The following is a 57415-nucleotide window of genomic DNA, read 5'->3' on the forward strand; positions in this document are numbered from 1 at the left end:
TCGCGGACAAAGGCATCGTCTTCCCAACTGTCCCACAGCCCGGTGACCACCTGATGAAACTCGCGGGCACGGCTGTAGCGTTCGGCGTGGCCGATGTGTTCGTCGCGACCAAAATTCAGCGCCTCGGCAGCGTTGTCCGAGGTCACCAGATTCCACCCGGCACGGCCGCCCGACAGATGATCGAGCGAAGCGAATTTACGCGCCACGTGGTACGGCTCGTTGTAGCTGGTGGTCGCCGTGGCGATCAGGCCGATGCGCTCGGTCACCGCGCTCAGAGCCGAGAGCAAGGTCAGCGGTTCGAAGTGATCGGAGCGCGCCATGCGGCTGGCGATGTCCTGCGTCGGCGCGGCCACACTGTCGGCGACGAACAGCGTGTCGAACTTCGCCGCCTCGGCAATCTGCGCCAGACGCTTGTAGTGGGCGAAATCCAGACCGGCATTCGCCGGTACCTGCGGGTGACGCCACGCGGCGACGTGGTGCCCGGTGGCCATGAGAAAGGCGCCGAGTTTCAGCTGTCTGCTCATCTCAGAAATCCTTGCGCAGTTGCACGCCGAAGTAGCGTTCATCATCCCGTGGCACGGCGCGGTAGATGTAGCTGCCGCCGCTGGCCAGCAACGGTGAGTAGGACTTGTCGGCGAGATTCTTGCCCAGCAGCGCCACGCGCCAGCCGTTGCTGTAATCGGCGAGCGCGACGCTGGCGTTCCAGATGCCGTAGGCACCTTGTTTGGTGTCGGCGTTCTGGCTGATGTCGTACTGCACCTCGCTCTGCCAGCTGTAGTCGGTGCCGAGTTCGATATCGAGGCCGTTATCCAGCGGGATGCTGTAGTCGGCGCGCACGTAGCTTTTCCAGTCCGGGCTGAACGGCAGTGGCTTGCCATTGACGTTGCACGAGGCTGCAGCGCCCGCCGGGCAGCTGAATTGGTCGATGCGCGCGCGGGTGTAGGCCAGCGCCCCGGAGAACTTCAGTTGCTGGGTCGCCTGCAAGGCGTAATCGAGTTCGACGCCTTCGGTGCTGACGCTGCCGGCGTTGATCAGACGCGTCACCACTTGCCCGGCGACGGTGTCGAAAAAGTTCGCCTGGTAGTTGTCGTAATCGCTGTGGAACACCGCAAGGTTGGTGGTCAGCCGATTGTTCCAGCTCGTCGCTTTGATGCCCGCCTCCCAGGTGTTCGAGGTCTCCGGTTTCAGCGCTTCGGTGTCACGCGGCTGCATGTTGAAGAACACGTTGTAGGCCGGGCCTTTGTAGCCGCGCGAATAGGTCAGATACGTGGTGACCGCATCACTGAGGTCGTACTGCACGCCGAGCCGGCCGGACCAGCCGTCCTCGTCCACCGAACCGGAACTGCTGGTGGCCGGCTGGATGCCGCTGACTGTGGTCGCCGACGTGGAGACGCGGCGGTGATCGTATTCCAGATCATCGTGGGTGTAGCGCAGGCCGGCGATGCCACGAAAGTCCGAGGTGAAGTTCAGCGTGGCTTCGCCGAACGCGGCGTAGCTGTCGCTGGTGGTGCTGTAATCGGCGACGCCACGGTCGGTGCGTGTGGTGGTGGTCAAAGTGCGCTGATAGGTCTCGTCATCCTTGCCGCGCATGTAGAACAGGCCACCAACGTATTCGAGGAACTCACCTTTCGGCGAGGCCAGGCGCAGCTCTTGCGAGTACTGGTCGAAGGCCAGCTCGCCCTTGTCGGCGGTGCCGGGGAACGCTGCAGTGATCGTGCTCAGCCGATCGCCATCCTGATACTGGGTGTTGTCCCAGCCGCGCCACGCGGTGATCGAGGTCAGTGTGTAATCGCCCAGTTGCCAGTCGAGCTGGCCGGACAGGCCCTTGTTGGTGTCCTCGACATGGCTACGGGTATCGGTGTTGATGTCGCGGTTGTGGCTGCTGGCGTAGACCGGGCTCAGCGCGTTGGCGAAGGCCGGGGTCAACGACTTGCTGACGACACCGTTGGGACCGTCGTCGTGGGACTGCATGTAGTCGGCGATCAGGGTGAAGGTGACGTCGTCATTCGGGGTGAATTCGAGCTTGCCGCGCACGCCGCGATGGTTGTAGCCGTTGACCTCCTGGCCGTTGTATTTGTTGTCGACGTTGCCGTCGTAGCTGCTGACCAGGGTGCCGATCGAGCCCTTCAACGTATCCGGAATCAGGCTGCCGCCAATGCCGAAGCGGGTGCGGCTTTCGTTGCCGCTGTAGTACGACTGGTCGATGTAACCGTGGGTCTCGTTGGTCGGCGCCTTGCTGGTGATGTTGAGCACACCGGCCGAGGCATTCTTGCCGAACAGTGTGCCCTGCGGGCCGCGCAGCACTTCGACGCGCTCCAGATCCAGCAGGTCAAGGGTCGATTGACCGGGGCGGGCGTAGACCACGCCATCGATCACCGTGGCCACCGTTGGCTCGACGCCGGGCGAGGTGGAAATCGTGCCGACGCCTCGCACAAACAACGAGGTGTCCTTGTTCGAGGCGCCGGTACGGAAATTCAGCGACGGCACTTGCTGGACGATGCTCGCCACGCCGTTGCGGTTGTCGCGTTCCAGTTGTTCGCCGTCGATCACCGACACTGCCACCGGCACCTTCTGCAGCGACTCTTCACGGCGGGTGGCGGTGACTGTGACGGACTTGAGGGTCGGCTCTTGTTCGCTGCTGTCGGCGGCGAAAGCCGTGGGCAGCGGCAACGCCGCCAGCCCGGTAAAGATCCAGCCAGCGGCGCGAATCGACTGCGCCAGTTTGTGTGTCGCCCCAGGAATGTTGTGCATGATTGCCCGCTCGAAATTGGCCCTGAACCGCTGCCGTTCTACGACGACAACGCCTGAATCGGTGTCTTGGGCATTCGCTCGAGCGAGTAGCAGACAATGCGCCTTGTTAGCGCTAACATCGCCAGTATTGGCAAGCTCGGCATAGAGCGTCCAATACTGAAAAATTACTTTTATATGCGTTTTGGTTTTTAAAAAGGATCGAGCCTTGAGCCAGGAAAAGCCCCGCAAACGCCGTGGTGCGGGACGCGTGACCCTGAATGCGGTGGCGCGCGAGGCTGGCGTTTCGGCGATTACCGTGTCGCGCTACTTCAATCAGCCGGAATCGGTCTCGCCGGAGCGCCGCGAGCGGATTGCAGCGGTGGTGGCCGAGCTGGGTTACGTGCCAAATCTGGTGGCCGGCGGCCTGGCTTCGGCGCGGGGCAAAATCGTCGGCATGGTGATTCCGAACATCTCCGGGCCGATCTTTGCCAACACCATTCAGGGCTTCAGCGACACCCTCAGCCGCCACGGTTATCAGCTGCTGCTGGCGTCGAGTTACTTCAGTACCGAGCAGGAAGAAAACGCCGTGCGCGCGTTTCTCGGCTGGTCGCCGGCAGCGCTGGTGCTGACCAGCCACTTCCACAGTGCGGGCACGGAAAAGCTGATCGCCGAGGCGGACGTTCCGGTGATCGAAACCTGGGATTACCAGCCGGATCGCGAGCCGATGCAGATCGGCTTTTCGCACTATGAGGTCGGCGTGACCGCTGCGCGTTATCTGCACGACAAAGGCTATCGCCGCATCGCCTTCGTACAGAATAGCGCCCCCGGTGACCTCAGTGCCCTCGAACGTCGCGACGGTTACGCTGCCACCGTTCGCGAGTTCGGACTGCAACCGTGGGTTTTCGCCCCGGACGCCGACCGCGCGCCGTTCGAAGCCGGCAAGCAAGCGATGGAAGCGCTGATGAACGCCTCCCCGCGCCCCGACGCGATCATCTTCGCCAACGACAACCTCGCCGCCGGCGGCTTGCTCGCCGGGCAACGCGCAGGCATCAAGATCCCCGAAGACTGCGCCGTGCTCGGCTTCGGCGATTACCCGTTCGCCGAGATGCTGTTGCCCAGCCTGAGCACGATCAAGCCACCGGCACTGGAGATCGGCGTACTGGCGGCAACGCGGGTATTGGAAAGCCTTGGGGTGTTGCCGAGCGATGATGTGCAGCGCCTGAATCTGTTGCAGTGCAACGTGATCGAGCGCGAGAGCACCTGACATACATGCCTGCGGCAGCCCCTACAGGTTGTTCGTCATGCCGACAATTCGCGTAACGCAGCTGCGGCCAGAAATCCGGAGCGGGAACTGTAGCGTTGATCACGCCGGACTGTTTGATCAATACGCTCCAGCAGTTGCTCGGGCAGCGTGGCGTTGAAGCGTACCGACTTGCCGAAATAGGGCGTGATATCAAAGTCGACAACACCCCAGATTCCACCCGCGTAATCCGGGTTGTCGAGATGTGCATCAATATCCTGAACTCGAGGCAACGGTGCACCATCAGCCACCAGCCCCTCATAGTGCAGGGCCAGAGCCTCCTGAGTGTTTTCAAAAGCTTCGGCTACCGTGCTCCCTGCGGAGAAGCACCCCGGTACATCCGGGACAATCACTCCGTAGTCCGAGTCGGCATCCTTGTGCAAAACGACCGGGAATTTCATAAACGTGAATCCTTCCTCTGACGTGTCCATAAAAGGACTTTCACTTCCAATAACGGGCTTCATTTCAACCCCGCCTGTTTCAAAATGCTGTTGATCGTCCCTTTGGGAAGGTCTGAATCCGGATGCTTGATCGTCACCCGACCCGGCTTGCGCGGATGCTTGTACTGATGGTGACTACCCTTCACTGCAACCAGATACCAACCATCCTCCTCGATCATCCTGATCATTTCCCGACTACGCATTTCCTTCGCCCTGTTCGACAGCAAGAGCTGGTCACTCTAGGGCGTGGACAACCGCTTTATACACACGATACACACTCGGATAAATATTAGCTGAGTGAACAAACACCCGATTATTGGTTCGACCAACGGCAGACGCGGGCCAGCGAGAAAGGGCCTTCTCGTCCAGATACATTTGAATGAGTCGCGAAATATGTCGATCGAGAAGGGTTGGCTCGTATGGTTGTGGGCTGACTTGTCTATGCTCTAAATGACACCGAGGTGGCCCTTTCGCGAGCAAGCCCGCTCCCACAGGATCTTGGTTGTACGCAGAATCTGTGAATGACCGAGATCACTGTGGGAGCGGGCTTACCCGCGAAGGCGTCCGATCAGGCACCGCATGACCCGCAGGCACGCCTATGCACACCGCCATCATCATCTTCTTCGGCCTGGTCCTGCTCGCCCTGATGCTCTACATCGGCGAGCGCATTGGCTTCAGCCGGCAGACTCTGGCCTACAGCTTCGCCGCGCTGTGGCTGGCGTTGACGGTGATCAATGGTGCGGTGGGGGTGGTGCATGCCGGGCAGCCGCTGGGTTCGGAGATCGCGGTGGGCAGTGCGGTGTTCGGGGTGCCGATGGCGGCGATGGTGTTGTTTATGGTGCTGAGCGCCGAGTCGTGAAACGTCCCGGCGCTCAGTTGCCGATCAACGCACCAGATGCAGGAACTGCATGTGGCGTTCGTACTGGTCGAGGATGTCGTTGATGATCTGTTCCTTGGTGTAGCCGACCAGATCGTAGTCCTGACTGCCCTCGCTCAAGTGCACTTCAGCGCGGTAGTAGCGGCGGTTGTTGAGTTGCTTGGAACCCATGCCGCCACGGGCGAACGACGGCGTGAAGTAGCCGCGCATCTGCACCTGGTAGATGAACGGATGCTGCTCACCGTGGCCTATTTCCAGGCTGATGTTGTCGTGCGCCGGGTCCGGCTGGGTGACCACGTTCAGACCCTTCTCGACAAATACCGCCGTCACTTCTTCAATCGCCGGGCGCACCGTGGTGTCCATGAAGCGGTACACCTCGTCGCGTGACGGGAAGTGCACCGCCTGACTCAGGCGCTGGCGCCAGCCGCCCGTGCCACGCCGCGAACCGGAGACCGGTGCCAGCGAATGCAACTGCGCGATCTGCTTCTGCGACTCCAGATAGAACGCCTTGTGCAGGCCCCACATCATCAGCAGCAAAATCATCGAGAACGGCAGCGAGGTCAGCACCACCGCCGATTTCAGCGCATCGATGCTGCCGGAGAACAGCAGCGCACTGGTGATCAACGCGGTCATCGCGCCCCAGAACACTCGCAGCCATTTCGGCCCGTCCTCGTCCGGGTTGCCGCCCTTGGCCGACAGGGTCGAGAGCACCACGGTGCCGGAGTCGGCGGAAGTGACGAAAAACACGAAGCTGATGAACACCGTCACCGCGATGACAGTCTTGCTCCACGGGTAGGTTTCCAGTAGCAGATAAAGGCTCATCGACGGATTGTCGAGGGCCGACATGCCCAGCGCCGACATGCCGTGGTTGAGCACCTGATCGATCGCACTGTTGCCGAAGATCGACATCCACGCCAGGGTGAAACCGAGCGGAATCAGCAGCACGCCGAAGACGAATTCGCGGATGGTGCGGCCACGGGAAATCCGCGCGATGAACAGGCCCACGAACGGCGACCATGCGATCCACCAGGCCCAGTAGAACACGGTCCAGCCACCGAGCCAGTCGCTTGGTTTGTCGTAGGCGTAGAGGTCGAAACTCTTCATCGGCAACGCGCCGAGGTAATCGCCGAGGTTCTGGATCAAGGTGTTGAGCAGGTGCTGGGTAGGTCCGGCGAACAACACGAACAGCAGCAGCGCACAGGCCAGCAGCATGTTGATGTCGGACATCACCCGCACCCCCTTGTCCACACCCGACACGGCGACGATGATCGCCGCACCCATCATCAGCGTGATCAGGCCGACCTGAATCCACTGGGTGTGAGCGATGCCGAACAGGTAGTCCAGACCGGAATTGAGGTGCAATACGCCGAAGCCCATGTCGGCGCCCAGACCGAACACCGTAGCGATGATGCCGAAGCCGTCCACCGCATAACCGATAGGGCCGTTGATGCGCTTGCCGATCAGCGGGTACAGCGCCGAACGCAAGGCCAGCGGCAGGTTATGCCGGTAGGCGAAATAGGCCAGCGCCATGCCGACGAAGGCGAACACGCCCCAGCCGTGCAGGCCCCAGTGCAGAAACAGAATCTGCATCGCCTGGCGCGCCGCATCGGCGGTGCCGGCCTCGCCTTGCGGCGGTTGAGCCAGGTGCGTCAGTGGCTCGGATACGCAAAAGAAAAACAGCGTGATGCTGATCCCGGCGGCGAACAGCATGCCGGCCCAGGACAGGTAACTGAACTCGGGTTCGTCGTGGTCGGCACCGAGTTTGATCTTGCCGTAGCCCGATAACGCGGTGACCACCACGAAGACCAGATACAGCGTCATCGCGAGCATGTAGTACCAGCCGACCGTGTTGGCCGCCCAGTTTTGCGCAGCCAGCAACCAGGCTCCGGCCTGCTCCGGCATGGCGATGACAACCAGACCAAACAGCAGAATCACCGTCGCGGCGAAGTAGAACACCGGCGGATTCATGCGCACCAGACCGCTGGTGGGAGTAGACGATGCACTCATGAAACGTGCACCTCGAGGGGTTGAAACGTGGCTGAAATGATCGGACTCAGCAAAGGCAAGCCTCCTGTTGTGAGCGGGCAGCGAACCACCGGTTTAACTTGAATGAACGTTCAAGTTAAACATGGATAGGGTGATAAGGACTAATCGCAGGGCCAGGCGGTAGTTTTCCTACAGTAGCCCAAGGAGGGGTATGACGCGGGTTTGAAGGGATTCGTTCAATGGAGAATTGGCTGAATGCCATTATCTCGGTCTGACCCAAAAAACCATTCGCGAGCAGGCTCGCTCCCACATTTGAAACGCATTCCAGTGTGGGAGCGAGCCTGCTCGCGAAGAGGCCTGACGCGGCAACGCAGATTCAGGAACTTACTTCTGCGTCCCGTCATCATGCTGCAGATTGGCCTGAGTCAGGTTGCTCCCCGCCGGCACGCTGCGCGTCAGCCACACATTACCGCCGATGGTCGACCCCTGGCCGATAGTGATCCGTCCCAGAATCGTCGCGCCGGCATAAATCACCACGTCGTCCTCGACAATCGGATGGCGTGGATGGCCCTTCTGCAACTGCCCGTCTTCATCCGCCGGGAAGCGCTTGGCGCCCAAAGTCACGGCCTGATAGATCCGCACACGCTCGCCGATGATCGCGGTCTCGCCGATCACCACACCGGTACCGTGATCAATGAAAAAGCTGCGGCCGATCTGCGCGCCCGGATGGATATCGATGCCGGTGGCCGAGTGCGCAATCTCCGCGCTGATTCGCGCCAGCAACGGCAACCCGGCGCGATACAAATGGTGCGCCAGGCGATGGTGAATCACCGCCAGAATCCCCGGATAGCACAGCAACACTTCATCGACGCTGCGTGCCGCCGGGTCACCGTGATAGGCGGCCAGCACGTCGGTGTCGAGCAGGCTGCGCAGGCCCGGCAAGGCCAGGGCAAAATCCTGAATGATGCGGATCGCCTGAGCTTCGACGTCGGCATCGCCTTGAGCGCTGTGCCGGGCGACATAACGCAACTCCAGCCGCGCCTGCGCCAGCAAGGCATTCAACGAGGTATCGAGGGTGTGACCGACATAGAAATCCTCACTCTCCTCACGCAGATCCACCGGCCCCAGACGCATCGGGAACAACGCGCCACACAGCGCTTCGAGAATCTCGGCCATCGCCGCGCGGGACGGCAACTCACGACCACCCTGCTCGCCGCTGGCCCGGCCATTCTGGGTACGCCACTGATCCCGCGCGGTACGCAGTTGGCTGACGATGGTCTGCAATTGCCAATGGCTGGAACGCTCGCTCACGGTAAAGACTCCTCACGGGCGGCCGGACGGTCGGGCCGCGTCAACGGCGACTACTTTACGGCATGCCCGCGAGTGCGAATTAAGAACCGATAGTGCTGGCCTAAGCACATTTGGCTATAAGCAATTCACGGTTGCCCCGCTAAAACGGCCTGCCTATAGTCCTGTCATCTTTCTCCGCCAGTACGGACTCATGATCAAACAACAGCTGGATCGCTTTAACCGTCTCGACCTGCTCGGCCAACCCACGCCGCTGGAAAAACTTGAACGTCTGTCCGCCTGGCTGGGCCGCGATGTGTACATCAAACGCGATGACCTGACGCCGCTGGCCATGGGCGGCAACAAGCTGCGCAAACTCGAATACCTCGCCGCCGATGCCCTCGCTCAGGGCGCCGACACGCTGATCACCGCCGGCGCCTTGCAATCGAATCACGTACGCCAGACCGCCGCATTGGCGGCCAAACTCGGCTTGGGTTGCGTGGCGTTGCTGGAGAATCCGCTAGGCACCGACGACAGCAATTACACCGGCAACGGCAACCGCCTGTTGCTCGATCTGTTCGACACCAAGGTCGAGCTGGTGGACAACCTCGACAATGCCGACGAACAACTGGCCGCACTCGCCGTGCGCCTGCGCAGCAATGGCAAGAAACCGTATCTGGTGCCGATTGGTGGGTCGAATGCACTCGGTGCATTGGGCTACGTACGTGCCGGTCTCGAACTGGCGGAGCAGATCAAGGACACCGGCCTGAATTTCGCCGCCGTGGTGCTGGCCTCGGGCAGCGCCGGGACCCACAGCGGTCTGGCATTGGCCTTGAGCGAAGCACTGCCGAAATTGCCAGTGATCGGCGTAACGGTATCGCGCAGTGAAGAAGACCAACGCCCGAAAGTGCAGGGTCTGGCCGAGCGCACGGCGGAGCTGCTGGGCGTGAAATTACCAGTGAACTTCAAGGTCGAGTTGTGGGACGAATACTTCGGCCCGCGTTACGGCGAACCGAATGCCGGGACACTGGCGGCGGTGAAACTGTTGGCCAGTCAGGACGCGGTGCTGCTCGACCCGGTATACACCGGCAAGGCCATGGCCGGGTTGCTCGACGGGATCGGCCGCCAGCGTTTCGACGAGGGCCCGATCATCTTCCTGCATACCGGTGGGGCGCCGGCGCTGTTTGCCTACAAGGATTCGCTGACAAACTGATCCTCCCAGCTGCAAGAATTTCTGTGGTGAGGGGATTTATCCCCGTTGGACTGCGCAGCAGTCCCCTGCTCTTCAAGTCAGAAGAGAGGGCCGCTTCGCGCCCCATCGGGGATAAATCCCCTCGCCACTATTGATCATATATATTCGAAATTGGAATAACAGAAAGATCATTAAGTATTTTCAAGTCTAAAGCAGACATCTTATAGTCTCGCCGCAGGCGAATTTCGGGCAAGACGCATAAGCTGCTTTAGGGCACGATAACGCAGTCGTTCAATTCCCGGATTCGCCAACCTTCCTTAAGCGTCTTCCATAAGAAAACACAGGGGCTTGTCATGAATTTTTCCGCACTACGTCGCACTCTGCTGGTAGGTTCGCTGGGCCTTGCACTGAGCGCCGGCCTGATCGGCCAGGCAACCGCCGGTGAGCAGCTGCAACAGATCAAGGACAAAGGCGTTATCAACGTCGGCCTGGAAGGCACTTACCCACCGTTCAGCTTTGTTGACGAGAACGGCAAGCTGTCCGGCTTCGAAGTCGAACTCTCCGAAGCCCTGGCGCAGAAACTCGGCGTCAAAGCCAAGATTCAGCCAACCAAGTGGGACGGTATCCTCGCTGCGCTGGAATCCAAACGTCTCGACGTCGTGGTCAACCAGGTGACCATCTCCGACGAACGCAAGAAGAAGTATGACTTCTCCGAGCCGTACACCGTTTCCGGGATTCAGGCGCTGGTGCTGAAGGACAAGGAAGCCAAGTTGAACATCAAGACTGCCGCCGACCTGTCCGGCAAGAAAGTCGGTGTCGGCCTGGGCACCAACTACGAACAGTGGGTCCGCGCCAACGTGCCGGGCGCTGACGTGCGTACCTACGACGATGATCCGACCAAGTTCGCCGACCTGAACAACGGCCGCACCGACGCCATCCTGATCGACCGTCTGGCTGCCCTTGAATACGCCAAGAAAGCCCCGAAAACCGTGGCTGCCGGTGAAGCGTTCTCCCGTCAGGAATCCGGTATCGCCCTGCGCAAAGGCGAGCCTGAGCTGCTGGCTGCGGTGAACAAGGCTCTCGACGAACTGCGTGCCGACGGTACCCTTGAGAAGCTGTCGAAGAAATACTTCAACGCTGACGTCACCAAATAATGGAAGAAGCTTTCCAACTCGCACTGGACTCCGCGCCCTTTCTGCTCAAGGGCGCGTATTACACGGTCATCCTCAGTCTGGGCGGCATGTTCTTCGGCTTGCTGCTGGGCTTCGGCCTGGCCTTGATGCGCCTGTCGCGCTTCAAACTGGTGAGCTGGATTGCCCGCATCTACGTGTCGTTCTTTCGCGGCACGCCGTTGCTGGTGCAACTGTTCGTGATCTATTACGGCTTGCCGCAATTGGGTCTGGAACTGGATCCACTGCCAGCGGCGCTGATCGGCTTCTCGCTGAACATGGCTGCCTACGCCTGTGAAATCCTCCGTGCGGCAATCGGTTCGATCGAGCGCGGCCAGTGGGAAGCCGCCGCAAGCATCGGCATGACCCGCGCGCAAACCTTGCGCCGGGCCATTCTGCCGCAGGCCATGCGCACGGCACTGCCGCCGCTGGGCAACAGCTTCATTTCGCTGGTCAAGGACACGGCACTGGCCGCCACCATTCAGGTGCCGGAACTGTTCCGTCAGGCGCAACTGATTACCGCCCGGACTTTCGAAGTCTTCACCATGTATCTTGCCGCCGCGCTGATCTACTGGATTCTGGCCACGGTGCTGTCGCACCTGCAGAACAAGCTGGAAGAGCGGGCCAATCGGCATGACCAGGAGTCCTGACCCATGATTGTCGTGGAAAAACTGACAAAGCAGTTCAAGGGTCAAGAGGTGCTCAAGGGCATCGATCTTGAGGTGAAGGAAGGCGAGGTCGTGGCCATCATCGGCCCCAGCGGTTCGGGCAAGACCACGTTCCTGCGCTGCCTGAATTTCCTTGAGGAGCCCACCAGCGGCCGGATCAAGGTCGGCGATATCGAGATCGATACCAGCCGCCCGCTGAGCCAGCAGCAGAGTCTGGTGCGCAATCTGCGCCAGCACGTGGGTTTCGTGTTCCAGAACTTCAACCTGTTCCCCCACCGCACCGCACTGGAAAACGTCATCGAAGGGCCGATCGTGGTCAAGAAGATGGCGCGCGAGCAAGCCGTTGCCCTGGGCATGAAGCTGCTGGCCAAGGTCGGTCTGGCCGGCAAGGAAGATGCGTATCCGCGTCGTCTGTCCGGCGGTCAGCAACAGCGCGTGGCGATTGCCCGGGCGCTGGCGATGGAGCCGGAAGTGATCCTGTTCGACGAGCCGACCTCGGCCCTCGACCCGGAACTGGTGGGCGAAGTACTGGCAACCATTCGCGGTCTCGCCGAAGAAAAACGCACCATGGTCATCGTCACCCACGAAATGGGTTTCGCCCGCGACGTGGCTAACCGTGTGGTGTTTTTCGACAAGGGCGTGATCGTCGAGCAAGGCGAAGCCAAGGCGTTGTTTGCCAACCCGAAAGAAGAACGCACCAGACAGTTTCTCAGCAAGTTCCTGAATCACGCCTGAGATACTTATTCTCTTGAGTCATCAACTTCCATGGACGGAAGTTTTACTTACCGCGCCTGAAAACTTCCAAATCCCTCCAGCTTAAACCTGTCAAAACAATACATATATGTTCTGCAACAGATACAAGTAATCTGCGGCGCGCTTTCGTGCCTGTGAAATGATCTAAATCGACCGGCACAAAAATCGCGAAACTCGCGAAAAACCGTAGTTCCATTCGCCATCACCGCTAGGCAGGATGCCTCATCAGCGTAGGACGCTTCTGATTAATCGGTAATTCACAGATTAACTAAGGCACTCTATTGACACTCTTTCCGGCACGCTCTTATCTAGTCGCCAACCGGCACCCATTAGTTGAATCAACGCTTACTCAGCCCGAACAAAGTTCACGGTTGCATTACCGATTCATCACGCCTTTTGTTGTTTCAAGAAACGGAATTCGCTGCAAGACTTCAAGGAGAGAACCCGATGACCCGCACTTCGCACGCCCCCGAACTGGCAGCGCCGAATCTGGCGTCCGCATCCAAAAACGCCATCAATCTGGCCGCTGCCGCGCATTTGCTGATCGATGTCCTGCCCTACTCCGGCATGGACGCCGGTGATCTGATCGAACTGTTCTGGAACAACTGCTACGTCGCCTCGCGAGTCTTGACCAGCGAAGACGTCGGCGCAACGGTCAGCCTACGGGTGCCGGAAAGCTTTATCGCCAGTGGCACCGCACGGATTCACTATCGAGTGATGCAGATCGGTCAGGGACCGGCGTTGTCGGCGGCCACGCGGGTGCAGGTCAAGCTCGACTGCCCTGGCGGCCAGCCTTCGCCGCTCTGCGGTGACGAGAATCAGCAACTGGCACCCGTCTCGCTGCCCGACACCATTCGCCGCCAGGGCGTGAACCCCAATCAGATCAAACGCGGTGTGCCACTGACCATCGAACCCTACCTGAACATGGCCGAGGACGACGCCATCACCTTGCGCTGGGGCGACGTGCGTATGGACCTGGCCCGGATCACCGCCGCCGATGTTGGCCTGCCGATTCAGGTCTGGGTGCCACCGGCAGTGATCGTCGAGGGGGGTGAGGATCTGCGCCTGGACGTGACTTACTGCGTCATCGACTGGGTGGGCAACAACTCACGCTGGGCGCCGCCCCGGACGCTGAAGATCGGTTGCGTGAATCCTTATCTGAAGGTGCCGCTGCGCCAAGCGCTGAAGGCTGCTGAATCGACCAAGGATTGATGCCGCATTCCTGTGCTCATGGGGCTTTGTAGTGAGGTGATTTAGCGAAACGTCGCACCGCCCCGATGGACTGCGAAGCAATCCCGTTTTTTATGACTCAGAAAAGGCCGCTGCGCGGCCTGTCGGGGATGAATCCCCTCACCACGGGTTGTATTGCCACGGCTGAGAGACTGTTAACCAACCCGACCACCGCCCCTTCTATACATATTCCTAAAAGTTAGTTTATTTAATATTTATACACGCTTAGGGTATATGAACCGGACCACCGGACATTCTTTCGTTCGCCGCACTTTTGCGGCGTTTTTCATGAGATGTGAGGTAGGTAGTATGGTCCGGAACACAATCACCCCAGTGCAGATCGCCAGGGCATTGCGTGCAGCCAAGGAGCGGCACTGATGTCCAGTCTGGCCGATGCAAACGTCCAGTCGGATCTGGACATCGCCCCGTTGTTGTCGCCCGCGCAGGTCTTGCGCAACGACGCCCAAGCCATCAAGGCTGCCCACGAACTGGCGCAAGTCGCCCGCGCGCAGGCCGCCAAACGTGATCGTCAGCGCAAGCTGCCGTGGTCGGAAATCGAACAGTTCACCCGCAGCGGCCTCGGCAGCATTGCCATCCCGCGTGAGTACGGCGGCCCACAGGTTTCATTCGTCACATTGGCCGAAGTGTTCGCAATCATTTCCGCCGCCGATCCGGCGCTGGGACAGATCCCGCAGAACCAGTTCGGCATCATCAACCTGGTACTCGGCAGCGCCACCGAAGCGCAGAAAAAACAGCTGTTCCAGAGTGTTCTGGAAGGTTGGCGCATCGGCAATGCGGGTCCTGAGCGCGGAACCAAAAATACCCTGGAATTGAAAGCGCGCATCACCGCCGACGGCGATGACTACGTGATCAACGGCCAGAAGTTTTATTCCACCGGCGCGCTGTTCGCGCACTGGGTGGCGGTCAAGGCGCTCAATGACGACGGCAAACAAGTGCTGGCCTTCGTCCGCCGTGGCACCCCGGGCCTGCGCATCGTTGATGACTGGTCGGGCTTCGGTCAGCGCACCACCGCCAGCGGCACGATTCTGCTGAACAACGTGCGCGTCGAGTCGAGCCTGGTCGTCGATAACTGGAAGATCAACGAGAAGCCCAACACTCAAGGCGCGGTGTCGCAGCTGATTCAGGCAGCCATCGACGCCGGCATCGCCCGTGGCGCCATCGACGATGCCATCGAGTTCGTCAAAACTCGCGCGCGGCCCTGGATCGACGCGAAGGTCGAGCACGCCAGCGATGACCTCTACGTGATCGCCGACATCGGCAAACTGAAAATCGAACTGCACGCGGCTGAAGCACTGTTGCGCAAGGCCGGCAAAGTGCTCGACCAAGTCCATGCCGCGCCGCTGACCGCCGAGTCCGCCGCCCGCGCTTCGATTGCGGTGGCCGAAGCCAAAGTGCTGACTACCGAGATTTCCTTGCTCGCCAGCGAGAAGCTTTTCGAACTGGCCGGCAGCCGCGCGACCCTCGCTGAATTCAACCTCGACCGCCACTGGCGCAACGCCCGGGTGCACACCCTGCACGACCCGGTGCGCTGGAAATATCACGCGGTCGGCGCCTATCGCCTCAACGGCACTCTACCGGCTCGCCATTCCTGGATTTAACGACCAGACATCTGGAGAAGCATATGACTTATTCTCACCCCGTCGCGGTCATCACCAGCGATGAGCAAGCCCTGATCGTCGCCAGCGACCTGGCCGAAGATTTCAAACGCGACAGTGCCGTGCGCGACCGTGAACGCCGCCTGCCACTGCCGGAGCTCGACGTATTTTCCCGCTCTGGCCTGTGGGGCATCAGCGTGCCCAAGGAATACGGCGGCGCCGGCGTGTCCAACGTGACCCTGGCCAAAGTCATCGCCCTGATCGCTCAGGCCGACGGCTCCCTCGGACAGATTCCGCAGAACCATTTCTACGCCCTCGAAGTGCTGCGGGTTAACGGCAGCCAAGAGCAGAAACAGCGGCTGTACGCCGAGGTGCTGGCCGGCCAGCGCTTCGGCAATGCTCTGGCGGAACTCGGTACCAAAACCGCCCATGACCGCGTCACCAGCCTCAAGCGTGACGGTGACGGCTATCGCATAAACGGGCGCAAGTTTTACGCGACCGGCGCGATCTACGCGCAGCGTATCCCGACCTCCGTGGTCGATGAAAATGGCGTGCAGCAACTGGCCTTCGTCCCGCGTGACAGCAAGGGCCTGACGGTGATCGACGACTGGAGTGGTTTCGGTCAACGCACCACCGGAAGCGGATCCGTGGTGTTCGAAGACGTCTACGTTGCCGCCGAGGACGTAATACCGTTTCAGAGCGCTTTCGAGCGTCCGACCACGGTCGGCCCGCTGGCGCAGATCCTTCACGCCGCCATCGACACCGGCATCGCTCGCGCCGCTTATGAAGATGCGCTGCACTTCGTGCGCAGCAAGACCCGGCCATGGATCGACTCCGGTAACGACAAGGCCACCGAAGACCCGCTGACCCTGAAGAGCTTCGGCCACTTGAGCATTCGTCTGCACGCCACCGAAGCACTGCTGGAACGCTCCGGCGAATTCCTCGACAAGGCCCAGGCCGAGACCAATGCCGAAACCGTCGCTGCCGCCTCGATTGCCGTCGCCGAAGCGCGGGCGATCAGCACCGAAATCTCGCTTGCGGCCGGCAGCACGCTGTTCGAACTGGCCGGCAGTCAGGCCACCCTGATCGAGCACGGCCTCGACCGTCACTGGCGCAACGCCCGGGTGCACACCCTGCACGACCCGGTACGCTGGAAGTATCACGCGGTGGGCAATTACTACCTCAACGATGAAAAGCCTCCGCTGCGAGGAACGATCTGATGAGCGGCGCAAAAAAGAAGATCCTGCTCAACGCGTTCAACATGAACTGCATCGGCCACATCAACCACGGCCTGTGGACGCATCCACGCGACACGTCGACGCGCTACAACACCATCGAGTACTGGACCGAGCTGGCGCAGTTGCTGGAGCGCGGTTTGTTCGACGGACTGTTCATCGCCGACATCGTCGGCGTGTACGACGTCTACCAGAACTCGGTGGACGTCACGCTCAAAGAGTCGATCCAGTTGCCGGTCAACGACCCGCTGCTGCTGGTGTCAGCGATGGCCGCCGTGACGAAAGACCTCGGCTTCGGCCTCACCGCCAACCTCACTTACGAGCCGCCCTATCTGTTCGCCCGGCGCATGTCGTCGCTCGATCATCTGAGTCGTGGGAGGGTCGGCTGGAACATCGTCACCGGTTACCTCGACAGCGCCGCCAAGGCCATGGGCCTGCGCGAACAGGTCGAGCATGACCGTCGCTACGATCAGGCCGACGAGTACCTCGAAGTGCTCTACAAACTCTGGGAAGGCAGTTGGGAAAACGGCGCGGTGCTCAATGACCGTGAGCAGCGCATCTATGCGCAGCCGGAGAAGGTGCACAAGGTCGAACACCATGGCGAGTTCTATCAGGTCGAGGGTTATCACCTCTGCGAACCGTCGCCGCAGCGTACGCCGGTGCTGTTCCAGGCCGGCAGTTCCGATCGCGGTTTGCTGTTCGCCGGACGTCACGCCGAGTGCGTGTTCATCAGCGGGCAGAACAAACCGTCGACCAAAGTGCAGGTGGACAAGGTCCGCGCCAGCGCGGTCGAGGCCGGACGCAATCCCGAGGACATCAAGGTGTTCATGGGCCTCAACGTGATCGTCGGCGCGACCGAAGAAGCCGCGTGGGCCAAGCACGCCGATTACCTGAGTTATGCCAGTGCCGAAGCCGGCGTCGCGCATTTCTCGGCGTCCACCGGTATCGACTTTTCCCAGTATGAAATCGACGAACCGATCCAGTACGTCAAAAGCAACGCCATCCAGTCCGCGACCAAAAACCTGCAGAACAACGACTGGACCCGACGCAAATTGCTCGAGCAGCACGCCCTCGGTGGCCGCTACATCACCGTGGTCGGCTCGCCTGAGCAGGTGGCGGATGAACTGGAATCGTGGATCGCTGAAACGGGGCTCGACGGCTTCAACCTCACGCGCATCGTTACCCCGGAAAGCTATGTCGATTTCATCGAGCTGGTGATTCCGGAGCTGCAACGGCGTGGGTCGTACAAGACCGCGTATGAAAGTGGCAGCTTGCGCGAAAAGCTGTTTCACGGGGCGGCGCATTTGCCTGAGCAACACATCGGCTCTTCATACCGACATTAAAAGCTTCGCTGGCAAGCCAGCTCCCATAAGGGTCTGTGGCGTTCACAAAACCTGTGGGAGCTGGCTTGCCAGCGATGAGGCCCGACCAGACACCACAAAATTCATGCACTGACTGGAAACCACACCATGACCCAGAAATTCCTGTCCCACCCAGTCAAAGCACTGGCCCTGGCCTTCGGCCTGTTCAGCTCGGCGGTGTTCGCCGCCGATGCACCCCTTAAAATCGGCACCACCGCCGCCTTCGCCATTCCACTGGAAGCCGCCGTCGAAGAGGCCTCCAAACAAGGCCTGAAAGTCGAGCTGGTGGAGTTCACCGACTGGATCGCACCAAACGTCAGCCTCGCTGCCGGCGACATCGATGTGAATTACTTCCAGCACATCCCGTTCCTCGAAAACGCCAAGGCCGCCTCCGGTTTTGACCTGGTGCCGTTCGCCCCGGGGATCATCAACAACGTCGGCCTCTATTCGAAAAAATACAAAAGCTTCGACGAGTTGCCGGAAGGCGCCAGCGTCGCCATCGCCAACGACCCGATCAACAGCGGTCGCGGTCTGCAACTGCTGGCCAAGGCTGGTCTGATCACCCTGAAACCGGGGGTCGGCTACAAGGCCACCGAAGACGACATCGTTGCCAACCCGAAGAAGATCAAGATCCTGCAAGTCGAAGCCGTGCAACTGGTGCGCGCCTACGATGACGCCGATCTGGTGCAGGGCTACCCGGCCTACATCCGTCTGGCGAAGACTTTTGACGCCGGTTCGGCGCTGCTGTTCGACGGTCTCGACCACAAGGAATACGTGATCCAGTTCGTCATCCAGCCCAAGAGCAAGAACGACCCGCGCCTGATCAAATTCGTCGACATCTACCAGCACTCGCCGGCCGTTCGCGCCGCGCTGGATAAGGCTCACGGCAAGCTGTATCAGGCCGGTTGGGAAAGCTGAACATGACGGCCGCGATCCAACGGCGACTGGAGATTCCAGAGCCAGAAAATGCTGAAAAAACCGAACTGCATCCCGAGCTGAATCGCGCCCATGTGCGCTTCATCGGCCTGGGTAAAACCTACGCGGGTCGGCAAGGCCCGGTCGCGGCCCTGCAAGGCATCGATCTGGCGATCCAGCGCGGCGAGGTGTTCGGCATCATCGGGCGCAGCGGCGCCGGCAAGTCGTCGCTGATCCGCACGATCAATCGTCTGGAACAACCGACTGCGGGGCGGGTGCTGATCGATCAGGTCGACATCGGCGAGTTCGATGAAGACCGGCTGGTCGCCCTGCGCCGAAGGATCGGCATGATCTTCCAGCACTTCAACCTGATGTCAGCCAAGACCGTGTGGCAGAACGTCGAACTGCCGCTGAAAGTCGCGGGCGTACCGAAGGCGCAACGCGAGCAGAAGGTGCGTGAACTGCTCGAACTGGTCGGCCTGCAAGCCAAGCACAAGGCTTACCCGGCGCAGCTCTCCGGCGGGCAGAAACAGCGTGTCGGCATCGCCCGCGCATTGGTGCATGACCCGGACATTCTGCTGTGCGACGAAGCCACTTCGGCGCTCGATCCCGAGACCACTCAGTCGATCCTCGGCCTGCTGCGCGAGATCAATCAGCGCCTGGGCCTGACCATTGTGCTGATCACTCACGAAATGGCGGTGATCCGCGAAATCTGCGACCGCGTGGTGGTCCTGGAACACGGGCGGATCGTTGAGCAAGGCCCGGTCTGGGAAGTGTTCGGCAATCCGCAGCACGAGGTCAGCCAGACCTTGCTCGCGCCGCTGCAACACGCCTTGCCGGCAGAACTGCAAAGCCGTCTGCATGCCCAGCCGCCCTCCCCGGGCGCGGCGGTGGTATTGCGTTTGCAGTTCACCGGTGGCGCCGCCGACGAGCCGGATCTGGCGGCGCTGTTCGCCGCTCTCGGCGGACGCGTGAAGTTGCTGCAGGGCGGCGTCGAACGGATTCAGGGGCATGCGCTGGGACAACTGTTACTGGCGGTCAGCGGCTCGGCCCTGAGCGCCGAACAATTGCGCGAGCGCGCCGGGCAGTGGGCGCAACGAGTGGAGGTATCGGGTTATGTGGTTTGATCGTTTGCTGCAGGGATTCATCGACACCTTCCTGATGGTCGGCGTGTCGTCGCTGATCGCGTTGCTGGTGGGGATCCCAATGGCGGTGATTCTGGTCACCAGCGACAAGGGCGGGATCTATCAGGCGCCGCAGCTCAACCGGGCGCTGGGCGCGTTCGTCAACCTGTTCCGCTCGATCCCGTTTCTGATTCTGATGGTCGCGCTGATTCCGTTCACCCGGCTGATTGTCGGCACCACGTACGGTGTGTGGGCGGCGGTGGTGCCGCTGACCATCGCCGCGACGCCGTTCTTTGCGCGGATTGCCGAAGTGAGTCTGCGTGAGGTCGATCACGGCTTGATCGAAGCGGCGCAAGCCATGGGCTGCCGGCGCTGGCACATCGTCTGGCATGTGCTGTTGCCTGAAGCGCTGCCGGGGATCGTCGGCGGGTTCACGATTACGCTGGTGACGATGATCAACTCGTCAGCCATGGCCGGGGCGATTGGTGCCGGCGGTTTGGGCGATATCGCTTACCGCTACGGGTATCAGCGCTTTGACAGCCAGATCATGCTGACGGTGATTGTGTTGCTGGTGGCTTTGGTGGCGGTGATTCAGTTGGGTGGAGATCGTCTGGCACGGGGCCTGAACAAGCGCTGATTTCAGCAGGGCTCATTCGACGCTTTTGAAACCGCTTTCGCGAGCAGGCTCGCTCCCACATTTGGAATGCGTTCCCCTGTGGGAGCGAGCCTGCTCACGAATGGCTGCGCAGCAGCCCCAGACCTGATGGCGTATATTCGGCAAATCCTCATTGCCCGCGCAGCCCTCGACCATGAAGCAAACGCCCTCCGATCTGGAACAGATCACCGCCACCACCCTCGGCCACTACAACGCGGTGGCCGAAGACTTCCGCGAAGGCACCCGCGATCACGATGTCAGTCAGAACATCGACGCGCTGCTACGGCATATCCAAGGCATTGCGCCGTTCACGATTCTCGATTTCGGTTGCGGCCCGGGGCGCGACTTGCAGGCGTTCACCCGCCTGGGCCATGTCGCGGTCGGTCTCGATGGCGCGGAAAAATTTGCGCAGATGGCCCGCGAAGACAGTGGCTGTGAAGTGTGGTGTCAGGACTTTCTGAAACTCGATCTGCCAGCCGAGCGCTTCGACGGGATCTTCGCCAATGCGGTGCTGTTTCATGTGCCGTTGCAGGAATTGCCGCGTGTGCTCGGGCAGCTGCATGCCACGCTGAAGCCGGGCGGGGTGTTGTTCAGTTCCAATCCGCGCGGGGATAACCGTGAGGGCTGGAATGGGCCACGCTACGGCTCATATCACGACCTGGACGCGTGGCGCGGGTTGCTCACGGCAGCGGGGTTTGTCGAGCTGGAGCATTACTACCGGCCGGCGGGATTGCCGCGCGAGCAACAGCCTTGGCTGGCCAGCGTCTGGCGTAAATCTGCGTAGTCAGTTCTGACGCCTTCGCGAGCAAGCCCGCTCCCACAGTTGGAATGCGTACCCCCTGTGGGAGCGGGCTTGCTCGCGAATAGAGTGCGTAGCGCTCGCTCTTTAGCGGGTCTCTTTCTGCGGCTCGCGAATCTTGTACCAGGCCACATACAGCGCCGGCAAAAACAGCAGGGTCAGCAACGTCGCCACCACGATCCCGCCAATCATCGCGTAGGCCATCGGCCCCCAGAACACTTCCCGGGCAATCGGAATCATGCCCATGCTCGCCGCCGCCGCGGTCAGCAGGATTGGTCGGCGGCGGTGCTCAGTCGCTTCCACCACTGCATCCCACGGCGCGGAGCCGTTGCGCTCGAACTCATCGATCTGCGTCACCAGAATCACCGAGTTGCGAATGATGATGCCGATCAGCGCCAGAATCCCGAGGATCGCCACGAAGCCCATCGGCGTACCGGTCGGCACCAGCGCCAGCACCACGCCGATCAGCCCCAGCGGCGCGACACTGGCCACCAGGAACATCTTCTGCACGCTGTGCAGCTGGATCATCAGGAAGGTCGCCATCAGGAACAGCATCAACGGCAAGACCTTGGCGATCGGCCCTTGGGCCTTGCCGCTTTCCTCGACCGTACCGCCGGTGGCGACCTTGTAGCCGACCGGCAGTTTTTCCGCGAAGGCATCGATCGACGGCTTGAGCAATTTCACCAGGTCGGTCGGCTGGATCTCGTCACGCACCGAAGCCTTGATGGTGATGGTCGGCAAACGGTCGCGACGCCACACCAGCGGCTGCTCGAGCTCATACCGCACGGTGGCGAAGGCCAGCAGCGGAATCGACGTGCCGTTGGGTGTGACGATCTGCAGGTTCTGCAGGGTTTCCGGCGTGCCGCGTTCCGAGTTCACCGCCCGGCCGACCACGTTGATCAGGTAAATGTCGTCGTTGACCTGGGTCAACGGCGAGCCGCTGACGATGCTGTTCATCAACTTCGCCACATCTTCCGAGGACAGCCCGAGCTGACGCGCCTTGTCCTGGGCGATGTCGATGCGCAGGACTTTGCCCGGCTCGTTCCAGTCGTAAATGATCTCGCCGATGTGTTCGTTCTTGTCCAGCTCGGTCGCCAGATCGATGGCGTGCTTGCGCACCTGATCGATGTCCTTGCCGCTGACCCGGTACTGGATCGGACGTCCCACCGGCGGGCCCATTTCCAGCGCCTGCACGTAACTGCCGATGCCGACGAAGTCTTTGTGCAAGCGCTCGCGCAGGCGTTGGCTCAACGCCTCACGGGCCTCGAAATCCTTGCTGACGATCACCAGTTGCGCGTAGTACGGGTTCTGCAATTGCTGGTCGAGCGGCAGATAGAAACGGATCGCACCCTGACCGATGTAGGTGCTCCAGCGCACGATGTCCGGGTCGCCCTTGAGCGTGGCTTCGAGCTTGTCTACGGCCTTGCGGGTTTCGTCGATCGAGGCGTTTTGCGGCAGGTTCAGATCGACGAGGATTTCCGGGCGGTCGGAGGACGGGAAGAATTGGTTCTGCACAAAGCGCATGCAGAACACCGCCAGCACAAACAGCAGCACGGTGATGCCGATCGCCCACCAGCGGTTGCGCATGCACCACAGCAAACCACCGTTGAACGCCCGACCGATGCGGCCCGGCTCGGCTTCATGGGGTTTCACGTTGGTGCTGAGGATGTGCACGCCGATCACCGGCGCAAAGAACACCGCCACCACCCACGACACCAGCATCGCCACCGCGATCACCGCAAACAGGGTGAAGGTGTACTCGCCGGCGGAGCTGGCGTTGAGGCCGATGGGCACGAAACCGGCGACGGTCACCAGCGTACCGGTGAGCATCGGGAATGCGGTCGAGGTGTAGGCGAACGTCGCCGCCTGCTCCTTGGTCTCACCCATTTCCAGGCGCGTGACCATCATCTCCACGGTGATCATCGCATCGTCCACCAGCAGGCCGAGGGCGATGATCAGCGCCCCGAGGGAAATCCGCTGCATGGTGATGCCGCTGTATTCCATGAACACGAAGACCATCGCCAGCACCAGCGGAATCGAGCACGCCACCACCAGCCCGGCGCGCACGCCGAGGCTGATGAAGCTGACCACCAGCACGATCACCACCGCTTCGAACAGCGCACTGGTGAAACCGCCGACCGCCTCTTCCACCACCACGGCCTGATCGGACACCGTATGGACGCCGACGCCAACCGGCAAATCAGCGGTGATCTGGTCGATCCGCTGGTGCAGCGCCTTGCCGAATTCCTGGACGTTACCGCCCTTCTGCATGGCAATCGCCAGACCGATTGCCGGCTTGCCGTCGAAACGGAATTCCGGGGTGGCCGGGTCAACGTAACCGCGACTGATGTCGGCGACATCGGCCAGACGATAGAAGCGGTCATTGAGCTTGAGATTGACCTCGGCCAGATCCTTCTCCGAAGCGAACTGCCCCGAGGTGCGCACCGAAATGCGCTCCGGGCCGGCCTCGATCACCCCCGCCGGGGTCACCGCGTTCTGCGATTGCAGGCTCTGCACCACCTGACGCTGGTCGATGCCCAGCGCGGCGAGTTTGCGGGTGGAGAAGTTCAGGTAAATCACTTCGTCCTGCTGGCCGATCATTTCGATCTTGCCCAGCCCCGGGACGTTGCGGATCTCGGCGCGGGCCTGCTCCACATAGTCGCGCAACTGGCGCATGGTCAGGCCGTCGGCGGTAAACGCGTAGACCGAGCCGTACACATCGCCGAACTCATCGTTGAATCCGGGTCCCTGAATCCCTTGGGGAAACTGCCCGCGAATGTCATCGATCTTCTTGCGCACCTGGTACCAGATTTCCGGAATATCCTTGGCGCTGGTGGTGTCGCGCAGGTACACGTAAACCGTCGATTCGCCGGGGCGCGTATAGCTTTTCACGTAGTCGAGGGAGTCGAGCTCTTCGAGTTTTTTCTCGATGCGGTCGGTGACCTGCTTGAGGGTTTCCTCCTGGGTCGCGCCCGGCCATTTGGTCTGGATGACCATGGTCTTGATGGTGAACGAGGGGTCTTCTTCGCGCCCCAGATTAAAGTACGAAAACACCCCCATCAGCAGCGCGACGAACATCAGGTACCAGACAAATGACTGATGCTTGAGGGCCCATTCGGAGAGATTGAAAGAGCCTTTCATTGACTGTCCTCGTCGAGTTTCACGGCTTGTCCGGGTTTGAGACTGTTAACGCCTGCGGTGACCACCTGCTCGCCGGATTTGACCCCGCCGGCCAGCACCACCGTGCCGTCGGCGCGGCTGATCACGCTGACGTCACGGGGCGCGACGGTTTTGCTTTGGGTGTCGATCACCCAGATGCGGGTCTTGCCGTCGGCTTCCTGCAGGGCGGTGGCAGGTAATTCGATGCGCGGCTTGATCGCTGAACTGAGGGTCACGCTGATCGCCGTGCCGAGGCGGAAACCGTCCGGCGTGTTGGCCAGGGTCAGCCGCGCGCGGCGGGTGCGCGTGGCGCTTTGGGCCTGCGGTTCGATTTCGCGAATGGTTGCAGTGGTGTTGATACTCGGGTCGAGTTGCCCGGCCACCAGAAACACCACGTCGGAAGGAATTTCATCGACCAGCGTGTCCGGCAGATCGATCACCGCCTCCTTGATGTCCGGTTGCGCCAGAGTCACCACTTGCTGACCTGCTGTCACCACTTGACCGGCCTCGGCATTCCACGCGGTGACCACGGCTTTGTGGTCGGCGCGCAATTCGGTGTAACCGAGTTGATCCTGGCTCTGGTTGACCGCCGCCCGCGCCTGATCGAGCGAGGCCTGGGTGGTTTTCAGGTCGGTGGTGGCGATGTCCAGTTGCGCCTGCGCGCCAACCCCGCGATCGAACAGCGCCTGCTGCCGACGGGCATTGGCCTGGGCGTTGATCAGTTGCGCCTGGACCTTGGCCAGGTCGCCTTGGGCCGAACGCAACTGGTTCTGCTGATCGGACGGATCGAGGGTCGCCAGCAGCGTACCCTTTTGCACCTCGGCGCCGACATCGACGTTGCGACTGGCAATGCGCCCGCCGACACGGAACCCGGTGTTGCTCTCGTAACGCGCCTGAATGCTGCCGGCGAAACGCCCGAGGGTTTCCTCGTTCAGCGCCTGTACCTTGATCGACAATACCGGCCGAACCGGCTCCGGCGGTGGCTCGCTTTTCGAGCAGGCGGCCAGCAGCACACCAATGGACAACAGCCCCAGACGCTTCATGGCTGCGCTCCCGGTTGCAGACCTTCGTAGGTGTTTTCGGCGATTTCGACTTTCATGCCCGGGTGCAGCAGTTGCCCACCCGCGACAATCACTTTCTCACCGCCCTTGAGGCCGTCGCTGATGATGACCTTGCCGATCAGGTAGCGGCTGACGGTGACGTTGTGCAGTTGCGCTTCGCCCTTGTCGTCGACCATCCACACCGCCGGATCACTGATGTTTTTGGTCAGCGCCGACCACGGCAATTCCACCGCCGACTTGCCGCTGCCCTTGGCCGTGGCGCTGACCACCGAGCCGAGCTGCATGCCCTGCGGCAGGCTGTCGAGGGTGACTTTGACTTGCACCGTGCCAGACTGCGCCGACACCGCCGGGGTGATTTCGCGCACGGTGCCGGTGGTCTTGATGTTGGGGTTGTCGAGCAGGCTGACGACAATCGAACGCTCCGCCGGGCGCTCAGCCAGCAACGACTCATAAACGTTGAACACCGCGTCACGATCGCCATCGCGGGCCAGTTTGAAAATCGACGCGGTGGCCTGGACCACCTGGCCGACTTCGGCTTGGCGCTCGGTAATGATGCCGGGGGCGTCAGCGATCAGCGAGGTGTAACTGAGTTGATCCTTGGCATTGGCCAGTTGCGCTTGCGCCGCGCTCAGGGCGCTCTGGCTGCTGCGCAACGCGGCTTGTGCGGAATCGAATTCGCTCTGGCTGGTGTAGCCCTTGGGCAGCAGCTTCTGCTGACGCACGAACGCCGCCGCACTCTGCTTGACCCGCGCCTGTTCGGCGATGACCTGGGCTTGCGCGGAATCGACGTTGGTCTGCAAATCCTTGGGATCGAGCTTGGCCAGTACCTGTTTGGCGCTGACCCGGTCGCCGACATCCACCAAGCGCTGAATGATCTTGCCACCGACCCGGAACGACAGTTCGGTCTGCACCCGGGCCTGCACGTCACCGGTGAGGGTCACGGCAGCGGCATAGTCCGCCGGTTTGACCTCTTGCACGAAGACCCGTGGCAAGTACTCCGCCGGGGCTTCTTTCTTGCCGCAAGCGGTCATCAACGTGAGCAGGCTCAGCACGACAACTGTTTTCAATCCGGGACTCGCCATGCAGACTCCTTCCTGTGTACGAACGTGCAAGTGACGATACGACTGTGAGCTTAGAACAGGGTTCAACGTTCGCCTGCGTGATCTCCATATTTCCCCTGTAGGAGCTGCCGCAGGCTGCGATCTTTTGACTTTACAAAAGCAAGATCAAAAGATCGCAGCCTTCGGCAGCTCCTACAATGGTCGCCTCAAGAGAAGGATTTTCATGCTCAAGACCCTCGCGGTGGCCAATTACCGCTCGATCAACAAACTGGTGATTCCGCTGGGCCGGCTGAACCTGATCACCGGCCCCAACGGCAGCGGCAAGTCCAATCTCTATCGGGCCTTGCGCCTGCTGGCGGAGACCGCCCAGGGCGGCGTGGTCAATGCGCTGGCCCGCGAGGGCGGGCTGGATTCGACGTTCTGGGCCGGGCCGGAAACCATCAGTCGGCGCATGCGCAACGGCGAAGTGGCGATCGAGCCGACGGTGCGTCAGGGCGTCAAACGTCTGCGCCTGGGGTTTGCCGGCGAGGATTTCAGCTACTCCATCAGCCTCGGATTGCCCGACTCCAACGGACATTTCATGCTGCCGGGGGATACTCATCCCAGCCCCTCGCGCTTCAGTCTCGATCCGCAGATCAAGCGCGAATGCATCTGGGCCGGGCCGCTCTATCGCCCGGCCAGCCTGCTGGTGGATCGCAACGGCCCGATGATTCGCGCCCGCGAAGGCCGCAGCTGGGACGTGCTGGCACAGCACACGCCGAATTTCGACAGTCTGTTCGATCAGATCGGCAGCCTGCGCAGTTCGCCGGAAGTGTTCCAGATGCGCGAGTTCATTCGCCGCTGGCGCTTCTACGATCACTTTCGCAGCGACGCCGACGCCCCGGTGCGCCAACCGCAACTGGGTACGCGTACGCCGGTGCTGCACCACGACGGTCGCGACCTCGCCGCAGCCCTGCAGACCATCAATGAAATCGGCGACCCCGAGGCGTTGCAGGCGGCGATCAGCGACGCGTTTCCCGGCGCAAGACTGAACATCGCACCGCTGGCCGGCGGACGCTTTGCCATCGAGTTCTTTCAGGAGGGGTTGCTGCGGCCACTGTCGGCGGCGGAGCTGTCGGACGGCACCCTGCGTTATCTGTTGCTGATCGCCGCGCTGCTGACGCCACGCCCGCCGTCATTGATGGTGCTCAACGAACCGGAAACCAGTCTGCATCCGGATCTGTTGCCGGCGCTGGCGCGCTTGATCATTCGCGCTTCGCAGGCGTGTCAGGTGTGGGTGGTGTCCCATGCGCGACGGTTGATTTCGGCGTTGCAGGAAGATCCCGAATGCAACTGCATCGTGCTGGAGAAGACGCTGGGGCAGACCGGAATTGTCGGGCAGCGGGTGCTGGATGAGCCGGCGTGGAACTGGCCGGATTGAGCGGCACCTGAGCGAGCGCTTTCGCGAGCAGGCTCGCTCCCACAGTTGGAATGCGTACCCCTGTGGGAGCGAGCCTGCTCGCGAAGAGGACCTTCAGGTCAGCGCAGATTTAACGGCCGATCACCCCTGCCACTTGCCACCCTCGACAATCACACTCTCAGGCTGGGTGTCATCGCTCAGTTCTTTACGCACATATTGGTCATACAGCTTGAGCAGATATTTCTCCTCACCCAACTTGGCCAGCTCGATATTCACCCAGTCACGCAGCTCGACGTTGCCCTTCTTCACTGCCGGGGCAATCGGTGCTTCGGCGCCGAGTTTTTCGTCCAGCACGCGGTAGCCCGGGTTCTGCTTGGCCCAGCTGAACAGCACCAGATTGTCCTGCGCGTAGGCATCGCCGCGACCGTTGGCCAAGGCTTGCAACGACTCGGAATTTTTCTCGAACTTCAGCAGTTTCCAGTCCGGATGATTCTTGGTCAGCCAGATGTCGGCGGTGGTACCGGTGGTAACGATGGTGGTGCGAGTGGCCAGGTCATCCAGATTTTTTACCGCGCTGCTTTGCGGCACCAGCGCCTGCACCGCGACCTTGAGGTTCGGGTTGGTGAATTCCACCGCCTCCTTGCGCTCCGGGGTCACGGTCATGTTGGCGAGGATCAGGTCGACCTTGTCGCTCTGCAGGAACGGAATGCGGCTCGCCGGCTCCACGGCCACGAACTCGACCTTGTTCTCGTCGCCCAGCAGATCCTTGGCGAAACGCCGACCGATATCGGTGTCGAAGCCGACGTAGCGCCCGGCTTCATCGACGAAACCGAACGGCGGTTTGTCGGTGAACACGCCGACGATCAGTTTGTCGCGGGCCTTGATCTTGTCCAGATAGCTGGCCGGCGCGGTGCTTTCGCTGGCGACTTTCGGCTTGGCCGGTTCTTCGGATTTGTTGCAGCCAGCGAGCAGCGCGAGCCCCAGCAGCGGCAGTAAAAACAGGGATGACTTGGCAGTTTTCATAGCGGTTCCAGTTCCTTTGTCGGATTCGTTTCAGGCAGTGTTGCAACGAAGGAGAACTTCTCCAGAAACTGCTGCGCGCGTGCGGTTTGCGGGTTCGTAAAGAAAATCTCGGGCGGGTTCTGTTCAAGGATGCGTCCGGCATCCATGAACACGATGCGGTCGGCCACCGCGCGGGCGAAGGCCATTTCGTGGGTGACGATCAGCAGGGTCATGCCCTCGCGGGCCAGGCCCTGAATCACTTGCAGCACTTCCTTGACCATCTCCGGGTCGAGGGCGGCGGTGACTTCATCGAAGAGCATGACCCGCGGGTTCATGCACAACGAGCGGACGATGGCGATGCGTTGCTGCTGGCCGCCGGAGAGCTGGCGCGGGAACGCATCGCGCTTGTCCGCCAGGCCCACGCGCTCAAGCAAGGCTTCGGCTTGCTGCTGCGCTTCACGGCGCTGGCGCTTTTGCACCTTGAGCGGGCCTAGCAGCAAATTGTCGAGCACGCTCATGTGCGGGAACAGGTGATAACTCTGGAACACCATGCCGATCTGCTGGCGCACTTCGCGCCAGTCGGTGGCCTTGTCCAGCAGCTCGCGCCCGGCAAATTTGAGGCTGCCGCTGTGTGCGCTTTCCAGGCCGTTGAGGCAACGCAGCAACGTGCTTTTGCCACAACCGCTGGGGCCGAGGATGACGATCACTTCGCCGCTGCGCACTTGCAGGTCGATGCCCTTGAGCACCTGCTGCTCGCCATAGAATTTGTTGAACCCCTGAAACTCGATCAATGCGCTCATGCTTGCGTCCAGCGCCGCTCCAGCACGCGCGAGGCGGCCGAGAGCGGGTAGCAGATGAAAAAGAAAAACAGAAACAGCGCGCCGTAGATCAGTACCGATTCGTAAGTGCGCTCGATGATCTGTTGGCCGACCTTGATCACATCGACCACGCCAATCAGCACCGCCAGCGAGCTGGTCTTGATGATTCGCGTGTAGACGTTGATGGTCGGCGGCGTCATGCGTTTCAGCGCTTGCGGCAGCAACACGTAGCCGTAGAGTTGCGCGGCGTTCAGGCCAATCGACAGGCCCGCTTCACGCTGCCCGCGCGGCAACGAGTGCAGCGCACCGCGCGCCACCTCGCCAACCTCGCTGGCGCCCCACAACGACAGCACCAGCACCGCACACCAGAAACTCGGCAGGCTCAGGCCGAAGAAAATCGGCAGCCCGAAGAACAACAGATACAACCAGACCAGCACCGGAATCGCCCGGAACAGCTCCAGATACACCCGCAAAATTGCGTTCAGCCATGTCACGTTGAGCGTGCGCAACACGCCGTAGAGCACCCCGCCAACGGTGCTGATAGCGATGCTCAGGAACGAGATCGACAGGGTTTGCCCGGCGCCTTTTGCCAATTGCGGCAACGACACCCAGAGCAGTTCAAGACCCGAACTGGCCATGCTGGAGCCTCCTTTCCAGACGGCTGAGCAACAGCGACAGCGGCAAGAACAACAGCACGCAGATCAGCGTCAGCACGGCGAGCATTTCGTAGGTTTTGTAGTAGAGCGCGATGTAGCTCTTGGTGGTGTAGAGGATTTCCGGCACCGCCACCGCCGAGACCACGGTGGTTTCCTTGAGCAGGAAAATGAAATTGGCGAACAGCGAGGGCAGGCTGAGAATCCCCGCCTGCGGCAGGATCACGTAGCGCAGTAACTGGCCATGGGACAGGCCGATGGAGCGCCCCGATTCCAGTTGCGCCTGCGGTACCGCATCGACGCCGGCGCGCAGCACTTCGGTGAGATAGGCGCCGCCAAGGAAAGTCATGGTGATGATTGCCGCGGTGAATCCGGAAACCTGGATGCCGATGGCCGGCAAGGCGAAGTAGACGAAGAACAGTTGAATCAGCAGCGGCGTGTTGCGCGCCAACTCCACATAAAGGCCCACCAGTTTTTGCAGGTACGGTGTGCGGAACACCAGGATCGTTGCATTGAGCAGCGCCACCAGCAGCGACGTGCCGATGGCGATGAACCCGACTTGCAGCGTCACGCCCACAGCCTTGAGAAAGGCCGGCAGGGTACTGAGGATAAATGCGTAATCGAAAGTCATGAAGCATCCTGGACGTCGCTCGGTAAGCGACGGTCATGCAGTCCATGGACAGCGGGTAACTGTCCGGCAGGCGCTGACTTTATAGGTATAAAAACAAGAATTTAAATACCGTTAAAGCATATTGATATCACGCAAAAAACTATCCTGTGGGTTTGCCGGGAAGGAATAAGAAGGCTATTTTCCCTTGCGCTGTAGGAAGGATCTTTTTTGCATGAAAGCCCTCCAAGGACGAACAGCTTTTGGCCAGACTCCCCCGGCCAAACCATTACAAGGAAGACAACATGGACGTAAAAGTGCCGCAGCGACTGGATCCGCAGGACATCGTGAAATTGCTCGTGGCGTTGCGCCGGGCGTTGAAGGCTCAGGTAACCTGAGGTCAGGATCAACAGCACCCTCACCCCAGCCCTCTCCCTGTATGTACCGGAGACATGGTGGACAGGTGTTCGGAGACATGGTGGACACTTTTTAATAGACACATTGCTCATCGCCAAGGAGATGACCTGTGTCTTGGGAAGAGGTGTCCACCGTGCAACTTCGCTCGGAATTCGTGTTTTTGGCTCGGCAAGAGGGGGCCAATATTCGGCTGCTTTGCCGTCGATTCAATATCAGTCCAAGCACTGCTTACAAATGGCTAAACAGGTTTGAAGCCTCAGGTGTTGAGGGATTGATCAACCAGTCTCGGCGACCGAAAACGTCACCCAAACGCTGTGTTGATGAGGTTGAGCAGCAGATTTTGACCGTGAGTCAGGAGTACGCGGCTTGGGGCGCTCGCAAGCTCAAGCGCGTGTTGGAAGACAACGGCGCAGTGATGCCTTCTGTCAGCACCGTGCATGCGGTTTTAAAGCGTCACTCGCGCGTTGATCCAAAGGCCGCTGAGATCAAGCCATTTATCCGGTTCGAGCATGAAGCTCCCAATGATCTTTGGCAGATAGACTTCAAGGGCCATATCAGCTTGGGCCTGGGCCGTTGCCATCCGTTGACGATACTGGACGATCATTCACGGTTTTCGCTGTGCATCGCTGCGTGCGCGAACGAGCAGCGCCAAACCGTTCAGGAGCATCTAATCCGGACCTTTCGGCGCTACGGCCTGCCTTTACGCATGACGATGGACAACGGTTCGCCTTGGGGTGATCAGACAGGTGTTTATACCGCACTGGAGATCTGGCTGATGAGCCAAGGCATCAAGGTCGGCCACTCCCGACCTTATCATCCGCAGACCCAAGGAAAGCTGGAACGCTTTCACCGCAGCCTTAAAAGCGAAGTTCTGCAAGGCCAGTTGTTCATCGATCTCGATGGCGCGCAACGGGCGTTTGATAGCTGGCGTGATATTTACAACCAGAAGCGCCCGCACCAGGCGCTGGACATGCAGGTTCCTGCGGCCCGCTACAGCAGCAGTCCACGGGAATATCAGGAGCAACCCGCGGCGCCGGAGTACAACGATGGCGATGTGATCAGGAAGGTTCAAGTGAAGGGCGAGATCTACTGGGGGAACCGTGAATACACAGTCGGAAAGGCTTTTCACGGGAGGTCAGTAGCTATCCGGGAAACGACGGAGGATGGCATCCACGATGTCTACTGGGGTAAACATCGTATAGCCAAAATCGACTTGAACTTGCAGATTGTCACAGCAGGTAAGAAGATCTAAAACCGTCCACCATGTCTCCGAACATGTGTCCACCATGTCTCCGGTACATACACTCCCCGAGGGAGAGGGGGCCGACCGCAGTGTCTGGCGATTAACATCGACCTGAAAGATCGAGTCGATTATGGATTCGGCAGAAAACTTTCACGTCGGTGTACTTCTACAGCATCCCCCAATCAGTCCCCTCTGCCTTTGGGAGAGGGCTAGGGTGAGGGGCTTTTCAACGCACGCACAAAAACGCCGATGACCATCGCTGGCCATCGGCGTTTTCATACCTTGAAGGGGTGGTTCACGCGTCGGATCAGAACGCCGGCAATACCGCGCCGTTGTACTTCTTCTCGATGAACGCTTTGACTTCCGGGCTGGTCAGGGCAGCGGCGAGTTTCTTGATGGCGTCGCTGTTCTTGTTGTCCTCACGGGCTACCAGGAAGTTCACGTAAGGCGAATCAGCGCCTTCGATCACCAGCGCATCCTTGGTCGGGTTCAACTTGGCTTCCAGCGCGTAGTTGGTGTTGATCATGTCCAGATCAACTTCCTTCAGGACGCGTGGCAGCAGGGCCGATTCCAGTTCCTTGAACTTGAAGTTGTGCGGGTTCTTGGCGATGTCTTTCGGGGTCGCCAGGGCGTTTTTCGGATCTTTCAGTTCGATCAGGCCAGCCTTCTGCAGCAGGATCAGCGCACGGCCGCTGTTGCTGCCTTCGTTCGGGATGGCGATGGTCGCGCCGTCTGGCAGATCAGCCAGTTTCTTGTACTTGCTCGAGTAGCCACCGAAGGGTTCAACGTGGACGCCTTGCACGGTCACCAGGTACTTGGACTTGTCGTCCTTGTATTTGCCGGCGTTGAAGCTGTCCAGGTAAGGCTTGGTCTGGAAGTAGTTGGCATCCAGACGCTTCTCGCCAACCTGCACGTTCGGCTGCACGTAGTCGGTGAAGACCTTGATTTCCAGATCCACGCCTTCTTTGGCCAGGGTCGGTTTGATCAGCTCGAGAATTTCCGCGTGCGGCACCGGAGTCGCCGCCACCACCAGTTTCTCGCCGGCCTGGGCCAGGGAAGCAGTCAGAGCAGCCGCCAATGCGGTAAACAACAGAACCTTTTTCATGCAGTGTCCTTATCGAGAATCACGGTCGCGAATGGCGACGGCTATTGATACGAGTGCCAGTGAAGTGCTATCTCTGGCGTGATGCGGACAATACCGGGATTTTTTATTCCCGGACAATAACGTTTATTCACTTTGATATTCCATTTCGTTCATACAGAACCTGACGGCTACAACTGCTGGCTCAAACCAATCAGCAGATCTTTCAAAGCCTTACGTTCGTCGACGCTGCCGCCGATGTTGATTTGTGCCACCAGTCGTTCGATCTGAAGCTGCGGCCCAGACACTTCGGGCAGGTTTAGGTGCTCCGGCAGGATTTCATCGCCGGTGCTGACCAGCAGCGCAAAGTGAATGACGTTTTCCAGCTCACGGGTGTTGCCCGGCCAACTGTGGCGCTCCAGCAGGTGCTGCGCCGCTTCGCTGATCAGCGGCACCGGCAGATCTAGGCGCTGGCTGTAGATGCCGAGGAAATATTCCGCCAGCGACAGGATGTCGCCAATCCGCTCGCGCAGGGCCGGCAATTCCAGCTGACCTTCGCTGAGGTAGTGATAGAGCCGTTCGTGAAATTTCCCCGCGTCCACCGCTTGCGCCAGATCAATGCTGGTTGCCGCCACCAGCCGCACATCCACCGGGCTTGGCTGATGTGCGCCGACGCGGGTGACTTCGTGGTTTTCCAGGGCGGCGAGCAGTTTGATCTGGATCGGCAACGGCAGATCGCCGATTTCGTCCAGATACAAGGTGCCGCCATTGGCCGAACCGAACCAGCCGGCGCGACTGCTCGCCGAACCGGTGTAACTGCCGGCGGCATAACCGAACAGCTCGGCATCGGCGTAAGTAGGACTGATCGCGCCGCAATTGACCGAGACGAACAGACCGCTGCGATCACTGGCTCGGTGGATGTGACGGGCGAGCAACTCTTTACCGGTGCCGGTCTCGCCGCGAATAAGCACCGAGATGGCACGCGGCGCCAGGTGTTCCAGCTCTTCGCGCAACTGGCGGGAGCGGGGATCGACAAACACCAGCGCCTTGGCGCGAATGCTCAGGGGACTTTTTTCCGCATCGGGAAAGGTCAGCAACGGCTGACCGAACGTTTCGAAACTCATGGCAGACTCCCGCCCAGAACCGCCGGCAGACGGGGGCGTTCAGAAAAGAAAAAGGTTCAAGCGCGACGCCGGGCGTGGTGTTCCATACGGTTTTGCAGGCGATACAGATAAGCGAAACCCTGCTCCCAACGCTGATGCCCGGACTTGACGTTGATGTGCCCCGCCCCGGCAAGAATTCCCGCCTCGGCGCCCCAGTTGCGCGCCAGCTCCAGGGCACGCGGGGCGCTGACGGCGGCGTCGTTGTCGGAACTGACCACCTGACTGGGGAACGGCAGCAAATCGGTGGGGATCGGGGCGAAATTGCGCAGTGCAGGCGCGCAGGCCGGACGCTCGACATCCGCCGGCGCCACCAGCAACGCACCGCGCACCTGACGCAGGTATTGCACAGGCGCGGTAGCCGCCCAATGTGCAACGGTGATGCAACCCAGGCTGTGAGCAATCAGGATCACCGGCGTGCTGTCGGCGGCAATCGCTTCGGCCAGCGCCGCAACCCAGTCTTCACGGCGCGGTGTCAGCCAGTCGGCCTGCTCCACGCGTGCGCTGTTGGGCAGGCTGTTCTGCCAGTGGGTTTGCCAATGATCTTCTGGCGATCCTTGCCAGCCCGGCACAATCAGGTAGCGGATTGATTCGTTGCGCATGGGGAGCTCTCCTGCGTCGTGTCTGTTCCTGATCGAGTATAGGGACGGGATTTATATTCGTTAAGGAATAAGAAGCTATTTATTAAGACTCGAAAAGAATATTAAATGCAAACCTGTGGGAGCGGGCTTGCTCGCGAATGCGGTGTCTCAGTCAACATTGATGTCGATGCAGCTGACGCTTTCGCGAGCAAGCCCGCTCCCACAATGGGTTGGTGAGGCTGGTTTTGCGGGATAAAAAAAGGGCCGCACCCTGCCAAGGAGACGGCCCCGGAAAAACGTAAATCCTGTTTACCGCGCAGTGATCACCGACAATTTGGTAATCCCCGCCCGTTCAATCGAAGCCATGGCCCGCGCCACTTCGCCGTAGTTCACCCCGTCGTCGGCCTGCAATTGCACGCGCACTTCCGGGTCCTTGGCCTTGGCCGACTTGAGGTTGAATTCCAGCAAGTCCGGCTGAATTTCATCCTTGTTGATAAACAGTTTGCCGGCGCCGTCGATGCTCACCACCAGCGGATCTTTCTGCTCGACCGGCGCCACCGCTTCGGTTTTCGGCAGGTTGATCGGGATCGCATTGGTCAGCAGCGGCGCGGTGACGATAAACACCACCAGCAGTACCAGCATCACGTCCACCAGCGGTGTCACGTTGATCTCGCTCAGCACCTCGTCGCTGTCTTGTGTGGAGAAGGCCATATCAGGACGCCTCCTTCACTTTTGTCGCGTTGCCCGGTGCCGCGACCTTGTGCGCCGTCGGGTGGATCAGCACGCGAAACGAGCTCTTTTGCGCCAGGCTGTAGAAGTCGTGGGCGAAGTCATCCAGGTCCGCCGCCGTCAGTTTCAGACGCCGCAAAAAGTAGTTGTAAACCAGCACCGCCGGCACCGCGACGGCGATCCCCACACCAGTGGCGACCAGTGCCGCGCCAATCGGACCTGCGACGGTTTCCAGGCTCGCCGAGCCTGCCGCGCTGATGCCTTTCAACGCCTCCATGATTCCCCACACCGTGCCGAACAAACCAATGAACGGCGACGTACTACCAATACTCGCGACTACCGCCAGACCGGTTTCCAGCGAACGCCGTTCGCGGACGATCTGCTGGCGCAAGGCCCGTTCGAGACGATCCTGATGGTTGATCGCCTGGCTCAGGTCATTGGCCTGCGGCGCCTCACCCACCTGAATCGCCGCGTACCCGGCCTGAGCGACTCGTGCCGCAGCACCGGGCTGGGTTTCGCTCAACTCAGCGGCGGAATCCAGACTCGAGGCCGCCCAGAAGCGTTTATGAAACTTGCGATCCTGCGCCTTCAGACGACCGAATTGCACAGCCTTGAGCAGCGCCAGTCCCCAGGTGGCAACGGAAAAAACCACCAGCAGCCAGATCACCGCGCTTTCGATGGATTCCAGTGGAGAGGCCAGTAACGTCATGATGTATTCCCTCGTGTAAACATTTAGCGCGAATAGGTTTCGGTTTAATGAATCTTGAAATCGATGGGCACGCTGACCCAGCCGTCCTGGGCGACATCACCCTGCTTGGCCGGCACGAAGCTCCACTGCTTGACGGCATTGAGTGCCGCATCGTCGAGCTGTTGCCGACCACTGCTTTTCTGAATCTGGATCTCGCCCGGTTTGCCATTGGCCAACACGTGCACCCTTAACATCACCGTGCCTTCCCAACCGCGACGCTGGGCCAGCGACGGATATTCCGGCGCCGGATTCTTCAAATACGCGGCGTTGGCCGAAGCCGGCGTCACGGGCGCCGGGGCCGGTGGTGCAGGTGGCGCCGGGGCGGCAACCGGAGCTGCCGGTTGTGGCGGCGCGGGTGGTTGTTCAACAGCTTTCGGTGCTGGTTTCGGAACCGGTTTGGCCACCGGTTTCGGCTTGGGCTTGGGAATCGGTTTGGGCGGCGGCGGCTTTACGGCCAACTCGTCTTCAACCGGTGGCGGTGGCTCCACGACCGGTGCCGGTGGCGGCGGTTCGACCACCGGCGGCGCGGGTGGCGCCGGCCGCGAAAACTCGATGGTCATCGGCGGAATTTCCGGCGGCACGATTGGCAACGGCGGCGTCGGATGCTGGTTGATCCAATAGATCACCGCGCCGTGCACCAGCAGCGCCAGCACGCCGAGCAGAATGGTTTCACGGCGGCTCAGAATGCCCTTGGGCGCACGCTGCAAACGCAGCTGCCCCAGCGGCACACGATGCGGCCGGCCGAGATCGACCAGTTCGCCACTCGGCGTCTGACGCCACAGCAATTCCTGTGCGCTGGCGGCGGTCTGGACATTGCCCATTGATTCACTCCCTGCGGTCTTTTTGCGAAGTACCCGACAGGTCGCCGCAAACATCCCCCGGGCGACCGGTCGTTGGGTGAATCATTGGAGCAATCGCTTATCTCCGAAAGTAACTTTTATCGATGTGTTTAGATTTTTAACGAATATAGGTTTTCGTAGATTGTCGCGAAGCCACGGCCTGCAAGGGCTGGCGCCGAGGGCTGAATTTACAATGCTTTTCAAGCATGAAAATTATTCGGCGAAGGCATGCGAAACCCGCTCATTTCGCGCTTCTTCAGCGGTTTTTCCGGATGAATTCCAGGCCATTCAACCCGGTGTTGCCCATCATGTCCGCCGCGCTGCCCATTGCCCGCAAGCGTGTGTAGGCCTGATCGGGCGAGAACATCACCCAGGCATGCGCCGTGCCATCGGCCGTCAGCGTATTGAAAGAGATAGCGACCGGGCCTGTTGAAAAGCCATGCCTGAAATGAAAATTGCCAAATGCGATCGGGTAATCGGTGCCGGACACGGACAACGTGCCGGTGAAACTGCCGGTGCGGTCATCGCCCTCGGTCAGGGTCAAGGTTGTATCTGAAGGTTCATGACGATAAACGCCATTGATCGTGGACATGTGCAGCATCCTTGCTTGTGTTTGCGAAGAAATCTGGCGCTGGCTGCGCCTCATGCGTGGCGAACGAAGTCGCCCGGCAGGCTGCTGACCACGCCGTCATAGGTAACGCGCACGCAGTGCCCCTGCAGTTCATGAGTGCCGCGACTTGGCGAGAACAGGGTCAGGGCGAAATAACCGTGATCCTGGTTATTGGCAATCAGCGTGACCACGGTTGGCGGCTGGTAGCCGTTGAGGCTTGCATAACGGCCACTGACAATGCCGTAGTTGATGCCTTGGTGATGCAACGTGCCGCCGAAGACCCCGGTGCGGTCATCGGAATCGACAATGGTCAGAGAGGGCCCATCGAGGGTGTTGGAATAAAGCGCGTTTTGCATGTAAGCGTCCTGCTCGAATGATTGAGTTCACCTCGAGCTTAGAATCAGACGCCAGAAAACGCTGTCATCCACAGGAAACACAACCAACATGAAAATGACTTATTTCATGTAAGAAAAAAGCCGCCAGGCTCAATAGCATGACGGCTTTTTTGTGACACAAAATTACTGTTTAACAAACTCTCCAGCCAGACTAACAACATCACCATCAAAGTTGGTGCGCGAACCCGCCGCCCGAACTTTCGAATAGGTGTGATCCGGCGAGAACAGCGCCCAGGATTGATAACCCGTGCCGTCATTCAGAGCCGCGAAGGTGATGATCGTAGGCTGCCCGGTGCTGTTCTGGAAATGGTAATGCCCGTAAGCGATGTCGTAGTTCACGCCGTTCTGGTTCAACTTGCCGCTGAAGGTGCCGTTGGAGTCGTTGCCATCGGTAATCGTCAGTTTGGCGCCAGCGTTAGCGTTTACATAAGTTCCATTAATGCTCGACATAACGTGATTTCCTTTATCGTTGGATAAGTGTCTTCCGATGAGAGCAAGTTCCCTCCTGGAAACTCACGACACTCAGGATGGTTGGCCATTCACTTATTGTCCACGCCACTTTTCAACGAAATTGCAATAAGCACTATTCAAACCGCACATAACTTATCGCCATTCATTCGAGCATTAATTCCTTTTCAACTAACGACTGGCACTGGTCTGCTGCACTGCCGATGTCGGGGCAATCACGGCGGTCTCGGAGCGCGGCGTACCCTTCGGCACCCAGTCGTAACTCACGGGCAACGCCCGATAGACCCAGTTGCTGATCGCGTCGCTGCCCGGTGCTTTACCCAGATAAGGACTGACGTATTCCCAGACGTTTTCGCCGCCGGCCGTGACCTGGAAAAAGCGCCCGTTCATGCCTTCGTCGATCAGCGTATTGCCGTTGGGCAAACGTCGCGCGCTGCTGATGAACGAGCTATAGAACGCCCACCCCGGCTGCTTCGAATTAGCCGCGCTGTACTGCCAGACGATTTCATTTTTCTGCGGGTCGATTTCCAGCACTCGCGAGCCGGAAATCAGCCCGAGGGTGACGTTCGGATACCCCGCCGAACCCTGGTTGTCGAACACCAGCAGGTTGCCCGCACCGGGCAGCCCGGCAGGGATGATGTGCGCGTCGTGCTGGCCGACAAATTGATCCACCGGACGCGGCAGTTTCTGTGCGGTTTTCGGGTTGATCAGCGGCAGGTTCGGGCCGAGGCGCCAGACCACTTTGCCGCTGTGTTTGTCGATGATCGCGATGAAGTTGGCGTTGCGTGAATCGAGCAACAGGTTATCTGGATTGAAGCGCTTGTCCCCGGCATCGAACCACTTGTTCGGCCCGACCACGCTGAGGTTGTTGATGTGCAGGTAATCCGGGTTGTCGCTGGCGCGCACCAGCTTCAGTTGCTCCGGGGTGAAGCCGAATTCGTTCAGGTGTTCCGAGGCCAGCCACTGCCATTTCACCTGCCCGTCGGGGCTGACTTCGTAGATCGCATCGTCGATCACCTCGGGCACTTTGAAGCCTTTGACTTGGTGCACCTTGTTCGCCAGCACCACGGTATTGCCGTTGCTCAGGCGTCGCTGATCATGGTGTTGTTGCGCCGCGCCACCGGGGGCCTTGTCGCCCCACTGCCAAACCACTTTGCCGTTCCAGTCCAGCTCGCCGACGCTCTGATTGCCCAGACCGTTACCGGCGGAGCCGAGCTTGCCCGGATCCTTGTCGCTCAGTTGCAACAGCACATGCCCGCGCTCGCCGCCGACCAGTTGCGGGTCAATGATCGCCGACGGAAACCCCGCCTGCGGCCAGGTTTTCACCTCGTTGCCGTTCATGTCGATCAGGTGCGTCTGCTTGTCGGCACCACTGAAAATCACGTATTGGTTGAACGCCTTGTTCGGGTCGTAGCGGGTGACGCCGGTCGGGTACACGCTGGGTGCGGCGAACACCGAGGTACTCAACGCTGCGCCGGATAACAACAGGGCTAAAGCGGTTTTGCCTGGCAACATGATGCAGCTCCTTGAATGACAGATCAGAAGTCGTAGCGACCGGTAACGCCGAGGGTGCGCGGCGTGCCGAGCAAGCCTTCATAACCGCCGTTGCCGCCGGTCCACAGGGTCGTGTAGTAGGTCTTGTCGAAGGCGTTTTTCAGCCACAGCGAAACGTCCCACTGGCCCTGATTGAAATCGCCGCGCAGACCGGTGGACAGGTTGACCACCGCGTAGCTCGGGATCTGCCCGTAGTCGGAATCCTCGACCGTGCCCACCGCTTTCGAACGGAACGCGTAGCTGGCGGTGACGTAGGGTTCGAAGCCGTTGGCCAGATTCCATTTGTATTCGCCATTGGCATTGCCGATCCATTTCGACGCGCCGACCACTTGATGGCCGCTGAGATCGCAGGACGCCGGTGCGCCCGGTGCCTGGCTGACTTCCGGCGGGCATGGCGCATCTTTGTACGAGAGGTAGCTGACGTCGTTGTACGAGCCGTTGAAGTTCAGCGTCAGGCCGCGCAACGGGATCACCGTGCTTTCGAATTCGACGCCGCGCGAGCGCACGGAACCGGCGTTAGTCAGGTATTGCACGCGGTTGACGTCGTCGTAGGCGTTGGTCTGGTAAGCGTTGACCTGAGTCCAGAAAACGTTGGCGTTGAGTTGCAGACGCCGATCCCACAGGGTGCTTTTGAAACCGAGTTCGGCGTTGTTGGCGCGCTCGGTGCCGATCAGCAGCGAGTCGGCGCCAGCGGTTGGCGCCGAACCCACTGCGAGGTTCACCCCACCGGATTTTTCGCCGTGGGACAGCGTGGCGTAACCGAGCAGATCATCGGTGAAGCGATAGCTGAGGTTGAGCAATCCGGAGGGGCTTGAGCTGTACTGATTCAGATCGCCGGAATCGTAGGCGCCAGTACGTCCGCGGCGTGCCGTGGCCGCTGCACCGGTGACAGTGGCGCCACCGACCGGCGCATCGCGGGTGACCCAGGCGTTCTTCTCTTCATAGGTGCCACGCACCCCGGCGGTGAAGTCCAGGCGCTCGGTGAGGTGCCAGGTGCCTTGGGCGAACAGGGCGAAACTGTCGGTCTTGATGTGGCCGTTGCCGACGCTGCCGACGTTGGCCAGGGCACCGCGTGGCGTGCCGTTCCAGATGTCGGCCTGCGGGCCGTAATAGGCGAAGGATTTGTTGTCCAGATCCGAGCCGAAGTAGTACGCGCCCACCACGTAATCGAAGAACTCGCCCTTGGGCGAGGCCAGGCGGAATTCCTGCGAGTACTGTTTGTCTTCGACCGAAACCCCGGCGTTGTAAGTCGCCGCAACGTTGAGACCGTCGTCGTTGGCCGGGGTGAAATTCCAGAAGCGATAGGAGCTGATCGAGGTCAGGGTGAAATCGCTCGGCAGCGTCCAGTTGGCCTCCACCGACGTGCCACCCTGATGCACGGTGACGTGCTGATCGTTGTCCAGATTGACCTTGCGGTGCGAGCCGTTGACCAGCGTCGCGCCGGCGGCATTGGCCCGCGATTGGTAGAGGTTGACGCCGTTGATGGTCGGTCCGGTGTTGTACAGCACGCGGGTGCCGGCGCTGGAGTCCTCTTCGTTGTAATCGCCGATCCAGCGCAGATTGAAATCTTCGTTGGGCTTGAACAGCAACTGCGCACGGAAGCCATCGCGCGAGCCACCGTTCAGCTCATGACCGTTGTATTCGTTCTTGATGTCGCCGTCGCTGCGGGTTCGATAGGCCGAAAAGCGCCCGGCCAGTTCATCGTTGAGCGGCCCGGAAATGGTGCCCTTGGTCTGGAAGTAGCCGTCCTCGCCGAACGAGGTTTCGATGCTGCGCTCAGGGGTGAAGGTCGGCGCGCGGGTGCTGATGTTGATCACCCCGGCGGTGGTGTTCTTGCCGAATAGTGTGCCCTGTGGCCCGCGCAGGACTTCGAGCTGTTCGATGTCCATCAGGTCGAACACCGCCATCCCCGGACGGCCCAGATACACGTTATCGATGTACAGACCGACGCTGCCTTCCAGGCCGTCGCTCGCCGGGTTGTTGCCCAGTCCACGAATCGACACGCTGGACTGGCGCGCGTGCATGTAGGCGACGTTGACGCTCGGCACCAGTTGCTGAAGATCCTGGATGCGGTAGACGCGCTGCGTCTCCAGGGTCTGGCCGCTGACCACGCTCATCGGCGTCGGCACATCTTGCGAACTTTCCTCGCGACGGCGGGTGGTGACGGTCACGGTTTCCAGCTGCGAGCTGTTGGCCGCGGGTTTGCCGGCCGGCGCCGGTGGCAGGGCTTCGGCCTCGGCGGCGTAGCTGTGAGTCCAGCTGGCACTCCCCGCCAGCAACAAGGCCAGAGGCAGGCGTTTGAGCCGTCGTGGCGTTAAGGGTGACGCAAGGTTCAACGGACTCATGGCGCGGCTCCTGGTCAAAAAACACACAGACATCTTCAGCGCTGCATATTCTTTTCGGTTATTTATTTATGGATTTACAAATATTTACTGCATAAGAGATTGCCTTTATAAGGAGTCGACCTAATGCATATCCAATGCATTTCCCGGATATTTTTTATGTGAAGAATGCATATCGACTTGCGCCAACTTCGTCACTTCATCGCCCTCGCCGAACAACGCAGCTTCGTCGCCGGCGCGCAGGCGGTGAACCTGTCGCAGTCGGCGTTCAGCCGCAGCATTCAGGCGCTGGAACACAGCGTCGGCTGTCAGTTGGTCGATCGCGGGCGCAAGGATCTGCCGCCGACCAAGCAGGGCCAGGTGCTGCTCGAACATGCACGACGACTGGTCAGCGGCGCGCAGCAGATGGCCAACGAGATCAGTCAATTCAATGGGCTGGAGGCGGGCGAGCTGCGCTTCGGTTGCGGCCCGGCGCCGGCGGCCGGATTGATCCCGCGCGCGATCGGCGCGTTCATCGGGCGCTACCCGAAAGCGCGGGTGCAATTTCAGGTCGATGACTGGCAGAGCCTGAGCAAACGCCTGCTCAGTGAGGAGTTCGAGTTCTTCGTCGCCGACACTCGACACTTCGAGGCCGATCCGGATTACCTGACGTACCGCTTGCGGCCGCGCAAATGGCATTTCTGTTGCCGTGCCGGGCATCCGCTGGCCGCTCTTGAACGGGTCACAGCCGAGCAATTGATGAGCTATCCACTGGCGGTGAGCATTCGTCCGCCGAACCTGCGCAAGGTCATCGTCGACCTCAGCGGCCGCCCGGATTTCACCCCCAATGTCGAATGCGAAAACAGCTCGAGCCTGCTCAGCGTGGTGCTGCGTTCGGATGCGATCGGCATTGTCGGGGCGTATTCCGACGCGCTGCATCAGGCCAAGGGTGAGCTGGTGTGTTTGCGGATCGACGGCCTGGCGGATGATCTGGAAGAGCTGTACACCCGCTACGGGATTGTCAGTCGGGCGGGGTATCGCTTGTCGCCGCTGGCCGAGGCGATGATTGAGCAGATCAAGGCGATTGATGCGGTGGATGAGGAGGTGTGTTCGCTGGAGAATTTTGCAGTCTGATCCACCGCCTTCGCGAGCAGGCTCGCTCCCACAGAGTTAGCGTCGATCACAAATTCTGCGCTCACCACAATCCACTGTGGGAGCGAGCCTGCTCGCGAAGAGGCCGTTACAGGCGCCAATGCAATCCCCGCATAAAACCCATTCCCCAAATGCACTTGCCGAACACCCCCGCCGAAAGCGACAACCCTCGCCTGTCTTTCTGACCGGTGAACCCCATGTCCAACCCGCAAAACCCTGTGCGCAATGTGCTGTACATCATGTGCGATCAGCTGCGCCGCGATTACCTGTCCTGCTACGGCCATCCGCATCTGCACACGCCGAACATCGATCGCCTGGCCGCCGCCGGCGTGCGCTTCAGCCGTGCCTACACCCAGGGCACGATCTGCGGCCCGTCGCGGATGTCGGCCTACACCGGGCGCTACGTCAGCAGCCATCAGGTCGCGTGGAACGCCGTGCCGTTGCCGCTGGAAGAACTGACGATCGGTGATTACCTGCGCCCCCACGGCATCCGCACCGCGCTGGTCGGCAAGACCCACGCCACGGCCAATGTCGACGCCCTGCAGCGTCTGGCGATCAACCCGGACAGCGCGCAGGCCGAAGTGCTCAACGAGGTCGGTTTCGAGCCGTACTTCCGCCACGACGGAATCTTCCCCGACGACCCGCTGTTCGACGACAAACGCGAGTCCGCGCCCTACACCCATTACCTGCGCGAGCAGGGCTTCGCCGGGCGCAACCCCTGGCACGACTGGGCCAACGCCGCCGAAGGCGAGAACGGCGAAATCCTCAGCGGCTGGCACATGCGTCATGCGCATTTGCCAGCGCGAATTCCCGAGCAGTTCTCAGAGACTGTCTACACTACAAATCGAGCCATCGACTTCATCACCGAGCAAGGTGAGAAATCCTGGTGTTTACACCTCTCCTACATCAAACCGCACTGGCCCTACATCGTACCGTCGCCATACCACGCCCTGTACAGTACGAAATCGATTCTCGAACCGGTCCGCGCGACGCCCTCCGAAGCGAGCAAACACCCCGTATACGCGGCGTTTCGCCAGCATGAGGAAAGCCTCAACTTCTCCCGTGATTCAGTACGATTGAATGTAATCCCCACCTACATGGGCCTGATCAAGCAAGTGGATGATCAGCTCGGGCGGCTGTTCGATTTTCTGCAGAGCAACGGTCGTTGGGATGACACCTTGATCGTGTTCACCAGCGATCACGGCGACTTTCTCGGCGACCACTGGCTGGGCGAGAAGGAGTTTTTGCTGGAACAGGCAGTGGGCGTGCCATTGATCGTGCGCGACCCGCGCACGGCGGCGGACATCACCCGGGGCACGGTGGATGAGCGGCTGGCGGAAACCATTGATGCCTTGCCGTCTTTTCTCCAGGCACTGGGCCTGCCGGGCGCCGAGCATCGGCTGGAAGGACACTCGCTGATCCCGCTGTTGCACGGGGAAAATCCCGACTGGCGCCGCTACGCCATCAGCGAATACGACTACGCCTTTCAGGCCCCGGCACGCGAGCGACTTGGCCAGCCGATCGACCGTTGCCGCATGACCATGGTGCGCAGCGAGCGCTGGAAATACCTGGCGTACGACGGCTTCCGGCCGCAACTGTTTGATCTGCTGAATGATCCGCAGGAGTTGCGCGATCTGGGTGATGATCCTGATTACGCTGCAGTGCGCGAGGAGCATGCGGGATATCTGTTCGAGTGGGTACGCGGCTTGAAGCGGCGGACCACGATCAGTCATCAGGAGATTGATTTGCGTGGACAGCGGTTTCGCTATGGCGAGCCGGAGACCGAGAAGGTCGTGCAGATTGGCGTTTGGTGAATTAAAAGCTTCGCGAGCAGGCTCGCTCCCACAGGGCCATATGTTGTTCACATCCATCGTGTTCAACACACCTCCACTGTGGGAGCGGGCTTGCTCGCGAAGAGGCCCGATCAGACGCCGACGAGCTCGGCACCTTTAATCGTCTGACTACGCTGCCCGTTCACCCCAACCGGCACTTCCCCCTTGAGCGTCACCCGCCGCACGATACGATCCTGAGTGCCGTAATCATCAATCGCATAATGCTGAGTCGAACGGTTATCCCAGATCGCCACATCACCGGCCTTCCAGCGCCAGCGCACGGTGTTTTCCTGACGGATCACATGGCTCTGCAACAGGCCGAACAGGTGCGCCGAATCGGCTTGCGAATAACCCTTGATGCGTTTGACGAAGTGCCCCAGCAACAAACTTTTCTCGCCGCTGATCGGATGCACACGCACCACCGGATGCTCGGTCTCGTAGACGGTCGAGGTGAAGACCTTGCGATAGCGCTCCAACTTCTCCGCCGACACGTCCGGCTTGGCCCCGGCGTAGTCGTATTCGTTGCTATGTACGGCGACCAGTTTGTCCGCCAGCTCGCGCAGTTCGCTCGGCAGTTCGTTGTAGGCGGTCGCGGTGTTGGCCCACAGGGTGTCGCCACCGAAGGCCGGCGCCACCACCGAGCGCAGGATCGAGGCTTTCGGGTAGGCGTCGACGAAGGTCACGTCAGTGTGCCAGGAGTTGGCGCGCTGGCCCTCGGCCCCGTCCAGCTCCAGCAGATAACGCGTGCCTTCACGCACCGGTACGGTCGGATGCGCCACCGGCTCGCCGAGCAGATGGGCGAAGGCTTCCTGGCGCTGATCGTCGAGCTGAGTCTGCTCGCGAAAGAACACCACCTTGTACTGGATCAGCGCCTGCTGAATGGCTTCGACCGTGGCGGCGTCTAGCTCACCGGACAAGTGCACGCCACGAATCTCGGCGCCGATACGGCCGGCCACCGGATGGATTTCCAGCGCGTGGACAGCAGGTTTTACAGCGAGTGCGGCATTGCTCATGGGTAGACCCTCATCGACTGCTTGCGGTTAGGCGGCAGCGAAACATCGCTCTATCTATATTCCATTTACATCTAATAGATATTCACATGCTTCGTTGACGGAATAAGAGCTTGCATTTAAAACCTCAAGCAACCCTCGTCGCAAATGCCTTCGAGCTATTTTTAGGATGCCGGAAAAGCATATGGATCTCCGCCAGTTGCGCTACTTCATCGCCCTCAACGAACACCGCAGTTTTGTCCGTGCGGCAGACGCGATGGGCATCACTCAACCGGCGTTCAGCCGCAGCATTCAAGGGCTGGAGCAAGAGTTCGGCTGCGTGCTGGTGGATCGCGGCAACAAGGATCTGCGCCCGACACCCGAAGGCCAGGTGGTGCTGCAACACGCCCTGACCCTGGTGCAAGGCGCGGCGCTGCTCAGCGCGGAAGTGACGCAGATGACCAAGCTCGATGCCGGGGAACTGCACTTCGGCTGCGGCCCGGCCCCGGCGGTGAAACTGGTGCCGGATGCGGTGGCGCAATTCATCAACGCGCACCCGAAAGTGCGCACCTGTTTTCAGGTGGATAACTGGGAAAAACTCAGCCGTGCGCTGAGCCGTGAAGAGATCGAATTCTTCATCGCCGACATCCGTCATTTCGAAGCCGATCCGAATTTTCAGACCCAAGCCCTGACGCCCAAGCGCGGGGTGTTTTTCTGCCGGCCCGGGCACCCGCTGCTGGCCAAGGAGAGCCTGTCGACCAACGACATGTTCGACTACCCGCTGGCGACCACATTGATCCCGCCGGGGATTCGCAAACTGCTGGCGAACCTCAGCGGCCGGATCGACTTTTCGCCGACCATCGAGACCGAGCATTTCCCGGCGCTGGTGAAAGTGGTGCTGCAATCGAATGCCATCGGCATCGGTACGGAAGAGGCGTTTTACGAGGACATTGCTCAGGGTTCGCTGGCGCTGCTGCACTGGCGCAACCTGCCGCAGAATCTGGAGAGCATGAACGCGCGCTGCGGGATTGTCAGTCGCACAGGATTTCGCTTGTCGCCGGCAGCGAGAGCGATGATCGAGACGCTGGTGGCGGTGGATAAACAGGAGGTCAGCGTCGCGGTTTGAGGACGCCTTCGCGAGCAAGCCCGCTCCCACAGGGGATCGTTGTGAATACAAAATCTGTGTTCACTGAAGATCCTTGTGGGAGCGGGCTTGCTCGCGAAAAGGCCCGTCCAGACACTGGAGATTCAGAGCTTTGCCGCCGCCAGTTCAGGCGCCACCCAATCACTGACCTTGAACGGTTTGCGAATCAGCTTCTGCTGCGCCGCCAGGTCTACCGAGTCCTGCAACTTGCCGAGGAACACCGGGTCCAGCGTCGACGGGAACACTTCGCTGAGTTTCTGATCCTGAAGGTCCTGGGTCAGGATCACCGGTGGATAACTCGCCAGCCCCGACACCAGTTGCACATAAGCGTCCTTGTTGCTGTCCTGGGTCAGCCACTCCACCGCCTGCTGCTGCGCCTTCAGCAGTTTGGCCACGACCTCCGGGTGCCCGTCGACAAACTTGCCGGTGCCGACCAGCACTGACTGCACACTGCCGGCGCCACCCAGATCCTTGGTATTGAGCGGCAATTCCGCCAGCCCCTTGGCTTGCAGCGCCGTCAGCCCTGAACTGCCCCACGACGCGTCAATCTGTTTCGCCGCCAATGCCGCGACCGCCCCGCTGAAGTCGAGATTGATCACTTTCAGATCCTTCTCGCTCAAGCCCTGACTGGCCAGCGCCGCATCAAACGACAGCTGCGTGGCGGTGCCACGGAAGATCGCCACGCGCTTGCCCTTCAGATCCTGCAGTGTCTTGATCCCCGACCCCGGCACCACGCCCAGATACTGTTTCACCCCACGCGCACTGGCGCTGAGCAAACGCGTGTCGAGGCCATTGGACTTGCCGATGATCGCCGCAAGGTCGCCGCAAGGTCGCCCAGATATGCCAGATCGACCTGACCATTGGCAAACGCTTCGTTGATCACCGGCCCGGCACCCTTGAAGAAGCTCCACTGAATCTTGATGCCCTGATCGGCGAAGGCTTTTTCGAAGATCTGCTGGTCACGCAGCACGTCCACCACACCGCCGCCGCTGTGCTGGGTGCCGGCGCTCAGGTCAGGCACGGCGATCCTGATTTCCTTGAGTTCGTCAGCCTGCGCGTTAAACGCCAGCAGGCCCGCCAGTGCCGGAATGGCAAACAGACTGAAGACTCGTTTGAAGGGACGGTTCATGGGTACGGCTCCTAGATCACGACAGGCGTTGAGGAGCCGAAAGTAGGCCGAAGCATGACCTTCGCTTAAATACTATAAATTCACATTTTTATAGCCTTTAGCGCTAAGCGTGAAATCACGCGGGCTGCAGCGGCGTATGCATTAACAGCATCGAAAATATTCTTCGAATGCATTGGATGCGCGTCGCGCTGCAAGCCTTAAATGGTCTGGCTTATCTCTCAATAGAATTGATTTGAATTTTTATAGATCGATTTTGCATACACCGCTAGCCAATTGTGGGAGCGGGCTTGCTCGCGCAGAGGCCGTGTCATTCACCATCATCGGTGCCTGACACTCCGTCTTCGTGAGCAAGCCCACTCCCACACAGGCACAGCGGTTCGCCATGCAACCCGACAACGGAGGTCACCCATGGCCCGTGATTCCCTGCTCAGCCTGCCGCTGCCCGCGCCACCTCTGAAAAGCCGGCGCGCGTGGCCGAGCCTCAACCAACGTCTGTTGCCATGGCTGTTGCCGATCAGCCTGTTCGCTCTGTGGTGGCTGGCCGCACGCAATCAATGGATGAGCGAGCAGATCCTGCCGGCGCCATCGCTGGTGTGGAACAGCGCCATCGAGCTGTCCCAGGGCGAGTTGTGGAGTCATTTGTGGATCAGCCTGCAACGTCTGCTCTGGGGCTTGCTGGCAGGGATCTCAGCTGGTGCGCTGCTGGGTGCCGCGCTGGGCTTCAGCCGTCGCCTCGAACGCCTGGTCTTCCCGACGTTCGCCGGTCTGGCACAGGTACCGACGCTGGCGTGGATTCCGCTGTTCATGGTGTTTTTCGGCATCGGCGAAGTGCTGAAACTGGTGGTGCTGATCAAGGCCATCGTGGTGCCGGTGACCCTGCACACCCTGGTCGGCGTTCGTGATGCGCAACCGAAACTGCGCGAAGCTGCCGCCGTATTGCGCCTGCCGTCGTACTTGCTGATCCGGCGTCTGGTGCTGCCTGCCGCACTGCCGGCATTCATGGCCGGCGTGCGTCTGGCCCTGGCCGCCGGCTGGACTTCATTGCTGGCGGTGGAGCTGTTGGCGTCCAGCGAAGGCATCGGCTACCTGATGGTCTGGGCACGGCAACTGTTCATGCTCGACATCGTGTTCGTGTGCATCGTGGTCATCGGTGTGCTCGGTGTAGCGATGGATCGCGGCATCGGTTTTCTCGACCGCAAACTGGTGCACTGGCCGCACCCGGCGACTGCGGAAATCCGCCGTGGCCCGCACTATCAAGGCTGGCAGAGGCTGCAACCGTGGCTGTTGCCCCTGAGCCTGATTGGCGTCTGGCAAGTGGCGAGCGATCAGCAGTGGGTCGATGCGAACATCCTGGTCAGCCCGCTGGCGGTACTGGAAACGACCAGGAACGGTCTGCTCGACGGCACGCTGATCAGCGGCATGGCCTTGAGCCTCGGTCGTACCCTTGGCGGGTTGCTGCTGGGCGGCGGACTCGGTTTCGCCCTCGGCCTGTTGCTGGGTCTGTCGCGCACCAGCGAACGGCTGCTCGGCCCGACTCTCGCCGCCATTCGCCAGATCGCGATTTTCGCCTGGGTGCCGCTGCTCACCGCGTGGTTCGGATTGGGTGAATTGGCGAAGTGGGTGTTCGTCGCCCTCGCCGCGTTTTTCCCGCTGTTCATCGCCACCCAGCGCAGCGTCGCCAACCTCTCGCCACAACTCAACGAAGCCGCGCAGGTGCTGCGCCTGAGCCTCGGCCAGCGCCTGCGTCGTCTGGTGCTGCCGGGTGCGGCGCCGGGGATTTTCGCCGGGCTGCGCCTGAGTCTGATCTACGCCTGGCTCGGCACCATCGGCGCCGAATATTTCATGCCGTCCAACGGCGGCATCGGCAGCCAGATGATCGGCGCCCAACAACTGCTGCGCATGGACCTGATCATGGCCGGGATGCTGCTGGTCGGCCTCACCGGCGCCCTGCTCAACCTCATCGGCCAACGCCTGGAAATTCGCGCTACTCGCTGGAGACACGCATGAACGCACCGATTGTCAGCTTCACCCATGTAGGCAAATCCTTCGACGTTGACGGTTTCGAACTGGAGGCGATTCGCGAATTCAACCTCGACATCGCCGAGGGCGAATTTGTCGCCATCGTCGGGTCCAGCGGTTGCGGCAAATCCACCTTGCTGCGTTTGCTGGTGGGTCTGGATACGCAGTTTCGCGGGCAGATCAGCGTCGATGGCAAAGCCGTCAACGGCATCGGCGGCGAGCGCGGCATCGTGTTTCAGGAGCATCGGCTGTTCCCGTGGCTGACCGTGGCCGACAACATCGGTCTGGGCCTGGTCAACGAGCCGCTGAGCACCGCCGAAAAGCAGCAGCGCATCAACGATTTCATCGATCTGGTCGGCCTGCGCGATTTCACCCGCGCCTATCCGCACCAGCTCTCCGGCGGCATGGCCCAGCGCGTGGCGATTGCTCGCGGACTGGTCGCCAGCCCACGGATTCTGCTGCTCGACGAACCGTTCGGCGCGCTCGATGCGTTGACCCGTCAGCAAATGCAGGACGAGCTGCTGGCGATCCGCGACCGGGCGAAAATCACCACGATCCTCGTCACCCACGACGTCGAAGAAGCGATCTTTCTCGCCGATCGCGTGGTGGTGATGGAGCCGCGTCCGGGACGGATCAAGCAAGTGGTCGACATCGCCTTGCCGCACCCGCGTCAGCGCAGCAGTTTCGACTTCCATCAGTTGCGCGAAGAGCTGCTGCACGAACTGACCAGTGACGACCATTACCAACCGAGCCTGCCGGTCCAGATCCGCGATCTGCCGCTGTCGTTCATTGCCTGCTGAGAGGAGCTTTTCGATGCCGCAACGCCCCAACTTTCTGGTGATTCTGGCCGACGATCTCGGCTTTTCCGACATCGGCGCCTTCGGTGGCGAAATCGCCACGCCGAACCTCGATGCCCTGGCCAATAACGGCCTGCGCCTGACCGATTTCCACACCGCGCCGACCTGCTCGCCAACCCGCTCGATGCTGCTGACCGGCACCGACCACCACATCGCCGGCATCGGCACCATGGCCGAAGCGCTGACCCCGGAGTTGATCGGCAAACCGGGTTACGAAGGCTATCTCAACGACCGCGTTGTGGCCCTGCCCGAGCTGCTGCGCGAGGCCGGTTATCAAACCTTGATGAGCGGCAAATGGCACCTCGGCCTGACTGCTGAACTGGCGCCGCAGGCCCGCGGTTTCGAGCGTTCGTTTTCGTTGCTGCCGGGTGCGGCCAACCACTATGGTTTCGAGCCGACCTACGATGAACACACCCCTGGCCTGCTGAAATCGACTCCGGCGCTGTACATCGAAGACGACACCTTTATCGACAAATTACCCAAGGATTTCTACTCGTCGGATGCCTTCGGCGACAAGCTGCTGCAGTACCTCAAGGAGCGCGATCAGAGCCGGCCATTCTTCGCCTACCTGCCCTTCTCCGCACCACACTGGCCATTGCAGGCACCGGCCGAGGTAGTCGAAAAATACCGTGGCCGTTACGACGCCGGGCCCGAAGTCTTGCGTCTGGAGCGCCTGGAAAAACTCAAGGCGCTGGGCCTCATCGAGCCGGATGTCGAGCCGCATCCACTGATTCAACTGAATGCGCAATGGGACGCGCTGAGTGATGAGCAACGGCAGATTTCCGCGCGGGCCATGGAGGTCTACGCGGCCATGGTCGAGCGCATGGACTGGAACATCGGCCGGGTGGTCGATTACCTGCGCCAGCAGGGCCAACTCGATAACACCTTCATCCTGTTCATGTCCGACAACGGTGCCGAGGGCGCACTGCTGGAGGCGTTTCCCAAGTTCGGCCCGGAACTGCTGACCTACCTCAATCAGCATTACGACAACAGCCTCGACAACATCGGTCGTGCCAATTCCTATGTCTGGTACGGGCCGAGCTGGGCGCAGGTGGCGACCGCGCCGTCACGGCTGTTCAAGGCGTTCACCACCGAAGGCGGGATTCGCGTACCGGCGCTGCTGCACTATCCGCAACTGCCGATCAAAGGGCAGATCAGCCACGGCTTTGGCACGGTGATGGACATCACCCCGACCATTCTCGATCTGGCCGGCGTGCGTCATCCGGGCAAGCAATGGCACGGCAAACCGGTGGCGTCGCTGCGCGGTAAATCATGGCTGGGCTTTTTGTCCGGCGAGACGGCGCAGGTGCATGACGAGCACACCGTCACCGGTTGGGAATTGTTTGGCCGCCGGGCGATTCGCCAAGGGTCGTGGAAAGCCGTGTGGATCCCCGGGCCGGTGGGGCCGGCGACCTGGCAGCTGTATGACCTGAGCAGCGATCCGGGGGAAATTCATGATCTGGCGTCGAGTCAGCCGGACAAGCTCAGCACCTTGATTGGGCATTGGCAGAAATATGTGGAGGAGACCGGGGTGATTCTGAGTGCTTCGCCGTTTCAGCCGGATTGAGGTTGCCTGATAGATCGCTTTCGCGAGCAGGCTCGCTCCCACAAACTGGATTTGCGAATACGATCCAGTGTGGGAGCGAGCCTGCTCGCGAATAGGCCTTCACACTCACCCATCAAGCCCGGGCAGTGCGCACCTCTTCCGGCACCAATTCATCCCTGCGAACAAACCGGTTCGCCCGCCCAAACGTGCCGAAATCATTGAACCGCACGCCCATCTCACGCATCACCTTATGCGCCACCGGCACGGTCATCTGCCGGATGTAAAACGGTTCTTTCACCACAAAATGATGAATCCCGTGGCTGCTGCCGAAGTTGAAGCAGAACGCCTGCAACGGCCACAACCACCACGGGTTCAACACCTGGCATTGCTGCAGCACGTTGCCCGCCTCGATGTCGCCGTAGTAATGCATGTTCGAGCTGATGAAGTGCAGGCAAAAGGTGCGCAGCACGTTCGGACCGATGATCACCACTGCCGCGATATCGATCACCTGCATCACCGACAGCGTGGTCGCCGACCATTCAATCGGCGAACCCATGAGGTAGGCGATGCCATTCGCCGCATGAAAACCGAGAAACACATACCACGCGCCCCAATGCACCAGCGCCAGCGGCGCGTAAACCTTCAGGGTACGTTTGATGATGTTGAATTTGTGCGCCCAGGTCTTGGCCCGCAGCATGCGGATGAACGCCGACATCACGTTGTCACCGACCATCAGCAACCGCGCAAAACCCCACGGTTCGCCGTTGGTGATCGCGCGTTCTTCCATGTCGGTTTCGGTGCCGGAGACCTTGTGGTGATTGAGGTGCAGATGGCGGCGGATCCACGGGTTGATCGTGCTCGGCCGCGCCAGCCAGACCAGGCCCATCATCAAATTGTGCGGCACACGCTGCTTGCGAAAATACATGCTGTGGATCAGGTCGTGCTCCAGCTCGTGGGTCAAGGACGCGAAAAACGCATTCAGCAGCAGGCACACCCACCATGCCATGTGACCCGTGATGTACAGCGTCGCCGAACCGATCATCCCGGCCAGGGCGAAGGCCAGAATCCCCGCGCCGAGGGCGTCCTGGTGTTGCAAAATCGGATAGCGCTGACGCAACTCGACGCCCTTGGCCAGCACCACTTCGCGAATATGCGCTGATCGCTGAGCAGCATTGTGTCGCTGGGGACTTGCAGAAGTACGGTCCATGCTTCCATCCTCTGGTTATTGATGTTCGCATCCTGCCCTGCGAACGCTTTATTGATGGTAGCCGTGAACGCCAACCTGTTGACCGGAAGCGCCAATCAGCATGAAGGAACCGACCTCGCTCGCCAGCTGGACCCGTGCCTTGCGCAAGCAACTCGATGCGCTGGGGCTGGACAGTCTCGGCCTGTGCCAACAGGCCGGACTCGATCCGCAGTTGATGGACGACCCGAACGCGCGTTATCCGTTGTCCGGCACCACGCGCCTGTGGCAACTGGCAGTGCAGTTCAGCGGGGATCCGGCGATCGGCCTGCGAGTGTCGCGCTTCGTTAGCCCGACCACGTTCCATGCGCTGGGTTATGCGCTGGTGGCCAGCGGCAGTCTGCGCGAAGTGTTCGAACGCATCGTGCGTTATCACCCGGTGGTCAGCGATGCGCTGGAACTGGAGTTGAGCCGCAGCGATGACCGCTATCTGTTTCGTCTGAAAATTCCGTCAGGCAATCCGGCGCCGGCCTTCGAAGCCATCGACGCGTTTGCCGCGATCTACGTACGCACCTGCCGTAATCGCCTCGGTCGCGATTACGCGCCGCTGGCGGTGTACCTGCGCCGACCGGAACCGTCCGATGCGCATCAGTGGCACAAGGTGTTCCGCGCTCCGGTGCATTTCTCCTGCGCCGAAGATCGCCTGGAGTTTGCCCTCGCCGACTTCGACAGCCACCTCGACGACGCCAACCCGGAACTGGCCGAACACAACGAAGCGGTGCTCAAGCGCACCCTGGCCCAGCTCCAGCCGCTGACCTGGGAGCGCAAGGTGCGCGACGCTATCGAAGAGCAACTGCCCGAAGGCGAACCTAGCGCCGAACGCATCGCCCAGGCGTTGCACCTGAGCCTGCGCAGCCTGCAACGGCACTTGGCGGATGAGGGCTGTCGCTTCGACACGCTGCTCAACGAGAGCCGCGAAAACCTCGCGCTGCTGCACCTGCGCGATCCGCAGTGTTCGTTGAGTGAAGTCAGTTACCTGCTGGGGTTTGCCGACACCAGCAGCTTCAGCCGCGCGTTCAAGCGCTGGACGGGAATGACGCCGGGGCAGTTTCGCGACGGGTTGCGCTGACTGACCCCAGGGTTGGGTCGTCAGTTCCGACGTCTTCGCGAGCAGGCTCGCTCCCACATTTGGAATGCGTTTCACATGTGGGAGCGAGCCTGCTCGCGAAGGCGTCCTTCAATTCACCACAAAACCCAGCCCAAATACCGTGCCCTCCGCATCACTGCTCACCCGCACCCGCCCGCCATGCAACTGCATGATCGACTGCACAATCGCCAGCCCCAACCCACCGGAATCCCCAGGCTGCGCCCGTGAAGGGTCGACGCGATAGAAGCGGTCGAACAGTTTGCCCAGATGTTCAGGCGCGATCACCGGGCCGTGGTTGTGTACCTGTAACCAGCACACGCCCGGCTCATCGTGGCGGCGCAGGCTGATCAGTGTGCCTTCATCGGCGTGACGCACCGCGTTGGCCAGCAGATTACCCAGGGCACGTTGCAGCAGTTGCTGATCGGCCAACAGTTCGCCGTGCAGCAGGTTTTCCAGGCGCAACTGGCGATCATCGGCCAGGGCCTCGAAGTAATCGCACAGCTCGCTGCCGACGCTGTGCAGATCCAGCGTTTGCAAGTCGAGCGCGCGTTCAGCCTGCTCGGCGCGGGCGAGAAACATCAGGTTCTCGGCCATGCGTTTGAGGCGTTCGAACTCTTCCATGTTCGACGCCAGCAGCTCCTGATACTCCGCCGTGCTGCGCGGGTGATTCAGCGCCTGGCCGTTGCTGGCGAGCAAGGTGTGCAGCGGGGTGCGGATCTCGTGCGCCAGATCGGCAGAAAACTGCGACAGCCGCTGCACGCTGTCGTCCAGCCGCGCGAGCATGCCGTTGAGCGCCTGCACCGGTTCGAGCAGTTCGGCGGGGGTGCCACTGGCGGGCAGACGCTGGTCTAGGCTGCGCAGATCAATGCCGCGCACCGCCGCGCTTAACTGGCGCAACGGTTGCAAACCACGGCGCAGCAAAACCAGGCCCAGCGCGAACGCCAGCAACGCGCCAAGCCCGACGGCCAGGTACAGGCGCAAGCGATAACTGGCGAGCATCTGTTCACGTTCAGTCAGTACCTTGCCCGCGATCACTGTCAGCGGTTCGCCGTTCGGCCCTTGGGCTTCACCGGACAACAGCGCCAGCTCGGCACCGTCCGGCGCCTGCCAGGTCAGCACGTCGCGACGCTGCGGCGTTTGCTCGCGTGCGATTGCGTTCAATGGCGGTAGGTCG

Annotated in this window: 50 protein-coding genes and 1 pseudogene (2 of these 51 running past the window's edge); 23 read left to right on the forward strand and 28 right to left on the reverse strand. The window is 60.7% G+C overall.

Going from position 1 to position 57415, the window contains the following annotated elements:
- Together QRN61_RS02785 and QRN61_RS02790 are read right to left on the reverse strand one after the other, a co-directional pair.
- Positions 1–524, reverse strand: the start of a protein-coding gene (locus QRN61_RS02785; RefSeq protein ID WP_285373160.1) for an LLM class flavin-dependent oxidoreductase. Its footprint begins 796 nt before the window's first position; 524 of the gene's 1320 nt are visible here — the first part of the coding sequence; it begins with the start codon at positions 522–524; its stop codon lies beyond the left edge, outside the window.
- A gap of 1 nt (position 525) precedes the next feature.
- Complete coding sequence (locus QRN61_RS02790; RefSeq protein WP_285373161.1) at positions 526–2751, reverse strand: TonB-dependent receptor; 2226 nt, start codon at positions 2749–2751, stop codon at positions 526–528.
- A 205-nt stretch (positions 2752–2956) separates the two neighbouring features.
- Here QRN61_RS02790 and QRN61_RS02795 point away from each other — a divergent pair, with 205 nt between their 5' ends.
- Positions 2957–3994 (forward strand): LacI family DNA-binding transcriptional regulator, encoded by a 1038-nt coding sequence (locus tag QRN61_RS02795; RefSeq protein ID WP_285373162.1) that lies wholly within the window; start codon positions 2957–2959, stop codon positions 3992–3994.
- Positions 3995–4029: 35 nt separating this feature from the next.
- Here QRN61_RS02795 and QRN61_RS02800 read toward each other — a convergent pair whose 3' ends face one another.
- Together QRN61_RS02800 and QRN61_RS02805 are read right to left on the reverse strand one after the other, a co-directional pair.
- Positions 4030–4431 (reverse strand): type II toxin-antitoxin system HicB family antitoxin, encoded by a 402-nt coding sequence (locus QRN61_RS02800; protein ID WP_003220616.1) that lies wholly within the window; start codon positions 4429–4431, stop codon positions 4030–4032.
- A 59-nt stretch (positions 4432–4490) separates the two neighbouring features.
- On the reverse strand, positions 4491–4673 hold the full coding sequence (locus QRN61_RS02805) for a type II toxin-antitoxin system HicA family toxin (RefSeq protein WP_027611194.1): 183 nt from the start codon (positions 4671–4673) through the stop codon (positions 4491–4493).
- A 395-nt stretch (positions 4674–5068) separates the two neighbouring features.
- Between QRN61_RS02805 and QRN61_RS02810 the strand changes: the two genes are divergently transcribed.
- Positions 5069–5329, forward strand: a complete 261-nt coding sequence (locus QRN61_RS02810; RefSeq protein WP_025110994.1) for a hypothetical protein — start codon at positions 5069–5071, stop codon at positions 5327–5329.
- Between the two features lie 24 nt (positions 5330–5353).
- Here the strand turns inward: QRN61_RS02810 and betT are convergent, their stop codons facing one another.
- Positions 5354–7315, reverse strand: coding sequence for a choline transporter BetT (gene betT, locus QRN61_RS02815; protein ID WP_166496387.1), 1962 nt, complete (start codon positions 7313–7315; stop codon positions 5354–5356).
- A gap of 402 nt (positions 7316–7717) precedes the next feature.
- Positions 7718–8644, reverse strand: a complete 927-nt coding sequence (epsC, locus tag QRN61_RS02820) for a serine O-acetyltransferase EpsC (RefSeq protein WP_095137901.1) — start codon at positions 8642–8644, stop codon at positions 7718–7720.
- Between the two features lie 190 nt (positions 8645–8834).
- Between epsC and QRN61_RS02825 the strand changes: the two genes are divergently transcribed.
- The 12 genes from QRN61_RS02825 to QRN61_RS02880 all read left to right on the forward strand — a co-directional run bounded on the left by QRN61_RS02825 (position 8835) and on the right by QRN61_RS02880 (position 21322).
- Entirely contained in the window at positions 8835–9833 is a 999-nt protein-coding gene (locus QRN61_RS02825; protein WP_096797458.1) for a D-cysteine desulfhydrase, read from the forward strand.
- 332 nt (positions 9834–10165) lie between these two features.
- The gene (gene tcyJ, locus QRN61_RS02830) at positions 10166–10966 is read left to right on the forward strand and encodes a cystine ABC transporter substrate-binding protein (RefSeq protein ID WP_086794003.1); all 801 of its coding nucleotides are present in this window, start codon (positions 10166–10168) and stop codon (positions 10964–10966) included.
- The gene (tcyL, locus tag QRN61_RS02835; protein WP_003220607.1) at positions 10966–11631 is read left to right on the forward strand and encodes a cystine ABC transporter permease; all 666 of its coding nucleotides are present in this window, start codon (positions 10966–10968) and stop codon (positions 11629–11631) included. Before tcyJ ends, tcyL begins: the two co-directional genes overlap by 1 nt.
- Positions 11632–11634: 3 nt before the next feature.
- Entirely contained in the window at positions 11635–12384 is a 750-nt protein-coding gene (tcyN, locus tag QRN61_RS02840; RefSeq protein ID WP_096797457.1) for an L-cystine ABC transporter ATP-binding protein TcyN, read from the forward strand.
- A gap of 465 nt (positions 12385–12849) precedes the next feature.
- Positions 12850–13614, forward strand: coding sequence for a hypothetical protein (locus QRN61_RS02845; RefSeq protein ID WP_096797456.1), 765 nt, complete (start codon positions 12850–12852; stop codon positions 13612–13614).
- 395 nt (positions 13615–14009) lie between these two features.
- Positions 14010–15251: an SfnB family sulfur acquisition oxidoreductase gene (locus QRN61_RS02850; protein WP_285373164.1), complete on the forward strand. Its 1242-nt coding sequence runs from the start codon at positions 14010–14012 to the stop codon at positions 15249–15251.
- A 23-nt stretch (positions 15252–15274) separates the two neighbouring features.
- Positions 15275–16468 carry an SfnB family sulfur acquisition oxidoreductase gene (locus QRN61_RS02855; protein ID WP_027611186.1) on the forward strand — a complete coding sequence of 398 codons (1194 nt, stop codon included), beginning with the start codon at positions 15275–15277 and terminating at the stop codon, positions 16466–16468.
- Entirely contained in the window at positions 16468–17826 is a 1359-nt protein-coding gene (locus QRN61_RS02860) for an LLM class flavin-dependent oxidoreductase (RefSeq protein ID WP_285373165.1), read from the forward strand. The genes QRN61_RS02855 and QRN61_RS02860 overlap by 1 nt, the downstream gene beginning before the upstream one ends.
- Positions 17827–17952: 126 nt before the next feature.
- Positions 17953–18762 (forward strand): MetQ/NlpA family ABC transporter substrate-binding protein, encoded by an 810-nt coding sequence (locus QRN61_RS02865; RefSeq protein WP_096797452.1) that lies wholly within the window; start codon positions 17953–17955, stop codon positions 18760–18762.
- A 2-nt stretch (positions 18763–18764) separates the two neighbouring features.
- Entirely contained in the window at positions 18765–19886 is a 1122-nt protein-coding gene (locus tag QRN61_RS02870) for a methionine ABC transporter ATP-binding protein (RefSeq protein ID WP_183784549.1), read from the forward strand.
- Positions 19876–20520, forward strand: a complete 645-nt coding sequence (locus QRN61_RS02875; RefSeq protein ID WP_285373166.1) for a methionine ABC transporter permease — start codon at positions 19876–19878, stop codon at positions 20518–20520. The genes QRN61_RS02870 and QRN61_RS02875 overlap by 11 nt, the downstream gene beginning before the upstream one ends.
- A 172-nt stretch (positions 20521–20692) precedes the next feature.
- Positions 20693–21322 carry a class I SAM-dependent methyltransferase gene (locus QRN61_RS02880; protein ID WP_096797450.1) on the forward strand — a complete coding sequence of 210 codons (630 nt, stop codon included), beginning with the start codon at positions 20693–20695 and terminating at the stop codon, positions 21320–21322.
- Between the two features lie 102 nt (positions 21323–21424).
- On the opposite strand, the gene QRN61_RS02885 is transcribed toward QRN61_RS02880, so the two are convergent.
- The 3 genes from QRN61_RS02885 to QRN61_RS02895 are packed head-to-tail and all read right to left on the reverse strand — an operon-like array spanning position 21425 to position 26639.
- On the reverse strand, positions 21425–24478 hold the full coding sequence (locus QRN61_RS02885) for an efflux RND transporter permease subunit (RefSeq protein ID WP_027611180.1): 3054 nt from the start codon (positions 24476–24478) through the stop codon (positions 21425–21427).
- A complete protein-coding gene (locus QRN61_RS02890) occupies positions 24475–25539 on the reverse strand; it encodes an efflux RND transporter periplasmic adaptor subunit (RefSeq protein WP_247268409.1) in 1065 nt (354 codons plus the stop codon). Before QRN61_RS02890 ends, QRN61_RS02885 begins: the two co-directional genes overlap by 4 nt.
- On the reverse strand, positions 25536–26639 hold the full coding sequence (locus QRN61_RS02895; RefSeq protein ID WP_285373167.1) for an efflux RND transporter periplasmic adaptor subunit: 1104 nt from the start codon (positions 26637–26639) through the stop codon (positions 25536–25538). Before QRN61_RS02895 ends, QRN61_RS02890 begins: the two co-directional genes overlap by 4 nt.
- A 202-nt stretch (positions 26640–26841) precedes the next feature.
- Here QRN61_RS02895 and QRN61_RS02900 point away from each other — a divergent pair, with 202 nt between their 5' ends.
- Positions 26842–28038: an AAA family ATPase gene (locus tag QRN61_RS02900; RefSeq protein ID WP_150369401.1), complete on the forward strand. Its 1197-nt coding sequence runs from the start codon at positions 26842–26844 to the stop codon at positions 28036–28038.
- A 120-nt stretch (positions 28039–28158) separates the two neighbouring features.
- Here the strand turns inward: QRN61_RS02900 and QRN61_RS02905 are convergent, their stop codons facing one another.
- The 4 genes from QRN61_RS02905 to QRN61_RS02920 are packed head-to-tail and all read right to left on the reverse strand — an operon-like array spanning position 28159 to position 31121.
- On the reverse strand, positions 28159–29040 hold the full coding sequence (locus QRN61_RS02905; protein WP_285373168.1) for a transporter substrate-binding domain-containing protein: 882 nt from the start codon (positions 29038–29040) through the stop codon (positions 28159–28161).
- Positions 29037–29819: an amino acid ABC transporter ATP-binding protein gene (locus QRN61_RS02910; protein ID WP_027611175.1), complete on the reverse strand. Its 783-nt coding sequence runs from the start codon at positions 29817–29819 to the stop codon at positions 29037–29039. Before QRN61_RS02910 ends, QRN61_RS02905 begins: the two co-directional genes overlap by 4 nt.
- Positions 29816–30475, reverse strand: a complete 660-nt coding sequence (locus QRN61_RS02915) for an amino acid ABC transporter permease (protein WP_047290785.1) — start codon at positions 30473–30475, stop codon at positions 29816–29818. The genes QRN61_RS02910 and QRN61_RS02915 overlap by 4 nt, the downstream gene beginning before the upstream one ends.
- Positions 30456–31121, reverse strand: a complete 666-nt coding sequence (locus QRN61_RS02920) for an amino acid ABC transporter permease (protein ID WP_027611173.1) — start codon at positions 31119–31121, stop codon at positions 30456–30458. Before QRN61_RS02920 ends, QRN61_RS02915 begins: the two co-directional genes overlap by 20 nt.
- 502 nt (positions 31122–31623) lie before the next feature.
- Between QRN61_RS02920 and QRN61_RS02925 the strand changes: the two genes are divergently transcribed.
- Entirely contained in the window at positions 31624–32766 is a 1143-nt protein-coding gene (locus tag QRN61_RS02925; protein WP_150369399.1) for an IS481 family transposase, read from the forward strand.
- A gap of 298 nt (positions 32767–33064) precedes the next feature.
- On the opposite strand, the gene QRN61_RS02930 is transcribed toward QRN61_RS02925, so the two are convergent.
- The 11 genes from QRN61_RS02930 to QRN61_RS02985 form a co-directional block, all read right to left on the reverse strand.
- The gene (locus QRN61_RS02930) at positions 33065–33862 is read right to left on the reverse strand and encodes a MetQ/NlpA family ABC transporter substrate-binding protein (RefSeq protein WP_027611172.1); all 798 of its coding nucleotides are present in this window, start codon (positions 33860–33862) and stop codon (positions 33065–33067) included.
- Positions 33863–34029: 167 nt separating this feature from the next.
- Positions 34030–34962, reverse strand: a complete 933-nt coding sequence (locus QRN61_RS02935) for a sigma 54-interacting transcriptional regulator (protein ID WP_003220574.1) — start codon at positions 34960–34962, stop codon at positions 34030–34032.
- A 56-nt stretch (positions 34963–35018) separates the two neighbouring features.
- Positions 35019–35600 carry an alpha/beta hydrolase gene (locus tag QRN61_RS02940; RefSeq protein WP_003220572.1) on the reverse strand — a complete coding sequence of 194 codons (582 nt, stop codon included), beginning with the start codon at positions 35598–35600 and terminating at the stop codon, positions 35019–35021.
- Between the two features lie 288 nt (positions 35601–35888).
- Positions 35889–36290 carry an ExbD/TolR family protein gene (locus QRN61_RS02950; RefSeq protein WP_003220570.1) on the reverse strand — a complete coding sequence of 134 codons (402 nt, stop codon included), beginning with the start codon at positions 36288–36290 and terminating at the stop codon, positions 35889–35891.
- A gap of 1 nt (position 36291) precedes the next feature.
- Positions 36292–37017, reverse strand: a complete 726-nt coding sequence (locus QRN61_RS02955) for a MotA/TolQ/ExbB proton channel family protein (RefSeq protein ID WP_027611170.1) — start codon at positions 37015–37017, stop codon at positions 36292–36294.
- A 44-nt stretch (positions 37018–37061) separates the two neighbouring features.
- Positions 37062–37877, reverse strand: a complete 816-nt coding sequence (locus QRN61_RS02960; protein ID WP_183784537.1) for an energy transducer TonB — start codon at positions 37875–37877, stop codon at positions 37062–37064.
- Positions 37878–38151: 274 nt separating this feature from the next.
- The gene (locus QRN61_RS02965; RefSeq protein ID WP_285373170.1) at positions 38152–38487 is read right to left on the reverse strand and encodes a hypothetical protein; all 336 of its coding nucleotides are present in this window, start codon (positions 38485–38487) and stop codon (positions 38152–38154) included.
- A 50-nt stretch (positions 38488–38537) separates the two neighbouring features.
- Complete coding sequence (locus QRN61_RS02970; protein ID WP_007963450.1) at positions 38538–38861, reverse strand: hypothetical protein; 324 nt, start codon at positions 38859–38861, stop codon at positions 38538–38540.
- A 162-nt stretch (positions 38862–39023) separates the two neighbouring features.
- Positions 39024–39350 (reverse strand): hypothetical protein, encoded by a 327-nt coding sequence (locus QRN61_RS02975; protein WP_096797777.1) that lies wholly within the window; start codon positions 39348–39350, stop codon positions 39024–39026.
- 189 nt (positions 39351–39539) lie between these two features.
- On the reverse strand, positions 39540–40883 hold the full coding sequence (locus tag QRN61_RS02980) for an aryl-sulfate sulfotransferase (protein WP_285373171.1): 1344 nt from the start codon (positions 40881–40883) through the stop codon (positions 39540–39542).
- Between the two features lie 23 nt (positions 40884–40906).
- Complete coding sequence (locus QRN61_RS02985; protein ID WP_285373172.1) at positions 40907–43267, reverse strand: TonB-dependent receptor; 2361 nt, start codon at positions 43265–43267, stop codon at positions 40907–40909.
- Positions 43268–43432: 165 nt separating this feature from the next.
- Between QRN61_RS02985 and QRN61_RS02990 the strand changes: the two genes are divergently transcribed.
- Positions 43433–44377, forward strand: coding sequence for a LysR family transcriptional regulator (locus QRN61_RS02990; protein WP_285373173.1), 945 nt, complete (start codon positions 43433–43435; stop codon positions 44375–44377).
- Positions 44378–44592: 215 nt separating this feature from the next.
- Positions 44593–46209: an alkaline phosphatase family protein gene (locus QRN61_RS02995; protein ID WP_285373175.1), complete on the forward strand. Its 1617-nt coding sequence runs from the start codon at positions 44593–44595 to the stop codon at positions 46207–46209.
- 110 nt (positions 46210–46319) lie between these two features.
- Here QRN61_RS02995 and QRN61_RS03000 read toward each other — a convergent pair whose 3' ends face one another.
- The gene (locus QRN61_RS03000; protein ID WP_285373176.1) at positions 46320–47240 is read right to left on the reverse strand and encodes a TauD/TfdA dioxygenase family protein; all 921 of its coding nucleotides are present in this window, start codon (positions 47238–47240) and stop codon (positions 46320–46322) included.
- A gap of 181 nt (positions 47241–47421) precedes the next feature.
- On the opposite strand from QRN61_RS03000, the gene QRN61_RS03005 reads away from it, so the two are divergent.
- Positions 47422–48342 (forward strand): LysR family transcriptional regulator, encoded by a 921-nt coding sequence (locus QRN61_RS03005; RefSeq protein WP_045122247.1) that lies wholly within the window; start codon positions 47422–47424, stop codon positions 48340–48342.
- A gap of 122 nt (positions 48343–48464) precedes the next feature.
- On the opposite strand, the pseudogene QRN61_RS03010 reads toward QRN61_RS03005, so the two are convergent.
- Positions 48465–49489 (reverse strand): annotated as a pseudogene (locus QRN61_RS03010) (ABC transporter substrate-binding protein).
- Positions 49490–49897: 408 nt separating this feature from the next.
- On the opposite strand from QRN61_RS03010, the gene QRN61_RS03015 reads away from it, so the two are divergent.
- Genes QRN61_RS03015 through QRN61_RS03025 form a run of 3 tightly spaced genes read left to right on the forward strand, consistent with a single transcriptional unit; the run spans position 49898 to position 53932 of the window.
- Positions 49898–51496 carry an ABC transporter permease gene (locus QRN61_RS03015; RefSeq protein ID WP_247268423.1) on the forward strand — a complete coding sequence of 533 codons (1599 nt, stop codon included), beginning with the start codon at positions 49898–49900 and terminating at the stop codon, positions 51494–51496.
- On the forward strand, positions 51493–52308 hold the full coding sequence (locus QRN61_RS03020; protein ID WP_096796901.1) for an ABC transporter ATP-binding protein: 816 nt from the start codon (positions 51493–51495) through the stop codon (positions 52306–52308). The genes QRN61_RS03015 and QRN61_RS03020 overlap by 4 nt, the downstream gene beginning before the upstream one ends.
- 13 nt (positions 52309–52321) lie before the next feature.
- Entirely contained in the window at positions 52322–53932 is a 1611-nt protein-coding gene (locus tag QRN61_RS03025) for an arylsulfatase (protein ID WP_285373178.1), read from the forward strand.
- A 112-nt stretch (positions 53933–54044) separates the two neighbouring features.
- Here the strand turns inward: QRN61_RS03025 and QRN61_RS03030 are convergent, their stop codons facing one another.
- Entirely contained in the window at positions 54045–55118 is a 1074-nt protein-coding gene (locus tag QRN61_RS03030; protein ID WP_285373179.1) for a fatty acid desaturase, read from the reverse strand.
- Between the two features lie 100 nt (positions 55119–55218).
- Here QRN61_RS03030 and QRN61_RS03035 point away from each other — a divergent pair, with 100 nt between their 5' ends.
- Positions 55219–56223 (forward strand): AraC family transcriptional regulator, encoded by a 1005-nt coding sequence (locus QRN61_RS03035; RefSeq protein ID WP_027611155.1) that lies wholly within the window; start codon positions 55219–55221, stop codon positions 56221–56223.
- A gap of 108 nt (positions 56224–56331) precedes the next feature.
- Here QRN61_RS03035 and QRN61_RS03040 read toward each other — a convergent pair whose 3' ends face one another.
- On the reverse strand, positions 56332–57415 hold the 3' portion of the coding sequence (locus QRN61_RS03040) for a heavy metal sensor histidine kinase (protein ID WP_285373180.1). 302 nt of this gene lie beyond the right edge of the window; 1084 of the gene's 1386 nt are visible here — the last part of the coding sequence; its start codon lies off the right edge, out of view — the gene reads right to left on this strand; it ends in the stop codon at positions 56332–56334.

The organism is Pseudomonas sp. lyk4-TYG-107 (genome assembly GCF_030209055.1).
Classification (GTDB): domain Bacteria; phylum Pseudomonadota; class Gammaproteobacteria; order Pseudomonadales; family Pseudomonadaceae; genus Aquipseudomonas; species Aquipseudomonas putida_A.

Excerpts from the sequence above, each read along its gene's own strand:
- QRN61_RS02990 (WP_285373173.1), top strand. The coding sequence starts at position 43,433 with ATGCATATCGACTTGCGCCAACTTCGTCACTTCATCGCCCTCGCCGAA.
- QRN61_RS02860 (WP_285373165.1), top strand. The coding sequence starts at position 16,468 with ATGAGCGGCGCAAAAAAGAAGATCCTGCTCAACGCGTTCAACATGAAC.
- QRN61_RS02900 (WP_150369401.1), top strand. The coding sequence starts at position 26,842 with ATGCTCAAGACCCTCGCGGTGGCCAATTACCGCTCGATCAACAAACTG.
- QRN61_RS03025 (WP_285373178.1), top strand. The coding sequence starts at position 52,322 with ATGCCGCAACGCCCCAACTTTCTGGTGATTCTGGCCGACGATCTCGGC.
- QRN61_RS02865 (WP_096797452.1), top strand. The coding sequence starts at position 17,953 with ATGACCCAGAAATTCCTGTCCCACCCAGTCAAAGCACTGGCCCTGGCC.
- QRN61_RS02790 (WP_285373161.1), bottom strand. The coding sequence starts at position 2,751 with ATGCACAACATTCCTGGGGCGACACACAAACTGGCGCAGTCGATTCGC.
- QRN61_RS02995 (WP_285373175.1), top strand. The coding sequence starts at position 44,593 with ATGTCCAACCCGCAAAACCCTGTGCGCAATGTGCTGTACATCATGTGC.
- QRN61_RS02850 (WP_285373164.1), top strand. The coding sequence starts at position 14,010 with ATGTCCAGTCTGGCCGATGCAAACGTCCAGTCGGATCTGGACATCGCC.
- tcyN (WP_096797457.1), top strand. The coding sequence starts at position 11,635 with ATGATTGTCGTGGAAAAACTGACAAAGCAGTTCAAGGGTCAAGAGGTG.
- QRN61_RS02935 (WP_003220574.1), bottom strand. The coding sequence starts at position 34,962 with ATGAGTTTCGAAACGTTCGGTCAGCCGTTGCTGACCTTTCCCGATGCG.
- QRN61_RS02885 (WP_027611180.1), bottom strand. The coding sequence starts at position 24,478 with ATGAAAGGCTCTTTCAATCTCTCCGAATGGGCCCTCAAGCATCAGTCA.
- QRN61_RS03000 (WP_285373176.1), bottom strand. The coding sequence starts at position 47,240 with ATGAGCAATGCCGCACTCGCTGTAAAACCTGCTGTCCACGCGCTGGAA.
- tcyL (WP_003220607.1), top strand. The coding sequence starts at position 10,966 with ATGGAAGAAGCTTTCCAACTCGCACTGGACTCCGCGCCCTTTCTGCTC.
- QRN61_RS02960 (WP_183784537.1), bottom strand. The coding sequence starts at position 37,877 with ATGGGCAATGTCCAGACCGCCGCCAGCGCACAGGAATTGCTGTGGCGT.
- QRN61_RS02905 (WP_285373168.1), bottom strand. The coding sequence starts at position 29,040 with ATGAAAACTGCCAAGTCATCCCTGTTTTTACTGCCGCTGCTGGGGCTC.
- QRN61_RS02930 (WP_027611172.1), bottom strand. The coding sequence starts at position 33,862 with ATGAAAAAGGTTCTGTTGTTTACCGCATTGGCGGCTGCTCTGACTGCT.
- QRN61_RS02875 (WP_285373166.1), top strand. The coding sequence starts at position 19,876 with ATGTGGTTTGATCGTTTGCTGCAGGGATTCATCGACACCTTCCTGATG.
- QRN61_RS02955 (WP_027611170.1), bottom strand. The coding sequence starts at position 37,017 with ATGACGTTACTGGCCTCTCCACTGGAATCCATCGAAAGCGCGGTGATC.
- QRN61_RS02920 (WP_027611173.1), bottom strand. The coding sequence starts at position 31,121 with ATGACTTTCGATTACGCATTTATCCTCAGTACCCTGCCGGCCTTTCTC.
- QRN61_RS02890 (WP_247268409.1), bottom strand. The coding sequence starts at position 25,539 with ATGAAGCGTCTGGGGCTGTTGTCCATTGGTGTGCTGCTGGCCGCCTGC.
- QRN61_RS02845 (WP_096797456.1), top strand. The coding sequence starts at position 12,850 with ATGACCCGCACTTCGCACGCCCCCGAACTGGCAGCGCCGAATCTGGCG.
- QRN61_RS02800 (WP_003220616.1), bottom strand. The coding sequence starts at position 4,431 with ATGAAATTCCCGGTCGTTTTGCACAAGGATGCCGACTCGGACTACGGA.
- QRN61_RS02855 (WP_027611186.1), top strand. The coding sequence starts at position 15,275 with ATGACTTATTCTCACCCCGTCGCGGTCATCACCAGCGATGAGCAAGCC.
- QRN61_RS02975 (WP_096797777.1), bottom strand. The coding sequence starts at position 39,350 with ATGTCGAGCATTAATGGAACTTATGTAAACGCTAACGCTGGCGCCAAA.
- QRN61_RS02950 (WP_003220570.1), bottom strand. The coding sequence starts at position 36,290 with ATGGCCTTCTCCACACAAGACAGCGACGAGGTGCTGAGCGAGATCAAC.
- QRN61_RS02970 (WP_007963450.1), bottom strand. The coding sequence starts at position 38,861 with ATGCAAAACGCGCTTTATTCCAACACCCTCGATGGGCCCTCTCTGACC.
- QRN61_RS03015 (WP_247268423.1), top strand. The coding sequence starts at position 49,898 with ATGGCCCGTGATTCCCTGCTCAGCCTGCCGCTGCCCGCGCCACCTCTG.
- QRN61_RS02985 (WP_285373172.1), bottom strand. The coding sequence starts at position 43,267 with ATGAGTCCGTTGAACCTTGCGTCACCCTTAACGCCACGACGGCTCAAA.
- betT (WP_166496387.1), bottom strand. The coding sequence starts at position 7,315 with ATGAATCCGCCGGTGTTCTACTTCGCCGCGACGGTGATTCTGCTGTTT.
- QRN61_RS03005 (WP_045122247.1), top strand. The coding sequence starts at position 47,422 with ATGGATCTCCGCCAGTTGCGCTACTTCATCGCCCTCAACGAACACCGC.
- QRN61_RS02910 (WP_027611175.1), bottom strand. The coding sequence starts at position 29,819 with ATGAGCGCATTGATCGAGTTTCAGGGGTTCAACAAATTCTATGGCGAG.
- QRN61_RS02940 (WP_003220572.1), bottom strand. The coding sequence starts at position 35,600 with ATGCGCAACGAATCAATCCGCTACCTGATTGTGCCGGGCTGGCAAGGA.
- QRN61_RS02895 (WP_285373167.1), bottom strand. The coding sequence starts at position 26,639 with ATGGCGAGTCCCGGATTGAAAACAGTTGTCGTGCTGAGCCTGCTCACG.
- QRN61_RS02965 (WP_285373170.1), bottom strand. The coding sequence starts at position 38,487 with ATGTCCACGATCAATGGCGTTTATCGTCATGAACCTTCAGATACAACC.
- tcyJ (WP_086794003.1), top strand. The coding sequence starts at position 10,166 with ATGAATTTTTCCGCACTACGTCGCACTCTGCTGGTAGGTTCGCTGGGC.
- QRN61_RS02915 (WP_047290785.1), bottom strand. The coding sequence starts at position 30,475 with ATGGCCAGTTCGGGTCTTGAACTGCTCTGGGTGTCGTTGCCGCAATTG.
- QRN61_RS02825 (WP_096797458.1), top strand. The coding sequence starts at position 8,835 with ATGATCAAACAACAGCTGGATCGCTTTAACCGTCTCGACCTGCTCGGC.
- QRN61_RS02805 (WP_027611194.1), bottom strand. The coding sequence starts at position 4,673 with ATGCGTAGTCGGGAAATGATCAGGATGATCGAGGAGGATGGTTGGTAT.
- QRN61_RS02980 (WP_285373171.1), bottom strand. The coding sequence starts at position 40,883 with ATGTTGCCAGGCAAAACCGCTTTAGCCCTGTTGTTATCCGGCGCAGCG.
- QRN61_RS03035 (WP_027611155.1), top strand. The coding sequence starts at position 55,219 with ATGAAGGAACCGACCTCGCTCGCCAGCTGGACCCGTGCCTTGCGCAAG.
- QRN61_RS02880 (WP_096797450.1), top strand. The coding sequence starts at position 20,693 with ATGAAGCAAACGCCCTCCGATCTGGAACAGATCACCGCCACCACCCTC.
- QRN61_RS02810 (WP_025110994.1), top strand. The coding sequence starts at position 5,069 with ATGCACACCGCCATCATCATCTTCTTCGGCCTGGTCCTGCTCGCCCTG.
- QRN61_RS03020 (WP_096796901.1), top strand. The coding sequence starts at position 51,493 with ATGAACGCACCGATTGTCAGCTTCACCCATGTAGGCAAATCCTTCGAC.
- QRN61_RS02870 (WP_183784549.1), top strand. The coding sequence starts at position 18,765 with ATGACGGCCGCGATCCAACGGCGACTGGAGATTCCAGAGCCAGAAAAT.
- QRN61_RS03030 (WP_285373179.1), bottom strand. The coding sequence starts at position 55,118 with ATGGACCGTACTTCTGCAAGTCCCCAGCGACACAATGCTGCTCAGCGA.